Below are 45,127 nucleotides of genomic sequence, written 5' to 3'. Positions count from 1 at the left end.
CCGCGCGCGGGTCCTGCGGGTCCCGCGCGCGTTCGAGCAGGCCGGCGGTCTCCAGGGCGCGCGCGAGCTTCGACACGTACAGCGGTTCGAGGCCGGTGTGGTCGGCGAGCCGCCGCTGACTGGGGCGCAGACCGGCGCGCCGCATGCCGTACAGCGAGGCGACGAGCGAGTACTGCGCATGGGTCAGCCCGAGAGGCGCGACCGCCCGGTCGACGGCCACGCGCCACTTCGTCGACAGCCGCCAGACCAGGTAGCCGGGGGTCGCGCCCTCGGATGTCTTACTCATGCCGGATACAGTACATGGCTACTATGTCCATGACTACTATGTCCATGGCTGTGAGAATCCCACCGGAGCACGGCCCCCGACCTCGCCGCCCGACACCCTTGCCGCAGGGGTTACACGGGGTCGAACCGCCAGACCTGCTTGAAGATCATGGCGGACTGGTCCGCTCCGCGGGGCTCCATGGAGACATTGCCGGCGTCCCAGCCGGTCATGAATCTGGAGCTGTTGTTGCCCCACAGGAATGTGCTCGCCGTGTTCGACAGATGCCAGTACTGCCCGATCCATTCGGCTTCGCACGGCGTGTGATAAACCGCCACGTTGTTGCTGTCGAGGCAGACACCCGAGCCCTCCAGAAGGAACCGGACGAGACCAGGGTGTTTTCCGTCGATCTCCATTCGCCATTTGAAGGAAGCGCGATTGTTGATCTGACTGCACGGTGCCGTCTGGACCCCGTTGGTGACCGCCTGGAGGCAACGGTCGGTCTGAGTCCTCAGGTATCCCGGCTCGCTCCACACCACCGCCTGGGCGGGCGTGCCGGACACTCCGACCAGTGTGGCCGCGGACGCGGCCACGGTCGTCAGCCATGTGACCAGCCGTCTGTGCAGCGGATTTCGCACAATGCTCTCCCTTGTCCAGTGCCCCGGATTTCCGGGGGCACCGTCTGTTCCTCGGTGGAACCGACCTGCCTCCACTTTCCTGCGGGACGGCATACGGAAACAGGAGGTAACCCGGCAGTTGACCGGCACTTGCGGGTGGCCTCTCGGGCGCCGGGAATTCAGTGACGTCTGTTCAGGTGGTCCAGCAGACGTCGGATCGCGGTCTCGCGATCCGTACGGGACTCGGTATGGCCGCAGAGTTCCGCGGCGTAGGCCCGGAGCAGGTCGTGCTGGGCGAACCTGCCTGGCCGAACCTCGGTCACGTGGTGCGAGTCGGCCAGCTCGGTGATCAACGGCCTTACGTGGTCAGGACTCATATCGGCGAGGCTCGCCATGGCCGGGAGGGACAGGTGGGGGCCTGGGTGAAGACCGATCAGGCGGAAGAGTCTCTGCCCCGGTGGGCTGAGTTGACGGTAGGACCACGAGAAGACGGCCCGCAGGTCGGCTGCGCCGTCGGCGGCCCCCAGCGGATCGAGGCGAGTGTCGGTGTGTCGCAGCTCGCTCACCAGCGCCGTCAGCGGGAAGGACGAGTGCACCGCGGCACGCGCCGCTACGGCGGTCAGCGCGAGGGGAAGTCCGGCGCACCACTCGACGAGATCGTCGACTGCTCCCGGCTCCGCCCCTGTCCGGGCTCCGCCCAGCCGGGCTTCCAGAAGCTGTCGGCCTTCGTCACGGGAAAGTGTGTCCAGCACGACGGGGCGAGCGCCTTCTACAGCGACCAGTCCGGTCAGTCGGTTCCGGCTCGTCACCACGACCATGCTGGCGCCGGCGCCCGGCAGCAGCGGGCGGACCTGTGTCGCGTCGCGTGCGTTGTCCAGTACCACCAGCATGCGTCGTCCCGCCATCACGCTGCGGTAGAGAGCCACGAGTCCGGCAGGGTCGGCGGGCACGCGCGCCGGGTCGGCGCCGAGGGCACCGAGGAAGCTGCGGATGACATCAAGAGGATCGACGGCAGCACCGGAAGGAGCGAAGCCACGCAGGTCGACGTACAACTGCCCGTCCGGCAGAAGACCGGCCGACCTGTGTGCCCACTCCACCGCGAGGGCGGTCTTGCCCACGCCCGCGGGGCCCGACACCGTCGCGATCACGAGCGCGTTCGACGACACTCCGCTGCGAAGCGTCTCGGTCAGGCACTCCAGTTGGCGTACCCGACCGGCGAATCCGGCCGACGCGGCCGGGAGTTGGGCGGGTGGGTTCGGCAAGGCCGGCCGGTCCGGGGCGCCCGACGCGTCGGGCGACGCCCGTAAGGGATCGCGGCCGGCGGCCGTGACCAGGAACTGGGCCCGATTCTGTCCGGACAGTCCGAACGCGTCGGCCAGAAAGCGTCCTGTGGCAGGTCGCGGCGCGCTGATACGACCGCTCTCGATCTCCCGGATGGTGCGAACGCTGATGCCGGAGTTCTCGGCCAGGTCCTCCTGCGACATCCCGGAACGCCGTCGCTGTGCGCGAACCAGGTCTCCGACACCTCTGTTCACCGGTGCTTCATTGCGCGACCGGCTTGTTCTGATCGTTGGCACGTTGAATTACCCCGCTGTCTCATGTCCCGTGCGAGAGGACCGCATGCTGCGGGAAGCATGCGGGCGGGGACTGCTCACTTCCCAGGTCACTTCGCTGCTCAGCCGCGGTCCGTTCTGTCGGTCGCTTGAGCCTGGCCCGCCTCGGTGATCCTGGTTCCGTTCAGCTCGCTGCGCCACAGGACGTCGGTGAGGCGGTCGATCCCGCTCGTGAGATGTCTGCGGTAGGTGCTGAACGGCAGTCCGAGACGTTCGGCGGCGGCCTCCTGGGTCGGGGTTCCCGTGAGGTAGGTGGTGGTGAGGGCACGGTGGTGCTTCTCGCCGGAACGCCCTTCCCGGAGAGCCTCGATGGCGGAGGCGAGGAGTTCGGTGAGGGTCGTTCCGCTCTCGCTGACCAGGCGGCTGCGGTTGAGCGGGTTGTCGGCCAGCACGTCCGGACGCCGGAGGGTGCGCAGCGTGTCGCGGACCGCGGTGTCGAACTCCGGTCTGGACAGCACCACCAGTTCCTCGTGTTCCCGCGTGCGGTGCGGTGTCCTGGCTCCCGGATCGTCGGACAGGGTCGCGTTCGACCTGGCCGCCAGCCAAGAGCCGACAGGCTGGGCCCGCCAGTCGTGGCCGAACAGCGCATAGGTGTGCTGCCCGACGCCGGGCCGTCGCGCGGCGGGCGGCATGGCGAAGTGGCTCAGGTAGTCGTCCCAGTACCCGTTGTCGCGCATGACGACAAACGTCCAGGCCAGTCGGTCGGCCCGGAAGATCTCACCCAGGGCACGCCAGTGCATCAGGTCCATCGGCGCCGAGGTGCGCTGGTAGCGCGGCGGGTGCACGGAGAAACGCGCCAGCGCCATGTGCTCGCCGGGCCTCAGCGGCGCGGTGGACCGGGCATGCGCCCAGGCCGCGTCGACCACCGGGTCGGCCCCGGTGTCCAGCGGCTCCCGCAGGCGCAGCCATGCGAAGAACGCGACGATCTCGCCGGTCTGTGTGGAGCGGTAGACGCGAAACCCTTCGGGCTGCCGGTCGAGCCAGAACCGGCAGATGGCCGCGGATGCTTCGCCCTCGGCGCTTTCGACCAGCTCCAGCACGCGTCCCCGGGCGGCCTCCGTGTACGGCTCGTCCTCGACATGCCCGCCTTCGCGCCACTTGCGGAAGTTCGCCGAGGCCTCCCTGCGGTAGAGGTAGAGGAGGGCGCCGGTGGCCGAGAGCATCTGCTCCTCCGGTGCGGTGCGGACGCGCTCGACGAGGTGCTGGTGAACGGTTCTGTGCATGTCGGCGAAGCCGTCGGGGTCACGCCAGCGCAGATCGGCCTCGAGTGCCTCGCGGACCACGTCGTGCGGAAAGAGACCGGCACCCGTCGGCTCGATGAAGGGCTGTTCGCGCAGCCAGGCGAACAACTCGGGTCCCTCCGCACCCATCAGGGCGCGGAGCAGCGTCTCCGAGGTGACATGGGAATGGGCGCAGATCTCCAGGGCCCTGCGGTGTGCCGCGCTGGGAATGTCGCCCAGCAGCTCGGTCAGCAGGGTGGCGATCACGTCCTGGCTCGGCTTCCAGCCGGACCTGGCTCCCTCCTCCCTGACGGCCACGGCCGCCGCCAGCGTCAGGGCCAGGGGGTTGCCGCCCGTGAAGGACAGCACTGCCCGGTGGGCCTCCGGCTTCAGTCCACGGACGTGCAGCAACCGTGCGGCATCGTCGGGGGTCAGGTTCCGCAGAGAGGTGACCCGCAGCAGGTCCGCCCACCCCGGGTCGGACGTCCAGCGGACATCCGGCGTCCGGCGTCCGGCGATCACCACCACCCCGTCCGCAGGCAGCCCGAGCAGGAACTGCTCGCACAGCCAGCTCTCCAGGCCCTGGCAGCGTTCGAAGGTGTCCACCAGGAGCACCACCCCCGGTTCCCCGACCGCCTCCCCGACGGCCGCGGCGAAACCCTGAGGTGTCGGGACGACCGTCCGGCCGTCCACCTCCACGACCGGACGCCCTGCCCGGCGGGCCTCACGCGCGAACCGCCGAAGAAGCGTCGACTTGCCGATGCCTCCGGGGCCGTGCAGATAGTGGACCCGGCATGCGCCAGGGGCGCCCGTCAACGCACCCCGGAACAGGGCGAGTTCCCCTGCCCTGCCGACGAACGCCCGGTCCCGTGCGGCTTCCAGCACATCCCCCAGCGCACGGCCTTGACGCACCCCCACGCCCTCTCCCTCTGTGATCGCGTAACTCGCCGGTGGGCGCCCCGCTGCCGGCCGGGCGCCGGGCAGGCATGTGTCGTACGCCTGCGATCCGGCGCCTCACCGCCGGTTCAGCGCACCCTTCCCCGCGGTTTCAGCGCTACCGGCGGGAGTTCCGGAGCAGGCAGCAGCCCCCCGTCGTAGCCCTTCACCTCACCGAAGCGGGACCCCTCCATCCAGCCCCTCCGGGCCTCCTCGATCTCCTCCTGCGACCGCCCGATGAAGTTCCACCACATGATCAGCTCCTCCTCGAACGGCTCACCGCCCAGGAGCATCACGCTCGCGTCGGACGCGGCGCGCAGCGGGAGTTCGGTGCGGCCGCAGCCGAGGTAGAGCATCGAGCCCGGCAGTACCGGCACCCCGTCCACGTGCACCTCGCCGGACATCGCCAGCACCCCGTACTCGAAGTCGGGCACGAGCGGCAGGCGTACGTCCGCGCCGTCCGCGAGGGTCAGGTCGGCGCCGACGATCGGGGTGTACGTCGTGCCGGGCGAGGTCGAGCCGTCGAGGGCGCCGAGGATCACGGTCGCCGTCACCCCGGGTGCCGTGACCGTGGGCAGGTCGGCGTGGTGTTCGAAGTGGGGGTCGGTGTGGCGGTGTTCGTCCGGGAGGGCGACCCACAGCTGTGCGCCGTGCAGGAAGCGTGCGTGGGACTTGGGGCTCTCCTCGGAGTGGCTGATCGCCCGGCCGGAGGTCATGAGGCCCAGCTCGCGCGGGCGGATCGTCTGGAGGCTGCCGGTCGAGTCGCGGTGCAGCACCTCGCCCTCGTGCAGCCAGCTCACCGTCTGCAGGCCCATGTGCGGGTGCGGCGGCACCTGCATACCGGGCTCGTCGGCGATGTCGTCCGGCCCGTAGTGGTCGACGAAGGCCCACGCGGCGATCATGCGCCGGCCGAGGTTGGGCAGCAGCCGGCGTACCTCGGTGCTCTCGCCGAGTTTCACGACTCGGGGGCTCAGCAGTTCACGTACGGGTTCGGCGACGACGAATCCACGGCCGCCACAGACGCTGGGTACGGGCGCGCGGTCAAGGTTGCTCATGGCGCACAACCTAGTGGGGGAGCGGGCCTGTCCTCATCTCGCGGAGGCGAGAAAATCGGAAGCCTTGGTCCCCCTTTGACATCGCGGTTCGTATAGTGAAGAACCATTCACTGCGGCGTGAGGGGTCTGTCGATGAGCGCAGCCGAGTTTCCCGAGGTCAGCACGGAAGCGGGCGCGGTCCGTGGGCGTCGTGAGGGCGGCCTCGCGGTGTTCCGGGGAATTCCGTTCGCGCAGCCGCCGGTCGGGGAGCTGCGGTTCGCGGCGCCGCGGCCGGCCGAGCACTGGGACGGGGTACGGGAGGCGTTCACGTTCGGGCCTCCGCCGCCGCAGGAGATGATGGGCCCCGAGGTCCCGTCCGCCGGGGACGACTGGCTGACCGTCAACGTCTGGACGCCCGACGCGGACCCGGCGGCGCGCCGCCCGGTGCTGGTGTGGATCTACGGCGGCGCCTACAAGTTCGGCTCCGCCGACGACCCGAACTACGACGGCAACCGCCTCTCCCGCGAGGGCGGGACCGTCGTGGTCACCCTCAACTACCGGGTCGGCATCGAGGGGTTCGCCCGGATCGAGGGCGCCCCGGCCAACCGGGGACTGCTCGACCAGGTGGCCGCCCTGGAGTGGGTACGAGAGAACATCGCGGCGTTCGGCGGCGACCCCGACCGGGTCACCGTCTTCGGGGAGTCGGCCGGCGCCGGTTCCATCGCCGCGCTGCTCGGCATGGAGCGGGCGCGCGGACTGTTCCGGCGGGCGATCCTGCAGAGCGTGCCCGGCACGTACTTCTCGGACGCGCTGGCCGGGGACATCGCCGAGACACTCGCCGGTGAACTCGGGCTGCGCCCGACCGTGGACGACCTGTCCGGCGTGGACCCGCGCAAGCTGCCTGAGGCCGGTGCCATCCTGAGCGCCCGGATGCGCGAGTACGTGCCGAGGTGGGGCGCGGTCGCCCTCACCCCGACCCCGTTCTCGCCCGTGGTCGACGGCGAGGTCCTGGCGACCACCCCGTTCGAGGCCCTGGCGGGCGGTGCCGCGCGGGACGTGGAGATGATCCTCGGACACACCCGGGACGAGTACCGCCTCTTCCTGATGCTCGGCGGGCTGTTCGGCCGGGTGGACGACGAACTGGCGGCGACCGTCCTGCGTCTGTTCGGCCCCGGCACCGACCCCGAGCAGGCCTACCGCGCCGCGTTCCCGGACGCCTCGGCGGAGTACCTGTTCGAACTCGTGCAGTCCGACTGGCTCTTCCGGATGCCCGTGATCCACCTCGCGGAGGCGCAGGTCGCCGCGGGCGGCCGGGCCCACGTCTACGAGCTGACCTGGGCCGCCCCCGCGAACGGCGGCGTCCTGGGTGCCTGTCACGGTCTGGACGTGCCCCTGACCTTCGGGGTCGGCGGCGAGGTCAACGGCGGCCTCGGCGGCATGCTGATGGGGCCCGTGCCCCTGCCCGAGGCCGAGGCGCTCTCCGCCCGCCTCCGCTCCGCCTGGACCTCCTTCGCCGCCACGGGCGACCCGGGCTGGCCCGCGTACGACACCGAACGGCGCCTCGTCCAGCTCCTCGACACCGAACCGACCGTCACCGCCTACCCGGAGGAAGCATCCCGGCGCCTGTGGGAGCGGCACACGTTCGGCGCGCTGCCCCTGACGGCGGAGTAGCGCAGCCCTATCGGGCGGCGAGCAGTCGCAGCACCCGGTCGGAGACCGGCGCGGGCAGGGCACGCAGCGTGCGGACCAACGCCGCTGTCTGCCAGGGGAAACAGGCCTGCGCCGGTTCCCGTTCCAGGGCGCGTACGACGTACCGGGCCGCGCGCTCCCGGCTGACCTGGAACGGCTTGGGCAGGCCGTCCCCGTCGACCCGGTCCGTGCCCACGAAGCCCGGGTGGATCGAGGTGAACCGGATGCCCCTGGGCGCCAGTTCGACGCGCGCGGCGTCGAGGAGGGTGCGTACGGCCGCCTTCGCCGCCGAGTACGGGCCCTGGCGGGGGATGCCCATCAGCCCCGCGAGGGAGTTGGTGTGGGCGATCAGACCTCCGCCCGGCTGCTCGCCCAACTGCCGGATCAGCGGGACCAGATAGTTGACGACGACGTCGTAGTTCAACGCCATGATCCGTGCGACGTCGGCCGTGCTCACCTGGTCCATGGACATGTCCGGCCCCTGGCCCGCGTTGAGCAGCGCGATGTCGACGGAGCCGAACTCCGCGACGGCGGCCGACACGACCCCGGCCGCCGACTCCGGGTCCAGGGCGTCGGCGGCGAGGTCGAGGCAGGCGCTGCCTGCCGCCCGTACCTCCTGGGCCACGGCGGCCAGTTCGGGGGCGCGGCGGGCCGTGAGGACGAGCCGGTTGCCCGCCGGGGCGAGCTGCCGGGCCACCGCCGCGCCGATACCCGAGGAGGCGCCGACGATCAGGACCGTCCGGCCGGTGATGGTCGTGGCGGTCACCGTCACAGGAAGTGGTGTCCCTCGCCGCGGTAGGTGGGCACGGTGTCGACCACCGCGCCGTCGCTGACCAGATGCAGATCGCCGATCCGCTCGCACAGCTCACCGGCCTTGGCGTGCCGCAGCCACACCCGGTCCCCGATGTTCAGGACGCTCGCCGCCTTGCCCACCAGCGGGGTCTGCACCTCACCGAAGGACTCGGTGGCGGTGACCCGCAGCCCCAAGGGCCAGGCCAGCGTGGGCAGCCGGTCCTTGCCGAGCGGCCCGGACGCGATCCAGCCGCCGCCCAGCAGCGTCGCGACCGAGGAGGAGGGACGGCGTACGACGGGCAGCACGAAGTAGGCCGCCGGGACGGGCCGGAAGGCGCGGTAGAAGTCGAACAGGCCGGGACCGTACAGGCCCGAGCCCGCCGCGAGTTCGGTGACGGAGTCCTCGCGGGTCGTCGTCTCCAGGCTGCCCGTGCCGCCGCCGTTGACGAACCGCAGCGGTGTCACGGCCCGTACGGCCGCGACCGCGGCTTCCCGGCGGTGGCTCAGCTCCTCGACGGAGGAACGCTGCATCGCCCGTACGACGGCCCGCTTGAGCGCGTTGCCGGGCACGTTGTCGCCCAGACCGGCGACCTGACCCTCGTACCCCATGATGCCCGTCAGCTCGAAGCCCGGCCGGGACGCGACCTCGCGCGCGAACGCCTGTGCCTCCTGCGGGGTGTGCACCGGGGACCGGCGCGGCCCCAGATGGACACGGCCGCCCGCCAGACGCAGGGCCGCGTCCAGTTCCAGGCAGACCTGGATGCGGGTCTCGCGGGGGCCGGTCGCCGCGTCGATCAGGTCGAGATGCTCGACGCAGTCCACCATCAGGGTGATCCGGGACGCGAGCCGTTCGTCGGCGGCGAGTCGGCGCAGCGCCGTGCGGTCGGCGGTGGGGTAGCCGACGACGATGTCGTCGAACTCCTCGGCCAGCCACAGGGCTTCGGGCAGGGTGAAGCCGAGGATGCCGGCGAATCCCGGGCGGTCCAGGGCACGCCGCATGAGGGCGCGGGAGCGCAGCGACTTGCTGGCCAGCCGGATCGGCTTGCCGCCCGCACGGCGTTCCAGGTCGCGGGCGTTGGCGTCGAACGCGTCCAGGTCGATGACGCCGAAGGGCGGTTCGAGGCCGGCGGTCGCCGCCCGCAGCGAGTCGAAATGGCTCTCGGTCGCGGGAGCCGAACCGGCTCTGGGCGCAGTGGTGTTGAGGGTCATCAGTCGGTGTCTCCTTGCTCGGATGCTGCTGTCGGGGCCGGGACGAGACCCGTGCTGCGCCGCTTGGCCATGGCCACCACTTTGGGGATCACGAAGCGCATCAGCCGGGGGAACACACCGGCGGCCCGCTGTACGCGTCCACCGATGGCGGGGTGGACGACTTCGACGGGCTTCTTCTCGATGGCGTCGACGATCACCGACCCGACCTTCTCGGGGGTGAGCGGCTTCTCGGCGAAGGTGATGACCGAGCTGGGATCGGCCATCTCCTGCTCCAGCATGGGGGTTCGGGTGCCGGGCGGATGGACGATGCTGAAGGTCACGGGCCCGTCCCGTTCCTCGATGGCCACGCTGTGGTGGAAGGCGCGCAGCCCGTGCTTGGTCGCGCCGTAGGTGGTGTAGCCGGGCAGCGGCAGGAACGACGTCATGCTGCACACGGTGACGATGTGCCCGTGGCCCTTGGCGCGCATCCGGGGCAGGACGGCCAGCATGCCGTTGATCGGGCCGAGCAGGTTCACCTCCACCATGTGGCGGTGCCGGTCGGGCGCCAACTGGCGTGCGTAGCCGGTGTGGATGATCCCCGCGTTGTTCACCAGGACGTCCACCGGGCCGAGTTGGTCCACCACGGCGTCCAACGTCGTTTCCCACGCTGCCTCGTCACGGATGTCCAGCTTGAACGCGCGAGCGCCGGGCCCGAGTTCGTCGGCGATCCGAGTCGCTCCGGCCAGGTCGATGTCGGCGAGCGCGACCCGGTGACCCCGGCGCACCGCCTCGCGCGCGGTCGCCGCCCCGATGCCGCTCGCGGCGCCGGTGATCAGCACGACGCGTGCGGCCGGGGCGCCGTCCGTTCGAGGTGCGTGCATGGGAACTCCCGGGAAAAGAGGGAAAGTTGGCGAGAGGCACGGTCAGGACGGCAAGGTGTACGCCTCCAGCCGCGCCCCGCCCAGACCGGCCGCGCGCTGCGGGTCGTCGGTCGGTGTGGTGGCCGCGTACAGGGTGTTGCCGTCGGGTCCGGCGACCAGGCAGCTCAGGGTGGGTTGGCTGGTGGCGACGCGGTCGAGGATCGCACCGCCGGGTCCGACCCGGACGCACTCGCCGCGCAGCGCGTTGGCGACCCAGGCCGTGCCGTCCCGGCCGGGTGCGATGCCATCCGGGGCGATGGGGCTGGCGGAGCGGTCGGCGATCGCTCTGTGGTCGAGGAGTGCGGAGACCCGCCGGGTGATCCGGCCCAGCAGCCCGGGGTGGTTGAGGGACGTCCACAGGGCGGAGGGGATCAGGGGAGCCCAGGGGCGGGGCGGGCCCAGGCGGCCGTCGGGCAGGAGGGGAAGGGCGGTGAGGCGCATCGCGAGGGTCTCGGCGACGAGGAGAGTGGAGTCGTCGTCCAGGAGGAACATGCCGTTCGGGAACACCAACGGCTCGCTCAGGCCCAGGAGTTCACCCTCGGGGGAGAGGCAGGCGATCGGTGTCCTGGGCGGTCCCGGTGGGACGTACAGCATGGAATTGGGCTGCCGGCGGACGAAGCCGTGGTAGTCGAAGCCGAAGTTGCCGACGTAGGCGCGGCCCAGCCGGTCGACGAACATGTCGTTGACGGGACCCCCGGCGATGCCCTTCAGGTCGGCGTGCACGACCAGCGAGCCGTCCGGCTCCCGCCGGTACACACAGTGCCCGTCCATGGAGACGACCAGCATCCGCCCGTCGGGCAGCCAGCCCAGACCGCCCGCCCGGCCGGGCACCTCCACCACCGTCTCCGGCTCACCTCGGGTGTCCCAGCGGTGCACCGTCCCATGGGCGAGATCACAGAACCACAGGGCGTCGTCGTGCCAGCGCAACGACTCCAGGACGCCGTAGCCGTCCAGAACCACTGTGGTCCTCGGTCGCACCCTGCCTCCTGAGGCTGCTGAACGGATCTCGCGCCCCCGATAGGGGCGCGGGGAACTGCGCGACCAGCCCCCACCGGCCCGCGGGTGAACGAACCACCTGCCCGTCCCCCCGCACGCTACGGTGGCCCAAGCAAGAGAAGTAAGTCAAGCGTCCTGGACATCTGACTTACTTCTTATGGACCGGTTGGCTATCCTGACGACCGAACCAACAGGTGAGACCCCGTGCGGAGAGGAGAACGCGTGCCCCGCATGGCGGCGAGCGACCGGAGGGCGGAGCTTCTCGAAGCAGCGATCCGGGTCATGGCGCGCGACGGCGTAGCCAAGGCGACCACCCGCGCGGTGGTCACCGAGGCGGGCATGACCCTCGGAGCCTTCCACTACTGCTTCGAATCCAGGGCCCAACTGCTCGAACTCGTCACGGAAACCCTCACCGAGCGGTACGTCGCCGAGGTCCGCGGTCTGTTCGCCCCGCACAAGGACATCCGCGACAGCGTCCTCGACAGCCTGCACGCGTTCTGGAAGGGCTTCGAGGCCAACCCCGGCGAACACCAGATCAGTTACGAGCTGACGCAGTACGCGCTACGCAACTCCGGCTTCGAGGACGTCGCCGGGAAGCAGTACGAGATCTTCCTGCGTGCCTTCGCCTCCCTGCTCGAACTCGCCGCCGACAACGCGGGGATCGAGTGGACGGAACCCGTGCCGGTGCTCGCGCGGTACGTCCTGTCGATGATCGACGGCCTCAACATGATCTGGCTCGTCGACCGCAACACCGACGACAGCCGGGCCGCGCTGGAGATGCTCGCCGATCACCTCCTCCTGCACGCCCGGCCGCGAGCCGCCTGAGCCGTGGGCCGCTCGACCTGAGGGAAAGGGTGTCCGCATGGCGTTCGCCGACTACCAGAACGAGATCTACCTCAACGGGCTGGGCGGTGTTCTGCCGACCTTCCCCATGGAGTTCGCCGAGCTGGAGGAACGAGCCCGGGCCGCGCTCCCGCCGTCCGTCTGGTCCTACGTCGCCGGGGGAGCCGGCGACGAGCGCACGCAGCGGGCCAACGTCGAGGCGTTCGCCCGCTGGGGCCTGATCCCGCGCATGCTCGTCGGTGCCGCCCAACGGGACCTGACCGTCGAGCTGTTCGGGACGACACTCCCGTCACCGGTGTTCCTCGCCCCGATCGGCGTCATCGGCCTGTGCGCCCAGGACGGACACGGCGACCTGGCCACGGCCCGCGCCGCCGCCCGCACCGGAGTGCCGATGGTCGCCTCCACGTTCTCCGTCGACCCGCTGGAGGACGTGGCCGCCGAACTCGGCGACACCCCCGGCTTCTTCCAGCTCTACACCCCGACCGACCGGAGCATCGCCGAGAGCCTCGTCCAGCGTGCCGAGCACGCCGGGTACCGGGGCATCGTCGTCACCCTCGACACCTGGATCACCGGCTGGCGTCCCAGGGACCTCGCGACGGCCAACTTCCCCCAGCTGCGCGGCCACTGCCTCGCCAACTACACCGGCGACCCGGCGTTCCGGGCCGCGCTCGGCCGACCGCCCGAGGAGGATCCGCAGGCCGCGATCCTCCACTGGACCCAGATCTTCGGCAACCCCCTCACCTGGGACGACCTGGACTGGCTGCGCTCGCTGACCGACCTCCCCCTGATCCTCAAGGGCATCTGTCACCCCGAGGACGCGCGCCGCGCCCGCGACGCGGGAGTGGACGCCCTCTACTGCTCCACCCACGGCGGCCGGCAGGCCAACGGCGGCCTCCCCGCCCTCAACGTCCTGCCCGGCGTCGTCGAGGCCGCGGGCGAGCTGCCCGTCCTCTTCGACTCCGGCGTCCGCAGTGGCGCCGACATCGTCAAGGCCCTCGCCCTGGGTGCGACAGCGGTCGGCATCGGCCGCCCGTACGCCTACGGCTGTGCCCTCGGCGGCACGGACGGCATCGTCCACGTACTGCGGGCCCTGCTCGCCGAGACGGACCTCATCATGGCCGTGGACGGCTACCCGTCCCTCAAGGACCTCGTACCCGAGGCACTCCAAGCCGTCTGACCGTCCGACCGCCCGCCCGTCCGGCCACCCCGTTCAACCGATCGGTTGAACGGGGATTCAACCTGCCGCTCTCCACCTCGCTCCGTCCAGCCGACGCGAAGACCCTCTCGCTCGCGTCAGGATCCAACCGAAGACCCCCCAGGAGAACCCCCCCATCAGAGAGGCCCGCAGAGTGTCCAGCTTCCTCAGCAGACGACGTGTACTCGCCACCGGAGCCGGAGCGGCCCTCGGCGTCGGCGCGCTCGGTGCCACCGGGACCCCCGCCGCCGCGGCCTCGCCCACCGGTTCCCGCCCGGCCACGGGCGCCGAGGAGACCCGGACGCTCGACGAGCTGTACCGGGCGGCGCTCGCCGAGGGCGGCAAGCTCGTCATCTACGCGGGCGGCGACGTCGACAGCCAGGGCAACGGCATTCGGGCCGGCTTCGCCGCCCGCTTCCCGGAGATCGACCTCAAGGTCGTCATGGACTACAGCAAGTACCACGACGTCCGCGTCGACAACCAGTTCGCGACCGACACCCTCGTCCCGGACGTCGTCCAGCTCCAGACCCTCCAGGACTTCACCCGCTGGAACGAGCAGGGCCGGCTGCTCCACTACAAGCCGGCGGGCTTCTCCAAGGTGTACGAGGGCCTCAAGGACCGGCACGGTGCCTGGACCGCCATCGCGGTGATCGGCTTCAGCTACTCGTACAACGTCGCCGCGGTCGGCGCCGACGTCCCGAAGTCCCCGCTCGACCTGATCGACCCGAAGTGGAAGGGGCAGATCGCGTCGTCCTACCCGCACGACGACGACGCCGTCCTCTACCTCTTCAAGCTGTACGTCGACCACTACGGCTGGGACTGGGCGGCCCGGTTCGCCGCCCAGGACGTCCGGTTCGCCCGTGGCAGCCACACGCCCGGACTGGCCGTCTCCGGCGGGCAGAAGGCGCTCGGCGTCGGCGGCTCGGGCTCGCTCACGGCGCCGTCCACGGCGGCGTCCCGGTGGGCCGTCGCCGAGGGGCACCCGTTCATGGCGTGGGGCCAGCGGGCCGGGATCCTGAAGCAGGGCAGGAACATCGCGGCGGCGAAGCTGTATCTCAACTGGCAGCTGTCTGTCGCTCAGCAGCAGAACGCGTTCAACGGGTGGTCGGTTCGGACGGATGTCGCGCCTGCGGGTGGGTTGAAGCCGATCTGGACGTACCCGAACGCGAATCTTGATGGCTTCCCTCGCTTCATGGCCGACCGGGCGGGGATCGAGCGGTGGAAGCAGACGTTTGCGTTGTACTTCGGTGAGGTGAAGGGCGATCCGACGCCCGGGTGGTTGGGGTTGCACCCCGGGGCGTAGGTGGTTCCTTGGCCGCGGGCCGGTGGGGGCTTGTCGCGCAGTTCCCCGCGCCCCTCATCATCAGCTCGCCCGGCTCCTCACACGGGGCATACAGGCGGTCGATAGGATCGGGGTTCTGTTCGATTGGAACCGTCCGGTCAAGGGGATCTGCCGTGCTCGAGCGTGTTCGCGGGAGTCGGCCCACGTTGGAGCATGTGTCGCATCTGGCGTTCTTCGTCATCGTCGCGTCGGCGCTTCTGCAACTCGCCCGGCTGAACAGCTCGCTGTGCTGGTACATCGCTACCGCCAGCGGGCTGCTCGCGCTCACCTACGCGGGCGGACTCGTCCTGTGGGAGCGGCTCGGGGCGGTCGGGCGGGCCACCTGGATTCCACTGCTGCTCCTGCTGTGGGGGACGCTCCTCTTTCTCGTCCCGGACGTGCTGACCTCCGCCTATGTGTGGTGTGCCCTGCCGCTGGCGTGTGCGGCGCAGCGGGTGCTCGGCCGTCGGTTCGCGATGGTCGCCCTTGCCGTGATCACTCTCGTCCTCGTGACGGCGCTGGTCGAGGCCAGCGGCCGGTTCGTGCCGGACATCGTGCTGGTGCCCGTGGCGGCGGCGTGGGGCACCGTCGCCCTCTACCGTGCCCAGCAGCGGGACGCCGAGGAGCGCCGGCGTCTCGTCGAGGAGCTGCGCGGCACGCGTGACCTCGTCGCCCGGCAGCAGCGCCGGGCGGGCGTGCTGGCCGAGCGGACGCGGATCGCCCGCGATCTGCACGACACCCTCGCCCAGGAACTCGCCGGCGGGCTGATGCTGCTCCAGGCCGCCGAACGCGACTGGGACGACCGCCCCGACGTGGCCCGCACCCGCGTCCGCGCGGTCGCCGACGGCCTGGGCACCAACCTCACCGAGACCCGCCGCATGATCCGGGACCTCACCCCGTCCACCGTCGCCGAGACCGGCCTCGAAGGCGCGCTGAGCGTCCTGTGCGCCCGCTCCCAGGCCGACGGGACGGCGGCCCAGGTACGGTTCCGGGCGGTCGGCGACCCCCAGCCCGTCCTCGACGAACACGCCGCCACCACTCTGTTCCGCGTCGCGCAGAGCACGCTGGCCAACGTCCGGGAACACGCCCACGCGGTGAACGTGCAGGTCACCCTCAGCCGGCGGCCGGACCGGGTGGACCTCGAAGTCAGCGACGACGGCGTCGGGTTCGACCCGGCCGAGGTCTTCGCCCGCACCTCGCAGGGCCCGGGCCGCGGCTTCGGACTGCCCGCTGCCCGGGCGCGGCTGCGCGAGTACGGCGGTGACCTCGACGTCTGCGGCGAGCCCGGCCGGGGCACCCGGATCCGGGCCACGGTCTCCGCGCGGCCCCGACCGCAGCCCGCTGCCGTGCCCGTCCCCTCGGCGACCGCCGGATGACCGCGGACCCGCCCGGCGCGACCGGGCCGCTGCGTGTCGTCATCGCGGACGACCACGCCGTCGTACGGGCCGGCCTGCGCGCGCTCCTCGACGGCGAACCGGACCTCGATGTGATCGCCGAGGCCGGCAGTGGTGAGGAGGCTGTCTCTCTGGTCGCCCGGATGCTTCCCGATGTCGCGCTGATGGACCTCCGGTTCGGGAGTCCGGGCGGCGGGATCGACGGGATCGAGGCGATCCGCCGGCTCGCCGCCGAGGCGCCCGGCGTGGCGGTGGTGATGCTGACCAGCTATGCCGGACGGGCCGATGTCGTACGGGCGTTGGAGGCGGGCGCCCGGGGCTATGTCCTCAAGGCGGGGCCGCCCGAGGAACTGTTCCGCGCGGTGCGCGGGGCCGCCGCCGGGGCGCTGGGGCTGGCACCGGAGGTCGTCGGGGAACTCGTCGGCCAAGTGGTCAGCCCGGAACACGAGTTGAGCGGGCGCGAGATCGAGGTCGTACGGCTGATGGCCGAGGGGCGTAGCAACCGGGCCATCGCCGAGGCACTGTTCCTGAGCGAGGCCACGGTCAAGACGCACCTCGTGCGCGTCTACCGCAAGCTCAAGGTCGACAACAGGGCGGCGGCGGTGTCGGAGGCCGTGCGCAGGGGAGTACTCGAACTCACCTGACCTGGATGAGGAGTTGTTGTTCCTCCTGGCCATGGCGGGCCTGACGTCCATTGACGCATGCCAGGACATACGAGGCATTGACAAATATAATAGGAGAAATGCCGCTGTCTCACTGCGGGAGGCCGCGATGATCCGGTTCACGATGATGCCCGGCGAGGACGGCGACTGCCTGCTCCTGGAGTACGGCGACGACACGTTCGTCCATCGGATCCTTGTCGACGGTGGACGCGCGGGCACGTATCCGCTGATCAAACCGGTGCTCGCCGGACTCGACGGGCTGGTCGACGTCCTCGTCGTCACCCATGTCGACCAGGACCACGTCCTCGGTGTCCTCGCCCTGCTGGAGGATCCGGAGCGGTCGGTGGAGTTCGGGGACGTGTGGTTCAACGGCTTCGACCACCTGCTCGACGCCGAGGGGTTCGGCGCACAGGACGGCGAGCGGCTCACCAGCGCGCTGCTGGGGCAGAACATGCCCTGGAACGACGCGTTCGGCGGGCACAGTGCCGAGGTCGGGCAGCGGATCGGGTGGTTCGACGACGGGTCCACGATGGAGGTGCTCTCGCCCGACCGCCGGCAACTGGAGCGGCTGGCCCCGGTGTGGGTGGACGTGTGCGCCGAGCACGGGCTGATCCCGGGCAGGGACCCCGATGAGCCACCCCCTGTGGACGGCTTCGAGCCCTTCGGTGGCGCCGTGGACGTGGAGCAGCTCGCCGCGACGCCGTTCAAGCGGGACCCCTCGCCGACGAACGTCTCCAGCATCGGGCTGCTCTTCGAGTTCGAGGACCGGCGGATCGTCCTCACCGGCGACGCGGACGACCGCCGGCTTGTCGAGTCGCTGCGGCCCCGCGCCGAGGCGGCGGGCGGACGGCTCCATGTCGACGTCCTCAAGGTCGCCCACCACGGCAGCAAGCACAACATCTCCACTGACCTCCTCGACCTCCTCGACTGCGACCGTTATCTGATCTCCACGAGCGGCGCCCGGCACCACCACCCCGACGACATCGCCATGTCCCGGATCCTTCAGCGCGGCGGCGCACGGAAGGAGATCGTCTTCAACTACCGCGACCGCGCCGCATCCTGGGACGACACCTCCCTCAAGGACCGCTTCGGCTACACCGTGACGGCACCGGCGCCGGACGCGGACGACGGCTTCGTGACCTTCGAACTCTGACACCGGCACATCGCTCGGATGGCGGCCCCGGCTTGACAGGCGGACGATGGAAGGGAGCGGGGGTCCGACAGCCATGACGGGGGATGGGAGGCACGACATGCTGGAGATCAAGACGGTCGAGAAGCCTGACGAGCGGCGCGATTTCCCCCGGGGACACCTCGAAGCCGTACACCTCACGGGGCTCGACTTCGCCATCGGAACCTTCGAACCGGGCTGGCGCTGGTCCGAGTCCGTCGGGCCCATCGTGGGCACGAAGAGCTGCGAGATCCACCACAACGGCTATGTCCTCCAGGGCCGGATGCACATCCGCATGGACGACGGCGGCGAGAGCGAGGTGGGACCCGGCGATGTCTTCGTGTGTCCGGCCGGGCACGACGCGTGGGTCGTCGGCGACGAACAGGTCATCGTCCACGACTTCGCGGGAGGCATGGCACAGGAGTACGCGAAGGCACCGGAAGGAAGCTGACAGAGCCCATCCCTGTCAGGGATGACGCCGGATCGCCTCAGACCGTGATGACGACCTTCGCCCGCGCATGCTCCTTCACGAGATACCGCATCGCGTCGGGAACCTCGCTCAGCGCATACGTGCGGTCGATGACCGGGGCTATCTTCCCCGCCTCCGCCAACTCGCACAGTGCCGTGAGGTTCTCCCGGCTCGCCACCGCCGGTAGTTCGAGGAGCCGCTGACGGACGAAGGGCGCCACCAGCCTCCGCTTGATGGACAGCCCCATGGGTCCCACGAGGCTGCCGCCCTCGTACACCCCGCCGCCCGACAGCAGAAGCGTCCCGGTGGGTGTCAGGACGCGCCGGAGCGCGCTCAGGGAGTGGTTGCCGACCAGGTCGAGCACGACGTCGTAGCGCTTGTCGCCGAGGGTGAAGTTCTCCTGGGTGTAGTCGATGACGTGGTCCGCGCCGAGTGAGGCGACCATCTCCACGTTCCGCGTCCGGCACACGGCGGTCACCTCCGCGCCGTACGCCTTGGCGAGCTGGACGGCGAACGTGCCCACGCCGCCCGACGCGCCGTTGATCAGCAACGTCTGGCCCGGCGCCACCCGGGCCAGATCACGCAGGCCGATGAGGGCGGTGTTCGCGGCCAGGGGGATCGCGGCGGCCTGTTCGAAGGTGAGGCCGGCGGGTTTGCGGGCCACCGAGTCCTCGGCCGCGCACACGTACTCCGCGAAGGACCCGTCCGCCTCGCCGAACACCTCGTCGCCGAGCGAGATGCCTTTGACCTCGCTGCCGACCGCCTCCACCCGGCCGGCGAAGTCCCGGCCCCGGACCTTCAGCTTGGGCCTGGTCGGCCCGAACATCGCGAGGCGCGCCAGCTTTGGGTCACCGTGCATGAAATGCCAGTCGTACGCGTTCAGCGACGAGGCGTGCACCCGCACCAGCACCTGCCGGGCCGTCGGCACCGGCTTGTCGATGTCGCTCACCTTCAGCACGTCCGCCGAGCCGTAGGCGTCCTGAGTCACTGCCTTCATCTTGTCCGTCCCCCCTCGCGCACGGCATCTGCCGCTACTCGCGAGCGTAGGGGGAGCCTCATGGGCGCGGGTATCCGGGAAAAGCCGTATTCGACCCGTAGGGGTCCGACCACACTTGCCCTGAGAAACCGATCGGTTTACTCTCGGAGGAGCCGGATGGAAACCGATCGGTTTCCTCGGTGGTTCGGGCGGGCTCTGCCCGCACCGCCCCTTGTCCCACGCTCCAGGAGAACCTCATGACGCGCATCGAAGGCTCGGTCGCCCTCGTCACCGGCGGCAGCCGCGGTATCGGACGGGCGCTGGTCGAAGCGCTCTACGAGCGGGGCGCGAAGAAGGTGTACGCCACGGCACGCGCCCCCCGGACCGTCACCCACCCCGACGCCGTACCGCTGGCCCTGGAGGTGAGCGACCCCGCGTCCGTCGCGGCGGCGGCCGAGCGGGCCCAGGACGTGACCGTCCTGATCAACAACGCGGGCGCCTCGGTGAACGCCAACTTCCTGGACTCGCCCGTGGACGACGTACGCCGCGAGTTCGAGACCAACTTCTACGGCCCCCTCCTCGTCACCCGCGCCTTCGTCCCGGTCATCGAGCGCAACGGCGGCGGCCACATCCTCAACGTCCACTCGGTGCTGTCCTGGATCGGCCTCGCGGGCTCCTACAGCGCCTCCAAGGCCGCCTTCTGGTCCCAGACCAACTCCCTGCGCCTCGACCTGAAGCCGCGCGGCATCGACGTCACGGGTCTGCACGTCGGATACGTCGACACGGACATGACCGCCGGTATCGACGCCCTCAAGTCGACCCCCGACGGCGTCGCCGCACAGGCCCTGGACGGCATCGAGTCCGGCGCCTTCGAGGTGCTGGCCGACGACCTCAGCCGACAGGTGAAGGCGGGCCTCGCGGCGGGCGTCGAAGTGCTCTACCCGCAACTCACCGCGTAGTCACGCCGATTGCCCGGCCACCGTCACACCGGCAGCAACCGGGTGATCAGCGCGCCGAGTTGGCGGGCGTTGCGGCACTCGCGCATTTCCACCAGCTCGGCGTACGCGGGCGCCGCCGAGTCGCCCGTGCCCCACTGGGACCGTCCCTCGGGGTTCAACCAGTAGACGCGGCGGGCCCGTTCGGCCAGCTGCCGTACCGCGGGCAGATTCGGGTCGCTCATGTTCGTACGGGCGTCACCGAGCACGAACACGGTGGTACGGGGGCCGACCGCGTCGGCGTACCGCTCCGTGAACTCGCCCAGCGCGACGCCGTAGTCGCTGCTGCCGTGCCAGCCCGTCAGGGTCGCCTCCGCACGGATGCGGGCGCCGAGTCCCTCGGGGTCGGCGGCGCCGTGTACGAGCAGGCCGGTGACCTCGTCGACGCGGTTGACGAAGGCGAACACGCGGACCTTGCTGAACTGGTCGTGCAGCGCCTGCACCAGCAGCATCGTGAAGTCGGAGAAACCGGCCACCGAGCCCGACACGTCGCACAGCAGCACCAGTTCGGGCCGGGCGGGACGGCGCCGGCGCAGTACGGGCCGCATCGGCACCCCGCCCGTCGACAGCGAGGCGCGCACCGTGCGGCGCAGGTCGATCGAGCCGCGGGCGGCCTTGCGGCGGCGCGCGGCCAGCCGGGTGGCGAGTTTACGCGCGAGCGGCTGAACCGCCCTGCGCAGTTCGGTCAGTTGGGCGCGTCCGGCGACCAGGAAGTCGACCCGGTCGGCGGTGGGGGCCACCGCCCGTCGGGCGATCTCGTCCCGGCCGCGCCGCTCGGCCACCCGGCGCCGGGCCTCCGCGCCGACCAGCCGCCGGAACTCCTCGATCCGCCGCCGGATCTCGTCGTCGAGCAGCCGGTCGGCGAACCCCGTCTCCCCGGCGCCCTCACGGAGGCTCGCCCGCACCCGGGCCAGCAGTGTCTGCGGCCGAATCCGGTCCAGGGTCTGGTACGACGACCAGCCGTCCGACCCCGGCGAGGAGCCGTATCCGCCGAAGCCGTCGACCGCCTCGACGGCCAACTGGGCAAGCAGCGCCCGGTCGTTGGCGGCCAGCGCGGCGGCGAGCCGGTCGCGCAGTTCGTCGCGGTCCGCGGGTTCCGTGCCGGGCGCTCCGACACTGCGCGGAAAATACAGGTCGAAGACCGGGTCGAACACCGGACGCTGGTCGGTGCCGTGCAGCAGGGTCGCGGCCAGCCCCTCGCGCAGCAACTCCCGGTCCGTGAACCCGAGTACGGCCACCGCCTGGGCCGCGTCCACGGTCTCCCCGGTGCCGATCCGGACGCCGTGCGAGCGCAGCGCCCCGACGAGCCCTGTCAGGCGTTCAGCGACATCGGCGCCAGAACCGGCGTCCGCCGACCGGGCGTTCACAGTGCGTCCAGGTCCAACTTGGCGCTCGCCTTGAGGACGTCGTCCTGGTGCTTGAGGAGGACGCCCAGGGTGTCCCGTACGACCGTCTCGTCGAGCGTGTCCGCGCCCAGGGCCAGCAGGGTGCGGGCCCAGTCGATGGTCTCGGAGACCGACGGGACCTTCCGCAGGTCCATCGCGCGCAGGGCGCCCACCACCCGTACCACCGACTCGGCCAGTGCCGCGTCGAGGTCCGGCACCTTCAGCCGGACGATGCGACGCTCCAACTCGGCGTCGGGGAAGCCGATATGGAGGAAGAGACAGCGGCGGCGCAGGGCCTCGGAGAGTTCGCGGCTGGCGTTGGAGGTGAGGACGACGAAGGGGCGGCGGGTCGCGGTGATCGTGCCCAGCTCGGGGACCGTGACCTGGAAGTCGGAGAGCACTTCGAGGAGTAGGCCCTCCACCTCGACGTCCGCCTTGTCGGTCTCGTCGATCAGCAGCACCTTGGGCTCGTCGCCGCGAATGGCGGTCAGCAGGGGCCGGGGGAGCAGGAACTCCTCGCTGAAGATGTCCGTGCGGGTCGCGTCCCATGTCTCGTCGCGGCCCGCGCTGATGCGCAGCAGCTGCTTGGCGTGGTTCCACTCGTACAGAGCCCTCGACTCGTCGACGCCCTCGTAGCACTGGAGGCGGATCAGCTCCGCTCCGGCGATCTCGGCGACGGCCTTGGCCAGCTCGGTCTTGCCGACCCCGGCCGGGCCCTCCACCAAGAGCGGCTTGCCGAGCCGGTCGGCCAGGAAGACCGTGGTGGCGACGGCGGGGGAGGCCAGGTAGCCGGTCTCGGCGAGGCGTGTGGAGACGTCGTCGACGGATGTGAACAACGGGGCCTCCAGCGTGGGCGTGAACGGGCCGGACCCACGGTCCAAGCGGGTCCAGCTCCACTATCTAAGCGCTTGGTCACCGCTCGTGTCACCTGTGAACCGATCGGTTTCCCTGCTTCCGTCCGCGAGGTAACCTCGCCGTATGGCCACTACGGACAAGGCGCCCGACAAGGCATCCCCGCGCGACCGGCTGCTCGACGCGGCAGCCGAGCTGTTCTACCGCGACGGTGTCTCCATCGGCGTCGAGGCCCTGTGCAAGGCCGCCGGAGTCTCCAAGCGGTCGATGTACCAGCTCTTCACGAGCAAGGACGAGGTTCTCGCGGCCAGCCTGGCCCGACGCTCGGCCGCGTACGCGGAGCAGCTCGTGCCCGGCCCGCTGGACGCCGGTACCCCGCGCGAGCTCGTCCTCGGCCTGTTCGAGCGGCTGGAGAAGGCCTCCACCGAACCCGACTACCAGGGCTGTCCTTTCCTGGCCGCGCTCGTCGAACTGAAGGACCCCGGGCACCCGGCCAGCGTGGTCGCCCAGCAGGCCAAACAGGGCCTCCAGGAGTGGTTCCGTATCCAGGCCGCTGCGGGCGGCGCTCGTGAACCCGAGCTGCTGGCCCGGCAGTTGATGCTCGTCTTCGACGGCGCGAGTGCCCGCTCCGGCGCCCGCATCGAGTCGCTGGCCGGGCTGACCACGGTGACGGTGACGACCCTGATGGACGCGGCAGGAGTGGCGTAGCCGCCGTACGAAGCAGACGGATCAGTCGACCCCACCACTCACCAGCACCACCTCCAGAGTGCGCGGCCCGTGCACCCCCTCGACCCGGTCCAGCTCGATGTCGCTGGTCGCCGATGGTCCGGAGATCCAGGTCAACGGGCGTGCCGGGTCGAGGAGTTCGAGGGCCTGGGGCACGGACGGGACGACCTGGTCGGGGACCCGTACAACACAGATGTGATGGTCGGGGACGAGGGTGATGCGGCGGCGGCCCTGGTCGGGGGAGCCGTCCAGGACGATCGTGCCGGTCTCGGCGACGGCGAGGGCGCAGGCCGTGACCACACTGTCGACCTGGTCCAGGTCGTACGGTGTGCTCTCGCCCCGGTCCGGGACGCGTACGGCGTCGGTGGCCGACAGCCAGCGCTCGTCCAGACCGGGCGGTACGGCCACCGAGGCCGAGCCGTGTCCGGCCAGTATCCCGGCGAGGAGAGCCGGCAGCTCGTCGTCGGTGCAGCGGTGCACGATCGCCCGGTAGTCCGCCAGGTTCTCGGCGAGGAGTTCGACCGTCTCCTCGACGCCGCGGTTTCCGTGCTCGCGCAGATAGTCGCGGTCGACGGCCTGGTCGTAAGGCGTGTCGTCGCGGGGCACGTCGGCGAGGGCGCGGCGCACCCGGCCCAGGATCAGGTCGCGGCTGTTCACTTGGTGGTGTCCTTTCCGCCGTTGGTGCGCTGCCACCAGTCGCGGAACGGCTCCGCAGGAACGGCCGGCAGATCGCGGGTGGCGCTCCAGGCCTTGCCGGGCCCTGGCAGGGTGCGCGGATGGAAGCGGCGCGTCCGGGACGCGAGGCGCTGTCCGGTGCGCAGGGCGCCGGGGTGGCTGAACGCCCAGCGGGCGGCACGCATCGCGGCCCGTTCGGCGGCGTGGCCCTTCGCCGGCTTCAGGACGACCTTGTTGCCCTCCCGTGTCACCGGCCCGCCCTCCACGACACGCTCGCGCAGATGCACCAGCACCTCGGGGATGTCGATGGCGACCGGGCAGACGTCGTAGCAGGCCCCGCACAGCGAGGAGGCGTACGGGAGCGAGGCGTCGATCTCGCTTGCGGTGCCCCGGAGTTGGGGGCTGAGGATGGCGCCGATCGGGCCGGGATAGACGGAGCCGTAGGCGTGGCCGCCGGCTCGCTCGTACACCGGGCAGACGTTCAGACAGGCCGAACAGCGGATGCAGCGCAGGGCCTGGCGGCCGACCTCGTCGGCGAGGGTGTCGGTGCGGCCGTTGTCGATCAGGACCAGATGGAAGGTCTGCGGGCCGTCGCCGTCCGTCGTACCGGTCCAGGTCGACGTGTACGGGTTCATGCGCTCGGCGGTCGAGGAGCGGGGGAGGGTCTGCAGGAAGACCTCCAGGTCACGCCAGGTCGGCACGATCTTCTCGATGCCGACGACCGAGATCAGCGTCTCGGGGAGCGTCAGGCACATGCGGCCGTTGCCCTCCGACTCGACCACCACCAGCGTGCCCGTCTCGGCGACCATGAAGTTGGCGCCGGAGACGCCCACCTTGGCGCGCAGGAATTTTTCGCGGAGGTGGAGTCGTGCCGCTTCGGCCAGTTCGGCGGGCGTATCGGTGAGACCCTCGGGAGCCGGGCGGCCCCACTCGCTCATCTCGCGTACGAAGATGTCCCGGATCTCACCCCGGTTCCGGTGGATCGCCGGAACGAGGATGTGCGAGGGCCGGTCCTTGCCCAACTGCACGATCAGCTCGGCGAGATCGGTCTCGTAGGCGCTGATGCCCTCGGCCTCCAGGGCCTCGTTCAGCCCGATCTCCTGCGTGGCCATCGACTTGACCTTGACGACCTCCGACTCCCCGGTCATCCGCACCAGTTCGACGACGATCCGGTTGGCCTCCTCGGCGTCGGCGGCCCAGTGCACATGGCCACCGGCCGCCGTGACCGATTCCTCCAACTGGACGAGATAGCGGTCGAGATGACGGAGCGTATGGTCCTTGATCCGCTTGCCCGCCTCCCGCAACTCCGCCCAGTCGGACACCTCGGCGACGGCCTTCGCCCGTTTGCCGCGGATCGTGTGGGTGGCGTGGCGCAGATTTCCGCGCAGGGTCTGGTTGTTGACCGCGTCGTGGGCCGCCTTGGGGAAGGCCGGCATCCCGACGAACGTCCCACCGCTCATGCCAGGGGCTCCTCTTCCGTGCTCGCCAGGATCTCCGCGATGTGCACCGGCCGCATCCCGGTGGAGAGCCGGGTCATCGTGCCGCCGATGTGCATGAGACACGAGTTGTCGGCGGCGCACAGCACCTCCGCGCCCGTCGACTCGGCGTTGCGCACCTTGTCGGCACCCATCGCCGCCGAGACATCGGAGTTCTTCAGCGCGAACGTCCCGCCGAAGCCACAGCACTCGTCGGCCCCCGGCAGCTCGCGCAGCTCCAGCCCCTTGACGGCCTGGAGCAGCCTGCGCGGCCGGTCGGCGAGCCCGAGCCCGCGCAGACCGTGACAGGTCGGGTGATAGGTGACGGTGTGCGGGTAGTAGGCGCCCACGTCCGTCACCCCCAGCACATCCACCAGGAACTCCGTCAACTCGTACGTCTTCGGCACCACGGGTGCCAGAGTCGCGGCGAGGGTGTCCCCGCGCCCCTCGGCCCGCGCCCGCTCACCCATCCGGGGATACAGCTCCCGCACCATCGCCCCGCACGACCCGGAGGGCGTCACGATCGCCTCGTACCCCCCGAATACATCGGAGAAATGCCGGGCGAGCGGCTCGGCCTCATGCCGGTACCCGGTGTTGTAGTGCGCCTGCCCGCAGCAGGTCTGCGCCATCGGGAAGTCGACCTCGACGCCCAGCCTGGTCAGCAGTTTCACCACGGCGCGGCCCGTGTCCGGATAGAGCGTGTCGTTGACACAGGTCAGGAACAGGGCGACACGCATCGCAGCTCCTAGTGGTCGATCATCGGATGAGTGCAGGGTACGCGGACGGCGCACAACGAGGGAGCCCCCTCACCGGGCATTGGTGAGCCGGGCCTCCGCCGCACGCCAGGCCGCCGGGTCACCGGACGGCTCGTAGCGGGTCAGCGGCTGGGTACGGGCGAGCAGCCGGCGCATGTCCGTACGGTCGCCGACGAGCCCGTGGGCCCGCCCCTGGACGAGGACATTGCCGAGCGCGGCGGCCTCGGCCGGACCCGCCACCACCGGCAACCCGCAGGCATCGGCGGTGAGTTGGCACAGCAGCGCGTTGCGCGTCCCACCCCCGACGATGTGCACGACGTCGACGGAATGCCCGGCGAGCCGCTGGGCGTCCGCCACCGCCCGCCGATGCGCGAGGGCGAGCGAGTCGAGGATGCACCGCGTGATCTCGCCCGGCGACTGAGGCACCGGCTGCCCGGAGACCCGACAGGCCTCGGTGATCCGCTCGGGCATCCGCCCCGGCGCCAGGAACCCCGCGTCACCGGCATCCACCACGGACCGCAGCCCCGGCACCTCGGCCGCGGCCCGCAGCAGCCCACCCAACTCCGGGTCCCCCCAGGCCCGTACACACTCCTGGAGCAGCCACAACCCCATGATGTTCCGCAGATAGCGGACCGTGCCGTCGAGCCCCAGCTCATTGGTGAAGTTGGCGGCCCGGCTCTCCTCGGAGAGGACGGGCGCGTCCAGCTCCAGGCCCGCCAGGGACCAGGTGCCGGTGCAGATATAGGCGAACCGCTCGTCGACGGCAGGCACGGCCGCAACCGCCGAAGCGGTGTCGTGCGACCCGACCGTGGTGACCGGCACCGGCCCGGTGAGCCCGGTCTCCTCCAGCACCTCGGCGCGCAGCACGCCCGCCGGATCACCGGGCTGCCGCAGCGGCGCGAACAGCCCGAGGTCGATGTCCAGCTTCCGCGCGATGTCATGGGCCCAGTCACGCGTCCGGGGATCGATCAGCTGGGTGGTGGAGGCGTTGGTCAGCTCGGTACCGGCCTCGCCGGTCAGCCAGTAGGTCAGCAGATCGGGGATGAGCAACAGGCGTGAGGCGGCGGCCAGTTGCCCTGTGCCGCGAGCCGCCGTCAGCTGATAGAGGGTGTTGAAGGGCGCGTACTGCAACCCGGTAGCCGCGTACAGCTCGGCGGCAGGGACGGACGCCCACACCTTCTCCGCGACACCCTCCGTCCGGGCGTCGCGATAGTGCACCGGATTGCCGAGCAGCGCCCCGTCCCGATCCAGCAGGCCGTAGTCCACGGCCCAGCTGTCGATACCGACGGAGTCGACCTGCCCCGCTGCCCGCAGCCCGTCCAGCACCCCCGCGTACAGGGACAGCACATCCCAGCGCAGCCCCTCGGGCACCCGCACGGGCCGGTTCACGAACCGGTGCGCCTCGGCCAGCTCCAGCGTGTCGGACCCGACCCGGCCGACCATGACACGCCCACTGGACGCGCCGAGATCGACAGCGGCGTACGACCTGACGGTCCGGCTCATCGCAGGAAGGCGGCGGCGACGCCGGCGTCGACCGGGACGTGCAGGCCCGTGGTGTGCGTCAGCTCGCCGCCGGTCAGCGCGAACACGGCGTTGGCGACGTGCTCGGGCAGCACCTCACGCTTGAGGATGGTCCGCTGGGCGTAGAACTCACCGAGCTTCTCCTCCTCGATGCCGTACGTGGCAGCGCGCTGCGCACCCCAGCCCCCGGCGAAGATCCCGGAGCCCCGCACCACACCATCGGGGTTGACCCCGTTGACGCGAATACCGTGCGCCCCCAACTCGGCGGCCAGCAACCGCACTTGGTGGGCCTGGTCGGCCTTGGTGGCGGAGTAGGCGATGTTGTTGGGCCCGGCGAAGACGGCGTTCTTGGAAGCGATGTAGACGACATCGCCGCCCAGCTCCTGGGCGATCATCACCCGAGCCGCCTCGCGCGACACGAGGAACGACCCGCGCGCCATGATGTCGTGCTGCAGATCCCAGTCACGCGCGGAGGTCTCCAGCAGCGGCTTGGAGATGGAGATCCCCGCGTTGTTGACGACGAGATCGACCCCACCGAAGGCGAGCACGGCGTCCCGGAAGGCCGCGCCGATCTGCTCCTCGGACGTGACATCCACAGTGACGGCGACGGCCTTGTCGGGCCCACCGAGCTCCTCCGCCACAGCCGCCGCGTTCTCCGCGTTGAGATCGGCGACGACGACACACGCCCCCTCGGCAACGAGCCGCTCGGCGATGGCCTTCCCGATCCCACTGCCCGCACCGGTCACGAGAGCGACCCGAGTAGCCAGCGCCTTGGGCTTGGGCATCCGCTGAAGCTTGGCCTCCTCCAGCGCCCAGTACTCGATCCGGAACTTCTCCGACTCCTCGATCGGGGCGTACGTCGAGACCGCCTCGGCCCCGTGCATCACGTTGATCGCGTTGACGTAGAACTCGCCGGCGACGCGAGCGGTCTGCTTGTCCTTGCCGAAGGAGAACATGCCGACTCCGGGCACGAGCACGATCGCCGGGTCGGCGCCGCGCATCGCGGGGGAGTCGGGCAGGGCGTTGCGCCGGTAGTAGGCGGCGTACTCCTCGCGGTACTCGGCGTGCAGCTCCTTGAGCCGCGCGATCGCCTCGTCCAGGGGAGCGGAGGCCGGCAGATCGAGGACGAGCGGCCGGACTTTGGTCCGCAGGAAGTGATCAGGGCAGGAGGTACCGAGCGCGGCGAGGCGCGGGTGCTCGGCACGCGAGACGAAGTCCAGCACGACGTCCGCGTCGGTGAAGTGCCCGACCTGCGGCTTGTCCTGCGAGGCGATGGCCCGGATGTAAGGGGCAAGGGCGGCGGCCCGCTCACGCCGCTCGTCCGGCGCGAGGGGACCGTACCCCTCGACGACGGGCCCGAACGGCTCGGCCTTCCCCTTCTCCTCCAGGAACGCCTCGGCGGTACGGATGATGTGCAACGAGTTGCGCTCGCACTCCTCGGCGGTGTCGCCCCAGGCGGTGATGCCGTGTCCGCCGAGGACGCATCCGATGGCCTGCGGATTCTCGGCCTTCACGGCGGCGATGTCCAGCCCGAGCTGGAACCCGGGCCGCCGCCACGGCACCCACACCACACGGTCCCCGAAGCACTCGGCGGTCAGCTTCTCCCCGTCGGAGGCACAGGCGAGCGCGATCCCGGAGTCGGGGTGGAGGTGATCCACGTGGGCGGCGTCGACGAGTCCGTGCATGGCGGTGTCGATCGACGGCGCCGCCCCACCCTTGCCGTGCAGGCAGTAGTCGAACGCGGCGACCATCTCGTCCTCGCGCTCCACCCCCGGATACACACCCTTGAGCGCGTGCAGCCGGTCCAGCCGCAACACAGCCAGCCCACCCTCGGTCAGCGTCCCCAGATCACCCCCGGACCCCTTGACCCACATCAGCTCCACATCACCCCCGGTGACGGGATCGGTGTCGGTCCCCTTGGCGGACGTATTGCCACCCGCGTAGTTCGTGTTCCGGGGGTCAGCACCAAGCCGACGAGACCGAGCGATGAGGGCGGCGGCTTCAGGATGGGTAGCCATGCGAGATCAATCCTTACGTGATGTGTCGAAAGAGGGGGAGGGAAACGCCCCTTCCTTTAGGGGCGCGAGGAACTGCGCGACCAGCCACGGACGGCCGGCACTCCGCATAGAACAGAACCCGGCAGACGCTCACGCCCCCCAACCGGCCTGCTCCCCACCAACCCGCTCCGCAGCGATCTTCGCCCCCCACCCGCTCCGCGCATACGCAGCGATCGGATCCCCGTCCAACCCCAGCTCCTCCCGAACCTCCACAAGCAACGGCCGAACATCCGTGTTGTACGCGTCCATCAAGACCGCGTTCGCACTCAGAACATCCCCCGACCGCTGAGCAACAGCCAACGCCTCCTTATCAACAAGGAGTGCCTTGGCCGTCGCTTCCTGCACGTTCATCACCGACCGAATGATCGCCGGAATCTTCGCCTCGATGTTGTGACACTGATCCAGCATGAACGCCACCTCAGGCACGAACCCCCCACCCCGAATCACCTCGTACATGATCCGGAACAGCTGGAACGGATCAGCGGAACCGACCATCAGGTCATCGTCCGCATAGAACCGCGAGTTGAAGTCGAACGCGCCCAGCTTCTCCTCCCGCAGCAGCGTCGCGACGATGAACTCGATGTTGGTCCCGGGAGCGTGGTGCCCGGTGTCGACGACGACCTGTGCCTTCGGCCCGAGCTTCAGGCAGTGGGCGTACGCCGTCCCCCAGTCCGGCACATCGGTCGTGTAGAAGGCCGGCTCGAAGAACTTGTACTCGAGGAGCATCCGCTGGTCGTCGCCGAGCCGTTCGTACACCGCCGCCAGCGCCTCCGAGAGCCGGTCCTGCCGCTCACGGATGTCGTCCTGACCGGGATAGTTGGTTCCGTCGGCGAACCACAGCTTGAGATCGGCGGACCCCGTCGCATCCATGATGTCGACGCACTCCAGCAAGTGACCGAGCGCCTTGCGCCGCACCACCGCGTCCGGGTGGCAGATGCTGCCCAGCTTGTAGTCGTCGTCCTGGAAGGTGTTCGAGTTGATCGCGCCCAGCTTGAGGCCGCGCTCCTCCGCGTACTTCGCCAGCGCCGCGTAGTCCTCGACCTTGTCCCACGGAATGTGCATCGCGACGGTCGGTGCGACCCCCGTGAAGGCGTGCACCTGGGCCGCGTCGTCCAGCTTCTCGAAGGGGTTGCGGGGTACGCCGGGCTGGGCGAACACCTTGAAACGGGTCCCCGAGTTCCCGTACGCCCACGACGGCGTTTCGATGGCCTGGGTCTTGAGAGCGGCCTTCACCGCGCTGCGCTCGGTCACTACGGGACTCCTGTGACATCGGGTCGGAACGACGACTGGGAAACAGCCTGCGGAACGACGATCTGATGAAACGATTCAGAACGGGAAGCTATGAGCCCCCCGAAGGGGTGTCAACCCCTCTGACCAACTCAGGCTGCCGTGACTTGCCCGTGACCTTCAACTATCGAAAGAATTTCGACACGGACCCATTGACGTGACATGGCTCTCGTGTCTAACGTCCCGGCAACCCAGTTGAAACCTTTCACGACGTCGTGAGGCCAGTCCCACGGGCGTCGTCGAGGAGCCCTCATGACCCACCCGTCCGACCCGGGGCCGGCCCCAGTGCTGGCGCTCAAGGACATCTCCAAGTCCTTCGGTGCGGTGCGTGCCCTGCGGGACGTCTCCCTGGAGCTGTTCCCCGGTGAAGTGCACGCACTCGCCGGTGAGAACGGCGCCGGCAAGTCGACCCTCATCAAGACGCTCGCCGGCGTGCACCGACCGGACGCCGGCCAGGTGCTGCTCGACGGTGCGCCCGTCGTCTTCCACGGCCCCGGCGACGCCCGCGACGCCGGTATCGCCGTGATCTACCAGGAGCCGACGCTCTTTCCCGATCTGTCGATCGCCGAGAACATCTTCATGGGCCGCCAGCCGCGCCGAGCCCTCGGCCGGATCGACCGCAAGGCCACCCACTCGGCGACCGCCGCCCTGATGCGGCGACTCGGCGTCGAACTCGACCCCGACCGTCCCGCCCGCGGCCTGTCCATCGCCGACCAGCAGATCGTCGAGATCGCCAAGGCCCTCTCCTTCGACGCCCGCGTCCTGATCATGGACGAGCCGACCGCCGCCCTCACCGGCAGCGAGGTAGCCCGTCTCTTCGGCGTCGTGCGCACCCTGCGCGAACAGGGCGCCGCCGTGCTGTTCATCTCGCACCGGCTGGAGGAGATCTTCCAGATCTGCCAACGGGTGACGACCCTCCGCGACGGCGCCTGGATCGCCAGCGAGCCGATCGACGGCATGACCGAGGACGACCTCGTACGCCGGATGGTCGGTCGCGACCTCGACGAGCTGTACCCGAAGCAGGACGTGGCGGCCGGCGAGGTCGCGCTGAGCGTGCGCCGGCTGACCCGCGAGGGCGTCTTCACCGACGTCTCCTTCGAGGTGCGGCACGGCGAGATCGTGGGCCTCGCGGGGCTTGTCGGCGCCGGCCGTACCGAGGTCGCCCGGGCCGTCTTCGGCATCGACCGCTGGGACGCCGGCGAGGTCGAGGTCGACGGCACGGTCCTCACCAACGGCGCCCCCTCCACGGCCATGGCCGCCGGGCTCGCCCTCGTCCCCGAGGACCGGCGCGCCCAGGGCCTGGTGATGGACATGTCCATCGAGCGGAACATCGGCCTCACCGGCCTGCGTACGACCGTCAAGGCAGGACTGATGGACCGGGGCGCCGAGCGCAGCCGTTCCCTCGACTGGGCCGTCAAGCTCCAGGTCAAGTACGCCCGTATCGCCGACACCGTCAACACGCTGTCCGGCGGCAACCAGCAGAAGGTCGTCCTGGCCAAGTGGCTCGCCACCGGCCCCAGGGTGCTGATCGTCGACGAGCCCACCCGCGGCATCGACGTCGGTACGAAGGCCGAGGTGCACCGCCTGCTCGGCGAGCTGGCCGCCGACGGGGTGGCCGTTCTGATGATCTCCTCCGACCTGCCCGAGATCCTCGGTATGGCCGACCGCGTGCTCGTGATGCACGAGGGCCGCCTCACCGCCGAGATCCCGCGCTCCGAAGCAACCGAGGAAACGGTGATGGCCGCAGCCACCGGGAGGGCCGCCGCATGACGGTGACCGCTCCCAACCCCGCCCCCGCCGCCGAGGTGCCCAAGGCCGGCGCCACCCGCCTGGTGGACCGCGTCTTCAAGATGCGCGAACTCGCCATCCTGGTCGTCTTCCTGGTGATGATCGCCGTCACCCAGGCAGGCAACAGCGAGTTCCTGTCCGAACAGGGCATCAAGGACCTGCTGCTCAACGCGACGATCCTCGTCCTGGTCGCCACCGGCCAGTCGCTCGTCGTCATCACCCGCAACGTCGACCTGTCCGTCGGCTCCACTCTCGGCATCAGCGCCTTCGCCGCCGGCGTCTACCTCCAGGACGGCGGAAACCCCGTCGTGGCCGTCGCCCTGGCCGTCCTCATGGGTATCGGGTTCGGGCTGCTCAACGGGCTGCTCGTCAGCTTCGGCCAGGTGCCCGCCCTCGTCGTCACCCTCGGCACGCTCTACATCATCCGCGGCATCGACTCCATCTGGGTCGGCTCCCGCCAGATCACGGCGGCCGATCTCCCGGACGGATTCGTCGACTTCGGCTCCGGCGGCATCACGGCGGTGCCCTACCTCGCGCTGATCGCGCTCGCCGTACTCATCGCCACCGCCTACTACCTCAAGCACTTCGGCGGCGGCCGTGAGCTGTACGCCCTCGGCTCCAACCCCGAGGCCGCCCGGCTCGCCGGCATCCCCGTACGCAAGCGGATCCTCGCCGCGTACACCTTCTGCGGCGCCCTCGCCGGACTCGCCGGAGCCCTCTACCTGGCCCGGTTCGGCAACGTCGACTCCAGCACCGGCAACGGCTACGAACTCACCGTCGTCAGCGCGGTCGTGGTCGGCGGTGTGGTCTTCACCGGCGGCTCCGGCAGCGTCTACGGGGCCGCGCTCGGCGCGCTGCTGCTGACCTCCATCAACAGCGTGCTGCCCGCCCTCGGCGTCAGCTCGGTGTGGGTCATGGCCATCAACGGCATCCTGCTCATCCTCGCCATCGCCGTCGACCGGATCGTCGCCCTGCGCGTGGCGTCCGCACTGAAGAAGAGGAACGCCCGCCATGGCTGACTCGTCACTCGCGCGCGCGATCCGCGGGTCCTCCCTGAAGAGGTGGGACTCCGCCGTCGGCGTCCTCCTGGTCGTCGTGCTGCTGCTGTCCTTCGGGTTCGTGGACGGGTTCGGCAACGGGCTCAACCTGTCCTTCCTGATCGGCAACACCCTCCCGATCGCGCTCATCGCGCTCCCGATGACCCTCCTCGTCGTCTCCGGCGAGATCGACCTCTCGGTCGCCTCCACCGCCGGCCTCTCCGGCGCGGTGATGGGCGCCCTGTGGAACCAGGGCCTCACGATCGAGATGATCATCCCGATCTGCCTGGCCCTGGGTGTTGTCTGCGGACTGATCAACGGGCTGCTCGTCACCCGGCTCGGGCTGCCCTCCCTCGCCGTCACCATCGGCACCATGGCCGCCTACCGGGGCATCGCACAGATCGTGCTCGGCTCCGACGCGGTGACCGACTTCCCCACCCAGTACCTGGACTTCGCGGCCGGACGCATCGGCGACACGTTCGTCCCGTACGCCCTGCTGCCCTTCCTGGTGCTGCTCGCGATCGCCGTGGTCGTGCTGCACGCCACCCCGTTCGGCCGGTCGCTGTTCGCGATCGGGGCGAGTGAGGAGGCCGCTCGCTTCGCCGGTATCCGGGTGAAGCGGCAGAAGTTGATCCTGTTCGCTGTGACCGGGCTCACGGCTTCTCTGACCGGGATCTTCTGGGCGCTGCACTACGCGAGCGCTCGCTATGACAACGCCACCGGGCTTGAACTGTCCGTCATCGCCGCCGTGTTGCTGGGCGGGATCGACTTCGACGGGGGGAAGGGCACGCTGGGTGGCGCCATCGCCGGGGTGTTCCTGCTCGGTGCGCTGCAGAACGTGATGAGCCTTCAGGACGTTTCGGCTCAGTCTCAGATCGTCGTCACGGGCGTCTTGCTGGTTCTCTCCGTGCTGGGACCTCGGGTCGCTCGGCAGGTCTCACTGGCTCGGGCCTCGCAAAGGCTGACGTAAACGGTTGTTCGCAGACTGCGGACCGGCTGTGGCTGGTCGCGCAGTTCCCCGCGCCCCTAAAAACGGGGCGTCTCTCCTCACCCTCTGTCCTAAGGAACCCTCATGCGTAAGTCATCCATCCGTCGTGCCTCCGCGGCGCTCGCCGCGGCCACCTCGCTCGCTCTGGCCCTCACCGCCTGTGGTGGTACCACCAAGGAGGACGTGAAGGACGAGGGTGCCTCGGCCGCCGCGACCGGCAAGGCCGACCCGAACGCGGCCACCAAGAAGGGGCTGACCGTCGGCTTCCTGCCGAAGCAGGTCAACAACCCGTACTTCACCTCCGCCGACAAGGGCGGCGAGAAGGCGCTCCAGGCCCTGGGCTCCACCTACAAGGAGGTCGGGCCGTCCAGCGCCACCGACACCTCCGGGCAGGTGTCGTACGTCAACACGCTCACCCAGCAGCAGGTCGACGCGATGGCCGTGTCCGCGCAGGACCCGGGTGCCCTGTGCACCGCACTCAAGCAGGCCATGAAGAACGACATCAAGGTCGTCACGTACGACTCCGACACCAAGGCCGACTGTCGCAACGCGTTCGTCTCGCAGGCCAGCGCCGAGGACCTGGGCCGTACCGAGGTGCAGCTGCTCGCCGAACAGATCGACTACAAGGGCGAGATCGCGATCCTGTCCGCCGCGCAGACCGCGACGAACCAGAACGTGTGGATCGACTTCATGAAGAAGGAGCTGGAGGACCCGAAGTACAAGGACATCAAGCTGGTCAAGGTCGCGTACGGCAACGACGACGCCCAGCAGTCCTTCCAGCAGACCCAGGGCCTCCTCCAGGAGTACCCGAACCTGAAGGGGATCATCTCCCCGACCACCGTCGGCATCAAGGCCGCCGCCCAGTACCTGTCCGGCTCGAAGTACAAGGGCAAGGTCAAGCTGACCGGCCTCGGCACCCCCAACGACATGCGCAAGTACGTCAAGAACGGCACCGTCGAGGGCTTCGAGCTGTGGGACCCGGCGAAGCTCGGCGAGCTGGCCGCGTACACCGCCGTCGCGCTGGTCTCGGGGCAGATCACCGGCAAGGAGGGCGAGACCTTCAAGGCCGGCGACATGGGCTCGTTCACCATCGGCGCGGACGGTGTGATCAGCCTCGGCAAGCCCACCGTGTTCAACAAGGACAACATCGACCAGTTCAACTTCTGATTCCCTGGGGGCTGTTGATGCAGCGCGTGTGCTTTCTGCTGAAGGTCCGGGCGGACCGCCTCGACGAGTACCGCGAGCGGCACGCCGCCGTGTGGCCCGAGATGCTCGACGCGCTCTCGGCCACCGGCTGGCACAACTACTCGCTCTTCCTGCGCGAAGACGGCCTGCTGGTCGGCTACTTGGAGACCGAGGACTTCGCCGCCGCCCAGGCCGGCATGGAGGCCGCAGAGGTCAACGCCCGTTGGCAGGCGGAGATGGCGCCGTTCTTCGAGTCGCTGGACGGCGCCCGCCCCGACGAGGCCATGAAGCCCCTCACCGAGGTGTTCCACCTCGCCTGAACCCCCGTTTGAACTCCTCTCTCACCTCGCCAGACAATGGAGTCCCCCGAGATGAAAAGACGTACGTTGCTGGGCGCCGCCCTCGCCGGTGCCGTGGTGACCCCCGCCTTCGCCGTCGGCAGCGCCCGCGCCGCCGACCCCGGCCCCTCGGTCACCCAGACCGGCAACACCACGCTCGACTCCCAGGCGGTCTTCTTCGTCTCCTACGACGGCCTGGTCAACAACAACTCGTTCCAGAAGAACGCCCTGTTGACCTACAAGGGCTACCAGTACGCCGTCTGGTACACCGCCGACAAGAACGCCGTCGTCGCCCGCCGCGTCCTCGGCGCCACCACCTGGTCGACGGTCCAGGTCGGACACACCCTCAAGGCCAGCGACTCCCACAACGTCATCTCCATGGGCGTCTCCAAGGTCGACGGCCGGCTCCACCTGAACATGGACTCGCACAGCGACGGCTTCACCTACGTCAAGTCGGTCGCCGGGCTCATGGACAACCCGTCCGGGCTCAGCTGGACCGCCGCCCGCTTCGGCTCACCCCAGTCGACGCTCGACGGACTCGCGCTCACCACCCAGTTCACGTACCCCCAGTTCATCTCGACGCCCGAGGGCAGGCTCCAGCTGAGCTACCGCGTGGGTATCTCCGGGAACGGCCGCAACGCCCTTGCCGAGTACGACGGTTCGACCTGGACGGCGCTCGGCGAGTGGACCAGCTCCACCGGCACGTACACCAGCGAGCACGGCTCGTCGACGGTCCGCAACATGTACCTGCACGGCATCGACTACGACAGGAACGGCCGGCTGCACTCGTTCTTCACCTGGCGCGAGCAGAACGGCGCCGTGATGTGCAACAGCGGCGGCATCACCAACCACGACACCGGTTACGTCTACTCCGACGACCGGGGCCGCACCTGGCGCAACAACGCGGGCACCGCCGTCGGCACCACAGGCGGCACGGACAAGGTCGCCGTGACGGACAGCGGGCTCGTCGTCGACTCCCTCAACCCGGACCACTCCCTGATGAACCAGGAGAGCCAGTTCACCGACTCGTCTGGTCTGCCGCACGCCATCATCAGCTACGTCCCCGGCCGCTTCGGCCAGTGCACGACGAACTACGTCACCAACCGCACCGCCAACGGCCGCGCCTTCCACGTCCGCAAGAACTCCGCCGGAACCTGGCAGAAGACCGAGATCCCGGTCCCGCTCAACTCCAGCCAGCGCACCAAGCTGGTCCTCGACAAGTACGACAACGCCTACGCGATCTTCCCCTTCGGGCGGATAGCCGGCGCGTCGAAGTCCTCCGGGTACACCGACTGGGCGCTGCTCTACGACGGCAGCACACTCAACGCCTTCGGTGAGGTCGTCGTCGACGAGACGCGGATCGCCCAGGACAACGTCCTGTCCGTCCTCTACCAGGAGAAGTCGAGCGGTACGACCCCGTCCGCGCTCCATGTCGTCGACTTCAGCCTTCCCGCGTGACCGGATCAGGCCGGATCAGCAAGGGTCGGGCAGGTCGCGGTTAATGTAAGGGCCTGCCCGCCACCGTTCGTTTCCCTGGAGGTCCCCGCCCGATGGCCCAGCCGGTGGGTATCAAGGACGTCGCCCGTGCCGCCGGAGTCTCCGTCGGCACGGTCTCGAACGTCATCAACCGTCCGGACTCGGTCGCCACCGAGACCCGGGCCCGGGTGCTGTCCGCGATCGACCGTCTCGGCTACGTCCGCAGCGAGTCCGCGCGTCAGCTGCGCGCCGGGCGCAGCCGCATCATGGGGCTGCTCGTCCTCGACATGGGCAACCCCTTCTTCGTGGACGTGGCACGCGGCGCCGAGCGGGCCGCGCGCGACGCCGGGCTCGGCGTGATGGTCTGCAACAGCGCGCAGAGCGCCGGCGAGGAGGCCGACTACCTGTCGCTCTTCGCCGAGCAGCGGGTGCGCGGAGTGCTGCTCACCCCGGCCGACGCGACCGGCCGCAACATCGCCTCCTTCCGTCGGCACGGCATCCCGTTCGTGCTGGTCGACCGGGTCGCCGAGGGCACCACCGAGTGTTCGGTCTCCGTGGACGACGTCGCGGGCGGCGCCCTGGCCGTCCGCCACCTGATCGACGCCGGCCACCGTTCCATCGCGTACGTCAGCGGCCCGCCCGGCTTCAACCAGGTCCGCGACCGCCGTACGGGCGCCCTGAACGCGCTCGCCGAGGCCGGCCTCAGCCCCTCGGCCCTGCGCGAGCTGCCCACCGAACGCCTCGACGTGGCCGCGGGCCGGGACGCGGGCGCCCGTCTCCTCGGCCTCGCCGAGCGCCCCACCGCGGTCTTCTGCGCCAACGACCTGCTCGCCCTCGGTGTCCTCCAGGCCATGTACGCGGCCGGCGTCGGCGTCCCCGACGACCTCGCGATCGTCGGCTACGACGACATCGAGTTCGCCGCCGCGGCGGCCGTCCCGCTGACCTCCGTACGCCAGCCCGCCGTCACCATGGGCGCCCTGGCCGCCGAACTCCTCCTGGAGGAGACCGAGGCGGAGACGGAGACCGGGCCCAGGCGGCATGAGCACCGCAGGGTCGTCCTCCAGCCGGAACTGGTGGTCCGCCGCTCCAGCCTGTCGGCCCGCTGATGTCCGGAACTGATCGCGCGTTCAGTACGTTGTCATGATCCAGGGGCTCGGCAGGGCCGCGAACATGTGCTGAACTGGGGCGGCCTGGAATCCAACCGTCTCGGGAGCACCGTTGACCGTCAGCTACCGCCAGCCCGGCGTTGTCCTCACCGACCGCCGCTTCACCGTGCCCCTGGACCACGACGACCCCGGGGGCGAGACCATCGAGCTGTACGCCCGTGAGGTCGTCGCGAGCGGCGAGGCGAACCGGGACGACCTGCCGTGGCTGCTCTACCTCCAGGGCGGTCCTGGCTTCGGGGCGAATCGTTTCGTCGGCCAGGGGGCCTGGCTCGGCCGGGCCCTGGAGGAGTTCCGTGTCCTGCTCCTGGACCAGCGCGGCACCGGTGCCTCCACGCCCGCCAACCGCCAGACGCTCCCGCTGCGCGGCGGCCCCGCCGAACAGGCCGCCTACCTGACCCGCTTCCGCGCGGACTCGATCGTCCGGGACTGCGAGGCCATCCGCCCGACGGTCACCGGCGGCGCCCCCTGGACCGTCCTCGGCCAGAGCTTCGGCGGCTTCTGCGCGGTGCACTATCTGTCGACGGCCCCCGAGGGCCTGACCGCCGCCCTGATCACCGGCGGTCTCCCGTCCCTGGACGGACACGCGGACGACGTCTACCGGGCCGCCTACCCCCGTATCGAACGCAAGGTCGCCGCGCACTACGCGCGTTACCCCCAGGACGTGGAACGCGCGAGACGCATCGCCGAGTACGTGATCGGCCACGAGCCGCTCCTCCCGAACGGCTACCGCCTGACCGTCGAGGCCTTCCAGTCCCTCGGCATCCTCCTCGGCGGCGGCGAGGGCAGTCACCGGCTGCACTACCTCCTGGAGGACGCCTTCGTCCGCACCCCCGACGGCACGGTCCTCTCCGACGCGTTCCTGGAGGAGGCCCAGGGCCTCCTGTCGTACGCCGGGCACCCGCTGTACGCCCTTGTCCACGAGGCCTGCTACGGCCAGGACTCCCGCCCCACCGACTGGTCCGCCGAGCGGGTGCGCGCCGAGTTCCCGCAGTTCGACGCGGGCAAGTCCCTCGCGGGCGACGGCCCGTTGCTGTTCACCGGCGAGTCGGTGCACCCCTGGATGTTCGACGTCGACCCGGCCCTGCGCCCCCTGCGCGAGACCGCCGAACTCCTCGCCGCCCACACGAACTGGCCGTCCCTGTACGACCGTTCGCGCCTAGCTGTCAACGAGGTCCCGGTCGCCGCGGCCGTCTACCACGACGACATGTACGTCGACACGGGCCACGCCCTGGAGACCGCGCGGGCGATCCGGGGGCTGCGCACCTGGGTGACCGACGAGTTCGAGCACGACGGGGTACGGGCGGGCGGACCGCACGTACTGGACCGGCTGCTGGCCCTGACCCGCGACGAGGTGTGAGGACGGGCAGCCGGTGAGTCAGGCGGCGACGGCCAGGGTGCCGACGCCGCGCAGCGGGCCCACCGCCCGGCCGTCCGGCAGGAGTTCGCCGGTGTCGTCGAAGACGATCGTGCCGTTGCAGAGCAGGTTCCAGCCCTGCTCGGGGTGGGCCGTGACGATGACCGCGGCGTCGTGGTCCGGGCTGTCGACGGACGGGCACGGAGGCTGGTGGGTGCACATGGTCTCTCCCGTGTGTCAGGGGTCTGCCTCAGTAGTAGAGCGGAGGTTGTTTTCCTCTGTATGTGGAGACCCCGACACCCCGGGAAATTCATCTGTGAGGTTGCGGCTCAGGCAGCCGCCAACTCCTCGCCCGGGGACCGGCGTTCGAGGTGCAGCCGCAGCCCCTCCGGCATCACCGTCAGCCGTTCCGTCACCCGCAGCCGGTAGTCCGGCTCGGGCTTCAGGTCGTAGCGGCGCAGCAGCAGGCCGAGGACGAGTGTCGCCTCGTGCAGCGCGAACTGGCGGCCGATGCACGCCCGGGCCCCGGTGCCCCAGGGCTTGAACGCGTGGGCGGGGCGGGCGCGCACGGCCGCCACGTCGAAGCGGTCCGGGTCGAACCGGTCTGCGTCGGCGCCCCAGACTGACGGGTCGCGGTGCAGCAGCGGAGCGAGGACCAGCGTCCAGGCGCCCTCCCGCATCGGATGCTCCCCGCCCAGCACCGTGTCGTGCCGGGCCTCGCGGGAGAATCCGGGAGCCGTCGGCCACAGCCGCAGCGCCTCGTCCAGCACCCGGCGCACGTACCGCAGCTTGGCGACCTGGTCGTAGCCGGGGAGGGCCGCCCCGCCCCAGACGCGGTCCACCTCGGCGCGGGCGCGGGCGGCGATCTCCGGGTGCTGGGAGAGATAGTGCAGGGCGAAGGAGAGCGCGCCGGACGTCGTCTCGTGGCCCGCGATGAGGAAGGTGAGCACCTGTCGGCGCACGTTCTCCGGCGCGAGGTGTTCACCGGTCTCCGGGTGGGCGGTGTCGAGCATCCGGTCGAGCAGATCGCCGGTGCCGTCGCCGTCGGACGTCCGGCGGGCCCGTACCAGTTCGTCGACGGTGCGGTTCAGGTACGCCATGGACGCCTCGTTGCGGCGCGTGGCCCGGCGCAGCAGCAGCGGGGCGAGCGGCGCGGGGACGACGTTCAGATACTGCGCGTGGTTCAGGCTGCCCACCATCGCCGTCACGAAGGGGTGCGGGCGGTCGCGTTCGAACGAGCCGAAGTCGTGCCCGAAGCCGGTGCGGGCGATCGTCTCCAGGGTCAGCTTCGTCATGTCACCGGGCACGTCCACCGGGCGCCCCGCCGCCAGTTCCCGGTCCCAGCGGTCGGTGAGCCGCTCGGCCACGGCCAGCATCATCGGGTGGTAGCCGGCCATCGCCTCACGGCTGAAACCGGGGGCGAGGACGTCGTGCGCCAGCTGCCAGTTGGGCTCGTGGTTGTACGCCGTGAACAGCCCGTCCCCGGCGATCGGGCGCAGGTTGGCCACCCCGAGGCCCACGTGCTTGGCGAAGCGCGACTCGTCCGCCAGATCGGCGGTGAGCTCCGCGCCCCACACGAACACGATCTCCTTGCCGAACCCCTTGCGCCGGAAGATCGGCCCCAGCCGCTGCCCGACACGCATCGAGTCCTGGAGGGGAGTGCGGGGGTTGACGCCGACCAGATCGCCGAGCAGCGGTATCCGGCGCGGCGGACGCGGAATGCGGTGCAGCTCCGGCCAGCCCAGCTCGGCACTGCGGAATCCCCTGGGCGAAGCGGTCCCGGTCGCCGTCTCGGTCATGACGCCATCTCCCTTGATCCTGCGGCGCGTTGATCCTGTTGTACGTGGATTCAATAACGGTTTCAGTCTGGTCCCGCTGTTGAACCGACGTCAAGTAGCGTCAAGTAAAGTGCGGACATGGCCGCGAAAGAAGGGGAGCGCACGCGCCGTCGGCTGAGCACCGGCGAGCGCCGGGAGCAGCTTCTGTCGGTCGGTGCGCGCCTGTTCTCGGAGAGCCCGTACGACGAGGTGTGGATCGAGCAGGTCGCCGAGATCGCCGGTGTCTCGCGCGGGCTGCTCTACCACTACTTCCCGACCAAGCGGGACTTCTTCGCGGCGGTCGTGGAGCGCGAGAGCGAACGCATGATGCGGATGACGGCCGCCGTCCCGGGCGTCCCCGCACGCGAGCAACTGGACGCCAACCTCGACGCGTTCCTCGCGTACGTCGAGGAACACGCGCACGGCTACCGCGCCTTCCATCGTGCCGACGCCTCCGGCGACCAGGCCGTACGGAAGGTCTACCAGCGGGCGTTGGCCACGCAGGAGCGGCAGATCCTCGAAGCGCTCGCGGCCGACCCGGAGTTCGGGAGACTGGCCGAGGAACGGCCCGAACTGCGCCTCGCCGTCCGTGGTTGGCTGGCGTTCACGACCGCTGTCTGTCTGGAGTGGCTGCGGGGCTCGGACCTGTCCCGGGAGCAGGTACGGGAGTTGTGCGCGCGGGCGCTGCTCGGCACCCTCGCGCTCTGAACGCCCCCTGAACCCGGCCGATTCGCGGTCGATTCACGGCCGGGTCGCGGTACAGGAATCGCACAGGATCACGGGAGGTGGTTGGCGTGCGCCCAGATCTTCGATAGGTTAGGCAAGGCTTACCTAAGGAGGTTTGGGATGGGTGACAGTCCGACCTGGACGGCCGCGCCCGCGGCGGCGGAACGCGCGCGCTCGGTGCTCGCGGCCGCGTGGTCCTGCGCGGTGACCGCGGACGGCGGGCGCGAGGAGTTCGTCGGCGCGCACACCGTCGGCGAGGACGGCCGGGTGATCCTGGACGTGCCGGCGGACAGCACGCTGCTCGCCGCCGCCGTCTGCGCCCCGCGCGGCGAGCCCTCGGCCGTGCTGGAGTTCGCCGACGTCTCGCCCGTCCCCGTGCGCAACCGGATCCGCGCCCGGCTGTGGATGGCCGGCTGGTTCTCCGTCGAGGGCGAGCAGTTGGCGTTCCGTCCGACGCGGGTGGTGCTGCGCCAGACGTCCGGTGCCACCGTCGTCGACCTCGACGAGTTCGCCGCCGCCGAGCCCGACCCGCTGGCCACGGCCGAGGCCGGCCTGCTGACCCACCTCGCCGACTGCCACGGCGACGCCGTCGAGCGCCTCACGCGGCTGGTCGAGCCGGAGAGCCTGCACGGCGCCGTCAAGGTCCAGCCGCTCGCCGTCGACCGGCACGGACTCACCCTGCGCATCGAGCGGGCCCGCGCCCACGGCGACGTACGGCTGGCGTTCCACCGGCCCGCCGACACCGTGGCGCAGCTCACCGAGCGCATGCACATCCTCCTGACCCAGGCCAGCGCCGCGTCCTGCCCCCGCGCGCTACAGCGGCAGCGCACAGACGACGACGGGTGACGCGAACGGCTCGCCCGCGAGCCGCAGTTCACCGCTCGCAGGGTCGACGCGGAAGACGCTGACCGTGCTCGACCGCTGGTTCGCGGCGAACAGCAGGTTCCCGTACGGGGAGAGGGCGATCTGACGCGGGAAGTCACCGGCGACCGGCACCGTGTCGAGGAGCCGCAGCCGGGCACCGTCCGCCTCGATGGCGTACCGCGTCAGACTGTTGTGGCCGCGGTTCGCCAGATACGCGAACCGCCCGTCCGCGCTCACCACGAACTGGGCCGGGTAACTCGTGCCCGAACCGGTCCCCGTGGGCTGCGCCTCCCCGATGGACAGTCGCCCGGTGGCGGGGGAGTAGGCACACACGGCGACCGTGTTGTCGACCTCGTTGGCGAGATACGCGTACCGGCCGCCGGGGTGGAAGGCGAGATCGCGCGGACCCGCGCCCGGCCGGGTCCGGTCGCGCGAGACCTCGGTGAGCGTGCCGCGCGCGAGGTCCAGGCGGTACGTGTAGACCGTGTCCGTGCCCAGATCGACCGCGAGGACATGGCCGCCGTCGGGGCTGGTGACGAACTGGTGCGCGTGCGGGCCCTGTTGGCCCGGGCCCGGCGCCGGGCTGGAGTGCGTGACCAGGTCGGTGCGCTCGCCCAGCGCGCCCGAGGCGTCGATGGGGTGCACCGCCACGCTGCCGGAGCCGTAGTTGGCGCTGAGCAGCCACCGTCCGCCCGGATGCACGGACAGATGACACGGCCCCGCGCCGCCGGTGCTCCGCGTGCCCAGCACTTGATGCGGCTTGCCCTTGCCGCCGAGCCGGATCGCGGTCACGCCGCCGTTCTCGCGCTCGTTGACCGCGTACAGGGTGCGGCCGTCGGGATGCACGGCGAGATAGGACGGGTCACCCACGCCGGTGACGGTTCCGGCGCCGGTGATCCGCCCCGATTCCGGGTCGTAGGTGGCCAGGCCGATGCCGGTGCCGCCGTCCTCGACGGAGGTGTAGGTGCCGAGGAAGAGGGGGCGGGGAGCGGTCGGCTGAGGGGCTGCCTCTGCGGATGATTCCGGCACCGGTGATTCCGGCGCGGCGGCGGATTCCACCGGGACGGCCGCCATCGCTCGCGCCGGGACGGACGCGGCCGCGGCGCTGCCCGCCGCCGCACCCACGAACCGACGCCTGCTCCAGCCGCCGCGCGCACCTCGCGCCGGTTCCGTACCACCGCTCATTACCTGCACCCCGGGTCTCGGTCGCCTCAGCCGCTGTCGGCTGTGACAGCAACTCTGACGTGGATCACCTGTGATCTGCAAGAGGAGCAATGGGCGTTGCATGGGCTGCAACGGGTGGGGGTGGTTGTTCTCGCCCCCGCCGCCCCTACCCGTCCCATCCTCGGGGGCTGCCGCATCGGC

Annotated in this window: 41 protein-coding genes; 20 read left to right on the top strand and 21 right to left on the bottom strand. The window is 70.4% G+C overall.

The window, feature by feature from the left end:
- The 5 genes from ACWCRB_RS29040 to ACWCRB_RS29020 all read right to left on the bottom strand — a co-directional run.
- The coding region (locus ACWCRB_RS29040; RefSeq protein WP_450998856.1) for a MarR family winged helix-turn-helix transcriptional regulator at window positions 1-286 on the bottom strand (286 nt) is incomplete at its 3' end.
- Window positions 287-396: 110 nt separating this feature from the next.
- A complete protein-coding gene (locus ACWCRB_RS29035) occupies window positions 397-825 on the bottom strand; it encodes a hypothetical protein (RefSeq protein WP_450998855.1) in 429 nt (142 codons plus the stop codon).
- Between the two features lie 233 nt (window positions 826-1,058).
- Window positions 1,059-2,414, bottom strand: a complete 1,356-nt coding sequence (locus ACWCRB_RS29030) for a helix-turn-helix domain-containing protein (protein ID WP_450998854.1) — start codon at window positions 2,412-2,414, stop codon at window positions 1,059-1,061.
- 140 nt (window positions 2,415-2,554) lie between these two features.
- A complete protein-coding gene (locus tag ACWCRB_RS29025; protein ID WP_450998853.1) occupies window positions 2,555-4,630 on the bottom strand; it encodes an ATP-binding protein in 2,076 nt (691 codons plus the stop codon).
- Between the two features lie 107 nt (window positions 4,631-4,737).
- Window positions 4,738-5,703 (bottom strand): pirin family protein, encoded by a 966-nt coding sequence (locus tag ACWCRB_RS29020; RefSeq protein ID WP_450998852.1) that lies wholly within the window; start codon window positions 5,701-5,703, stop codon window positions 4,738-4,740.
- Window positions 5,704-5,835: 132 nt separating this feature from the next.
- On the opposite strand from ACWCRB_RS29020, the gene ACWCRB_RS29015 reads away from it, so the two are divergent.
- Window positions 5,836-7,353: a carboxylesterase/lipase family protein gene (locus ACWCRB_RS29015; protein ID WP_450998851.1), complete on the top strand. Its 1,518-nt coding sequence runs from the start codon at window positions 5,836-5,838 to the stop codon at window positions 7,351-7,353.
- 7 nt (window positions 7,354-7,360) lie between these two features.
- Here the strand turns inward: ACWCRB_RS29015 and ACWCRB_RS29010 are convergent, their stop codons facing one another.
- The 4 genes from ACWCRB_RS29010 to ACWCRB_RS28995 are packed head-to-tail and all read right to left on the bottom strand — an operon-like array spanning window position 7,361 to window position 11,249.
- The gene (locus ACWCRB_RS29010; RefSeq protein ID WP_450998850.1) at window positions 7,361-8,137 is read right to left on the bottom strand and encodes an SDR family NAD(P)-dependent oxidoreductase; all 777 of its coding nucleotides are present in this window, start codon (window positions 8,135-8,137) and stop codon (window positions 7,361-7,363) included.
- A gap of 2 nt (window positions 8,138-8,139) precedes the next feature.
- Complete coding sequence (locus ACWCRB_RS29005) at window positions 8,140-9,372, bottom strand: amino acid deaminase/aldolase (protein ID WP_450998849.1); 1,233 nt, start codon at window positions 9,370-9,372, stop codon at window positions 8,140-8,142.
- The gene (locus tag ACWCRB_RS29000) at window positions 9,372-10,232 is read right to left on the bottom strand and encodes an SDR family NAD(P)-dependent oxidoreductase (RefSeq protein WP_450998848.1); all 861 of its coding nucleotides are present in this window, start codon (window positions 10,230-10,232) and stop codon (window positions 9,372-9,374) included. Before ACWCRB_RS29000 ends, ACWCRB_RS29005 begins: the two co-directional genes overlap by 1 nt.
- 42 nt (window positions 10,233-10,274) lie before the next feature.
- Window positions 10,275-11,249 (bottom strand): SMP-30/gluconolactonase/LRE family protein, encoded by a 975-nt coding sequence (locus ACWCRB_RS28995; RefSeq protein ID WP_450998847.1) that lies wholly within the window; start codon window positions 11,247-11,249, stop codon window positions 10,275-10,277.
- 249 nt (window positions 11,250-11,498) lie between these two features.
- Between ACWCRB_RS28995 and ACWCRB_RS28990 the strand changes: the two genes are divergently transcribed.
- From ACWCRB_RS28990 to ACWCRB_RS28960, 7 genes are all read left to right on the top strand, one after another.
- Window positions 11,499-12,092 (top strand): TetR/AcrR family transcriptional regulator, encoded by a 594-nt coding sequence (locus tag ACWCRB_RS28990; RefSeq protein WP_369032759.1) that lies wholly within the window; start codon window positions 11,499-11,501, stop codon window positions 12,090-12,092.
- Between the two features lie 37 nt (window positions 12,093-12,129).
- On the top strand, window positions 12,130-13,287 hold the full coding sequence (locus ACWCRB_RS28985; protein ID WP_450998846.1) for an alpha-hydroxy-acid oxidizing protein: 1,158 nt from the start codon (window positions 12,130-12,132) through the stop codon (window positions 13,285-13,287).
- 172 nt (window positions 13,288-13,459) lie between these two features.
- The gene (locus ACWCRB_RS28980; protein ID WP_450998845.1) at window positions 13,460-14,608 is read left to right on the top strand and encodes an ABC transporter substrate-binding protein; all 1,149 of its coding nucleotides are present in this window, start codon (window positions 13,460-13,462) and stop codon (window positions 14,606-14,608) included.
- Between the two features lie 152 nt (window positions 14,609-14,760).
- Entirely contained in the window at window positions 14,761-16,002 is a 1,242-nt protein-coding gene (locus tag ACWCRB_RS28975; protein ID WP_450998844.1) for a sensor histidine kinase, read from the top strand.
- Window positions 15,999-16,664 (top strand): response regulator, encoded by a 666-nt coding sequence (locus ACWCRB_RS28970; protein WP_450998843.1) that lies wholly within the window; start codon window positions 15,999-16,001, stop codon window positions 16,662-16,664. Before ACWCRB_RS28975 ends, ACWCRB_RS28970 begins: the two co-directional genes overlap by 4 nt.
- A gap of 127 nt (window positions 16,665-16,791) precedes the next feature.
- Entirely contained in the window at window positions 16,792-17,835 is a 1,044-nt protein-coding gene (locus ACWCRB_RS28965; protein WP_450998842.1) for a ComEC/Rec2 family competence protein, read from the top strand.
- Between the two features lie 97 nt (window positions 17,836-17,932).
- On the top strand, window positions 17,933-18,301 hold the full coding sequence (locus tag ACWCRB_RS28960; RefSeq protein ID WP_235472850.1) for a cupin domain-containing protein: 369 nt from the start codon (window positions 17,933-17,935) through the stop codon (window positions 18,299-18,301).
- Window positions 18,302-18,338: 37 nt separating this feature from the next.
- On the opposite strand, the gene ACWCRB_RS28955 is transcribed toward ACWCRB_RS28960, so the two are convergent.
- Entirely contained in the window at window positions 18,339-19,316 is a 978-nt protein-coding gene (locus tag ACWCRB_RS28955; protein ID WP_450998841.1) for an NAD(P)-dependent alcohol dehydrogenase, read from the bottom strand.
- 236 nt (window positions 19,317-19,552) lie between these two features.
- Between ACWCRB_RS28955 and ACWCRB_RS28950 the strand changes: the two genes are divergently transcribed.
- Window positions 19,553-20,254, top strand: coding sequence for an SDR family oxidoreductase (locus ACWCRB_RS28950; RefSeq protein WP_450998840.1), 702 nt, complete (start codon window positions 19,553-19,555; stop codon window positions 20,252-20,254).
- A 23-nt stretch (window positions 20,255-20,277) separates the two neighbouring features.
- Here the strand turns inward: ACWCRB_RS28950 and ACWCRB_RS28945 are convergent, their stop codons facing one another.
- Together ACWCRB_RS28945 and ACWCRB_RS28940 are read right to left on the bottom strand one after the other, a co-directional pair.
- On the bottom strand, window positions 20,278-21,657 hold the full coding sequence (locus tag ACWCRB_RS28945; protein ID WP_450998839.1) for a vWA domain-containing protein: 1,380 nt from the start codon (window positions 21,655-21,657) through the stop codon (window positions 20,278-20,280).
- On the bottom strand, window positions 21,654-22,511 hold the full coding sequence (locus ACWCRB_RS28940) for an AAA family ATPase (RefSeq protein WP_450998857.1): 858 nt from the start codon (window positions 22,509-22,511) through the stop codon (window positions 21,654-21,656). Before ACWCRB_RS28940 ends, ACWCRB_RS28945 begins: the two co-directional genes overlap by 4 nt.
- A gap of 142 nt (window positions 22,512-22,653) precedes the next feature.
- On the opposite strand from ACWCRB_RS28940, the gene ACWCRB_RS28935 reads away from it, so the two are divergent.
- A complete protein-coding gene (locus tag ACWCRB_RS28935) occupies window positions 22,654-23,235 on the top strand; it encodes a TetR/AcrR family transcriptional regulator (RefSeq protein ID WP_450998838.1) in 582 nt (193 codons plus the stop codon).
- 21 nt (window positions 23,236-23,256) lie between these two features.
- Here ACWCRB_RS28935 and ACWCRB_RS28930 read toward each other — a convergent pair whose 3' ends face one another.
- The 6 genes from ACWCRB_RS28930 to rhaI form a co-directional block, all read right to left on the bottom strand.
- Entirely contained in the window at window positions 23,257-23,910 is a 654-nt protein-coding gene (locus ACWCRB_RS28930) for a LutC/YkgG family protein (protein ID WP_450998837.1), read from the bottom strand.
- Window positions 23,907-25,388, bottom strand: a complete 1,482-nt coding sequence (locus ACWCRB_RS28925; RefSeq protein ID WP_450998836.1) for a LutB/LldF family L-lactate oxidation iron-sulfur protein — start codon at window positions 25,386-25,388, stop codon at window positions 23,907-23,909. The genes ACWCRB_RS28930 and ACWCRB_RS28925 overlap by 4 nt, the downstream gene beginning before the upstream one ends.
- Window positions 25,385-26,140 carry a (Fe-S)-binding protein gene (locus ACWCRB_RS28920; protein ID WP_450998835.1) on the bottom strand — a complete coding sequence of 252 codons (756 nt, stop codon included), beginning with the start codon at window positions 26,138-26,140 and terminating at the stop codon, window positions 25,385-25,387. Before ACWCRB_RS28920 ends, ACWCRB_RS28925 begins: the two co-directional genes overlap by 4 nt.
- Window positions 26,141-26,209: 69 nt before the next feature.
- Complete coding sequence (locus ACWCRB_RS28915; protein WP_450998834.1) at window positions 26,210-27,661, bottom strand: rhamnulokinase; 1,452 nt, start codon at window positions 27,659-27,661, stop codon at window positions 26,210-26,212.
- Window positions 27,658-29,697: a bifunctional aldolase/short-chain dehydrogenase gene (locus ACWCRB_RS28910; RefSeq protein WP_450998833.1), complete on the bottom strand. Its 2,040-nt coding sequence runs from the start codon at window positions 29,695-29,697 to the stop codon at window positions 27,658-27,660. The genes ACWCRB_RS28915 and ACWCRB_RS28910 overlap by 4 nt, the downstream gene beginning before the upstream one ends.
- A 129-nt stretch (window positions 29,698-29,826) precedes the next feature.
- Entirely contained in the window at window positions 29,827-30,987 is a 1,161-nt protein-coding gene (gene rhaI / locus ACWCRB_RS28905) for an L-rhamnose isomerase (RefSeq protein ID WP_450998832.1), read from the bottom strand.
- Window positions 30,988-31,275: 288 nt separating this feature from the next.
- Here rhaI and ACWCRB_RS28900 point away from each other — a divergent pair, with 288 nt between their 5' ends.
- The 8 genes from ACWCRB_RS28900 (at window position 31,276) to ACWCRB_RS28865 (ending at window position 40,358) form a co-directional block, all read left to right on the top strand.
- Window positions 31,276-32,793: a sugar ABC transporter ATP-binding protein gene (locus tag ACWCRB_RS28900; protein WP_450998831.1), complete on the top strand. Its 1,518-nt coding sequence runs from the start codon at window positions 31,276-31,278 to the stop codon at window positions 32,791-32,793.
- Window positions 32,790-33,830, top strand: a complete 1,041-nt coding sequence (locus ACWCRB_RS28895) for an ABC transporter permease (protein ID WP_235472837.1) — start codon at window positions 32,790-32,792, stop codon at window positions 33,828-33,830. Before ACWCRB_RS28900 ends, ACWCRB_RS28895 begins: the two co-directional genes overlap by 4 nt.
- Window positions 33,823-34,818 (top strand): ABC transporter permease, encoded by a 996-nt coding sequence (locus ACWCRB_RS28890; protein WP_450998830.1) that lies wholly within the window; start codon window positions 33,823-33,825, stop codon window positions 34,816-34,818. Before ACWCRB_RS28895 ends, ACWCRB_RS28890 begins: the two co-directional genes overlap by 8 nt.
- A 102-nt stretch (window positions 34,819-34,920) precedes the next feature.
- Window positions 34,921-36,003, top strand: coding sequence for a rhamnose ABC transporter substrate-binding protein (gene rhaS / locus ACWCRB_RS28885; protein ID WP_450998829.1), 1,083 nt, complete (start codon window positions 34,921-34,923; stop codon window positions 36,001-36,003).
- 17 nt (window positions 36,004-36,020) lie between these two features.
- A complete protein-coding gene (locus tag ACWCRB_RS28880) occupies window positions 36,021-36,341 on the top strand; it encodes an L-rhamnose mutarotase (RefSeq protein WP_235472834.1) in 321 nt (106 codons plus the stop codon).
- A gap of 51 nt (window positions 36,342-36,392) precedes the next feature.
- Window positions 36,393-37,817, top strand: a complete 1,425-nt coding sequence (locus ACWCRB_RS28875; RefSeq protein ID WP_450998828.1) for a BNR repeat-containing protein — start codon at window positions 36,393-36,395, stop codon at window positions 37,815-37,817.
- A 92-nt stretch (window positions 37,818-37,909) separates the two neighbouring features.
- The gene (locus tag ACWCRB_RS28870) at window positions 37,910-38,941 is read left to right on the top strand and encodes a LacI family DNA-binding transcriptional regulator (RefSeq protein WP_235472832.1); all 1,032 of its coding nucleotides are present in this window, start codon (window positions 37,910-37,912) and stop codon (window positions 38,939-38,941) included.
- Window positions 38,942-39,053: 112 nt separating this feature from the next.
- A complete protein-coding gene (locus ACWCRB_RS28865; protein ID WP_450998827.1) occupies window positions 39,054-40,358 on the top strand; it encodes an alpha/beta fold hydrolase in 1,305 nt (434 codons plus the stop codon).
- A gap of 18 nt (window positions 40,359-40,376) precedes the next feature.
- Here ACWCRB_RS28865 and ACWCRB_RS28860 read toward each other — a convergent pair whose 3' ends face one another.
- Both ACWCRB_RS28860 and ACWCRB_RS28855 read right to left on the bottom strand, forming a co-directional pair.
- A complete protein-coding gene (locus ACWCRB_RS28860) occupies window positions 40,377-40,577 on the bottom strand; it encodes a DUF5999 family protein (protein ID WP_369032713.1) in 201 nt (66 codons plus the stop codon).
- 107 nt (window positions 40,578-40,684) lie between these two features.
- On the bottom strand, window positions 40,685-42,154 hold the full coding sequence (locus ACWCRB_RS28855) for a cytochrome P450 (protein WP_450998826.1): 1,470 nt from the start codon (window positions 42,152-42,154) through the stop codon (window positions 40,685-40,687).
- Window positions 42,155-42,271: 117 nt separating this feature from the next.
- Between ACWCRB_RS28855 and ACWCRB_RS28850 the strand changes: the two genes are divergently transcribed.
- Both ACWCRB_RS28850 and ACWCRB_RS28845 read left to right on the top strand, forming a co-directional pair.
- Window positions 42,272-42,880 carry a TetR/AcrR family transcriptional regulator gene (locus ACWCRB_RS28850; RefSeq protein WP_389350440.1) on the top strand — a complete coding sequence of 203 codons (609 nt, stop codon included), beginning with the start codon at window positions 42,272-42,274 and terminating at the stop codon, window positions 42,878-42,880.
- Window positions 42,881-43,018: 138 nt separating this feature from the next.
- Complete coding sequence (locus ACWCRB_RS28845; RefSeq protein WP_369032716.1) at window positions 43,019-43,744, top strand: DUF2470 domain-containing protein; 726 nt, start codon at window positions 43,019-43,021, stop codon at window positions 43,742-43,744.
- Here ACWCRB_RS28845 and ACWCRB_RS28840 read toward each other — a convergent pair.
- Window positions 43,712-44,947, bottom strand: a complete 1,236-nt coding sequence (locus ACWCRB_RS28840; protein ID WP_450998825.1) for a lactonase family protein — start codon at window positions 44,945-44,947, stop codon at window positions 43,712-43,714. The genes ACWCRB_RS28845 and ACWCRB_RS28840 overlap by 33 nt on opposite strands.
- Between the last annotated feature and the right edge of the window lie 180 nt (window positions 44,948-45,127).

The organism is Streptomyces sp. NPDC002156 (assembly GCF_053593675.1).
This window is presented reverse-complemented; position numbering and strand designations above follow the sequence as displayed.

Bases quoted from the DNA above. Each gene is read 5' to 3' on its own strand.
- ACWCRB_RS29020 (WP_450998852.1), bottom strand. From the start codon at position 5,703: ATGAGCAACCTTGACCGCGCGCCCGTACCCAGCGTCTGTGGCGGCCGT.
- ACWCRB_RS29015 (WP_450998851.1), top strand. From the start codon at position 5,836: ATGAGCGCAGCCGAGTTTCCCGAGGTCAGCACGGAAGCGGGCGCGGTC.
- ACWCRB_RS29005 (WP_450998849.1), bottom strand. From the start codon at position 9,372: ATGACCCTCAACACCACTGCGCCCAGAGCCGGTTCGGCTCCCGCGACC.
- ACWCRB_RS29000 (WP_450998848.1), bottom strand. From the start codon at position 10,232: ATGCACGCACCTCGAACGGACGGCGCCCCGGCCGCACGCGTCGTGCTG.
- ACWCRB_RS28990 (WP_369032759.1), top strand. From the start codon at position 11,499: ATGGCGGCGAGCGACCGGAGGGCGGAGCTTCTCGAAGCAGCGATCCGG.
- ACWCRB_RS28985 (WP_450998846.1), top strand. From the start codon at position 12,130: ATGGCGTTCGCCGACTACCAGAACGAGATCTACCTCAACGGGCTGGGC.
- ACWCRB_RS28970 (WP_450998843.1), top strand. From the start codon at position 15,999: ATGACCGCGGACCCGCCCGGCGCGACCGGGCCGCTGCGTGTCGTCATC.
- ACWCRB_RS28965 (WP_450998842.1), top strand. From the start codon at position 16,792: ATGATCCGGTTCACGATGATGCCCGGCGAGGACGGCGACTGCCTGCTC.
- ACWCRB_RS28960 (WP_235472850.1), top strand. From the start codon at position 17,933: ATGCTGGAGATCAAGACGGTCGAGAAGCCTGACGAGCGGCGCGATTTC.
- ACWCRB_RS28955 (WP_450998841.1), bottom strand. From the start codon at position 19,316: ATGAAGGCAGTGACTCAGGACGCCTACGGCTCGGCGGACGTGCTGAAG.
- ACWCRB_RS28950 (WP_450998840.1), top strand. From the start codon at position 19,553: ATGACGCGCATCGAAGGCTCGGTCGCCCTCGTCACCGGCGGCAGCCGC.
- ACWCRB_RS28935 (WP_450998838.1), top strand. From the start codon at position 22,654: ATGGCCACTACGGACAAGGCGCCCGACAAGGCATCCCCGCGCGACCGG.
- ACWCRB_RS28925 (WP_450998836.1), bottom strand. From the start codon at position 25,388: ATGAGCGGTGGGACGTTCGTCGGGATGCCGGCCTTCCCCAAGGCGGCC.
- ACWCRB_RS28920 (WP_450998835.1), bottom strand. From the start codon at position 26,140: ATGCGTGTCGCCCTGTTCCTGACCTGTGTCAACGACACGCTCTATCCG.
- ACWCRB_RS28915 (WP_450998834.1), bottom strand. From the start codon at position 27,661: ATGAGCCGGACCGTCAGGTCGTACGCCGCTGTCGATCTCGGCGCGTCC.
- ACWCRB_RS28910 (WP_450998833.1), bottom strand. From the start codon at position 29,697: ATGGCTACCCATCCTGAAGCCGCCGCCCTCATCGCTCGGTCTCGTCGG.
- ACWCRB_RS28900 (WP_450998831.1), top strand. From the start codon at position 31,276: ATGACCCACCCGTCCGACCCGGGGCCGGCCCCAGTGCTGGCGCTCAAG.
- ACWCRB_RS28895 (WP_235472837.1), top strand. From the start codon at position 32,790: ATGACGGTGACCGCTCCCAACCCCGCCCCCGCCGCCGAGGTGCCCAAG.
- ACWCRB_RS28890 (WP_450998830.1), top strand. From the start codon at position 33,823: ATGGCTGACTCGTCACTCGCGCGCGCGATCCGCGGGTCCTCCCTGAAG.
- rhaS (WP_450998829.1), top strand. From the start codon at position 34,921: ATGCGTAAGTCATCCATCCGTCGTGCCTCCGCGGCGCTCGCCGCGGCC.
- ACWCRB_RS28880 (WP_235472834.1), top strand. From the start codon at position 36,021: ATGCAGCGCGTGTGCTTTCTGCTGAAGGTCCGGGCGGACCGCCTCGAC.
- ACWCRB_RS28875 (WP_450998828.1), top strand. From the start codon at position 36,393: ATGAAAAGACGTACGTTGCTGGGCGCCGCCCTCGCCGGTGCCGTGGTG.
- ACWCRB_RS28870 (WP_235472832.1), top strand. From the start codon at position 37,910: ATGGCCCAGCCGGTGGGTATCAAGGACGTCGCCCGTGCCGCCGGAGTC.
- ACWCRB_RS28860 (WP_369032713.1), bottom strand. From the start codon at position 40,577: ATGTGCACCCACCAGCCTCCGTGCCCGTCCGTCGACAGCCCGGACCAC.
- ACWCRB_RS28855 (WP_450998826.1), bottom strand. From the start codon at position 42,154: ATGACCGAGACGGCGACCGGGACCGCTTCGCCCAGGGGATTCCGCAGT.
- ACWCRB_RS28850 (WP_389350440.1), top strand. From the start codon at position 42,272: ATGGCCGCGAAAGAAGGGGAGCGCACGCGCCGTCGGCTGAGCACCGGC.
- ACWCRB_RS28845 (WP_369032716.1), top strand. From the start codon at position 43,019: ATGGGTGACAGTCCGACCTGGACGGCCGCGCCCGCGGCGGCGGAACGC.
- ACWCRB_RS28840 (WP_450998825.1), bottom strand. From the start codon at position 44,947: ATGAGCGGTGGTACGGAACCGGCGCGAGGTGCGCGCGGCGGCTGGAGC.